Raw genomic sequence first — 47,508 nt, 5'->3', positions numbered from 1 at the left:
GAGAGGTGCCCGGAGTGGTTGATCGGGGGCCGGTGCTTCGGCGCCGGTCGGGTGGTTTCGCCCGCCTTCGCAGGTTCGAATCCTGCCCTCTCCGCGCAGTGGTGTGTTCGGGAGAGGTGCCCGGAGTGGTTGATCGGGGGCCGGTGCTTCGGCGCCGGTCGGGTGGTTTCGCCCGCCTTCGCAGGTTCGAATCCTGCCCTCTCCGCAGTTCGGCCGGGCCGCGGTTCCGTCCGGCCGCGGTTCCGTCCGGCCGTCGTGCTCCCGGCGCCGGCCGGGCTCGGTGGGCCGTGCCGCGGGCCCCGGCGACAATGACCGGGTGACCTCCGCAGAGCAGCAGCAGCCCGAGACCCCTCGTAAGCGGACCGGCCGCCGCCCCGGCGGCGCCGACACCCGGCGTACCGTGCTGGAAGCGGCCCGCGCCGAGTTCGCCGCGCGTGGGTACGAGAAGGCGAGCATGCGCGCCATCGCCCGGTCCGCCGGGGTGGACGCGGCGCTGCTGCACCACTACTTCGGCACCAAGGACCGGTTGTTCCTGGCCGCGCTGGAGGTGCCGATCGACCCCCGGGTGGTGGTCGGGCAGGTGCTGGCCGGCGATCGGGCCACCATCGGCGAGCGGGTGGCGGCGTTCGTGCTGCAGCTGTGGGAACAGCCGGAGACCCGCGACCGCATGCTCGCTCTGCTGCGTACCGCCGCCACCAACGAGCAGGTCGCCCAGCTGATGCGCGGCTTCATGACCACCGAACTGGTCGCCCCGGCCGCGGTGGAACTGGACATTCCGCAGGCGGAGTTGAGGTTCGAGCTGATGATGTCGCAGATCGTCGGGCTGGCCATGGCCCGGTACGTGATCGGGGTGGAGCCGCTGGCCTCCGCCGACCCGGCCGGCCTGGCCCCGCTGCTGGCCCGCACGGTGCAGGGGTACCTCGCCGAGGGCTGAGGGTGCGCGTCCCCTTGACGGGCCGCCCGCTGCCACGCAAAACTCATCGCATGATGAATTCCAGGGCGGGCGACGAGCCCGCGATCCGGGTCACCGGGCTCACCGTCCGACGCGGCGGCCGTACCGTGCTGCACGGCCTCGACGTCGACGTTCCGCACGGCTCGATCACCGGCCTGCTCGGCCCGAGCGGCTGCGGGAAGAGCACCCTGCTGCGCTCCGTCGTCGGCGTGCAGCGCACCAGCGGCGGCGAGGTACGGGTGCTCGGCGCCCCGGCGGGGAGCGCGGGCCTGCGCCACCGGGTCGGGTACGTCACCCAGGCGCCCTCGGTCTACGGAGACCTCACCGTCGCCGAGAACCTCCGCTACTTCGCCGCCGTCCTCGGCGCCCCCGCGGGCGACCCGGCCAGGGTGATCGCCCAGGTCGGCCTCGCCGGCCACGAGCAGGACCTCACCGCCCGGCTCTCCGGCGGCCAGCGGGCCCGGGTCTCGCTCGCCGCGGCCCTGCTCGGCGCACCCGAGCTGCTGATCCTCGACGAACCCACGGTCGGCCTCGACCCGGTGCTGCGCCAGGACCTCTGGCAGCTGTTCCGGTCCCTCGCGGACCAGGGCGCCACGCTGCTGGTCTCCAGCCACGTCATGGACGAGGCCACCCGGTGCGACCGCCTGCTGCTGATGCGCGACGGCCGCCTGCTCGCCCACGACACCCCGGCCGAACTGCTCCGGGCCACCGGCACCGCCGACATCGACGCCGCCTTCCTGCACCTCGTCCAGGCCGAACCCGTGGGGAGCCCCCGATGAACCTCCGGCGCACCCTCGCCACCGCCGGCCGGGTCCTCGGCCAGCTGCGCCACGACCCCCGCACCATCGCGATGCTGCTGGTCGTCCCCTGCGTGCTGCTGACCCTGCTGAAGTACATGTTCGACGGGCAGCCCGGCGCCTTCGACCGGATCGGACCGGCCCTGCTCGGGATCTTCCCGCTGCTGGTGATGTTCCTGGTCACCTCGGTCGCCATGCTCCGCGAACGCACCTCCGGCACCCTGGAACGCCTGCTCACCATGCCGCTGGGCAGGCTCGACCTGCTGCTCGGCTACGGGCTGGCGTTCGGCGCCGTCGCGCTGGTCCAGGCCGCGCTGGCGTCCGCGCTCGCCATCGGCCCGCTCGGGGTGCACGTCGCCGGACCCACCTGGCTGATCTTCGCGGTCGCGGTCGGCGACGGCCTGCTCGGGATGGCGCTCGGGCTGCTGGTCTCGGCCTTCGCCGCCACCGAGTTCCAGGCGGTGCAGTTCCTGCCCGCCGTCCTGCTGCCGCAACTGCTGCTCTGCGGACTGTTCGTCCCGCGCGACTCGATGGCCACCGCGCTGCGCTGGGCCTCCGACGTCCTGCCGCTGTCCTACGCCGTCGACGCGATGAACCGCCTCACCGGCACCCCCGGGGTCGGCGGCGCCGTGCTGGCCGACCTGGCCGTGCTCGTCGGCGCGACCCTGCTGGCCCTCGGCCTCGGCGCGGCCACACTGCGGCGCCGGACGGAGTGAGGCCCGCCGCAGCCGTACGCGCGGCGCGGCCGGAGCCGGGGTCCCGGACGTCGGGCAGCCGGGGTCCCGGTGCAGGAACGTTGCAGATCCGGGCCGCTGTGACCCTAGGGAACGGTGGCACCCATGCGGCAGAATCGTCACCATGACCGAATCCGCCGGCAAGCCCCACCCGGGCTCCGCCGCCCCCGAGCCGCAGTTCGCCGACCGGAGCTACCGCTCCGTGCCCGGCATCATCTCCGGCGTCATGCTGCTCGCCGTGGCCGGCTGGCTGATCGTCGACGCGGTGATCAGCGGCACCGGGAAGACGCCGTGGATCGCGCTGGCCGCCGCCCCGGTGTTCGCCCTCCCGGTCTTCGCGTACACCCTGCGGCCGGTGGTCTACGCGAACGAGCGCCGGCTGCTCGTCCGCAACCCGCTGCGCACGGTCGAGGCGCCGTGGGCCGCCGTCGAGGGACTGCGGGCCGGGTACTCGGTCGAGCTCTTCGCGGGCGGCAAGAAGTACCAGGTCTGGGCGGTCCCGGTGTCGCTGCGCCAGCGCAAGCGGGCCAACCGGCAGGCGGCCCGCGCCGCCGCCGCGGGCGACCCGGTCATCTCCGGCGGCCGGCCGCGCCCCGAGAGCGGACGGCCGTCCAACCCGTCGGCCGGCCGCGCGGCCAGGGCGGGCGACGCGGATCCGACCCGCGCCTGGTCCGACCAGGTGGTCGACTCCCTGCAGGAGCTGGCCGAGCGCAACGCGGCCCGCCCGGACGCGGCCGGCTCGGTCTCCGTCCGCTGGTGCTGGTGGATCATCGCGCCGACCCTGGCGGGCCTGGCGGCCATGATCGTGCTGATCGTCGCCGGCTGACCCCCTCACCCTCACCGCTGTCGGGCCCCCTCCGGGCCGCCGCGGCCCTCCCGGGCCGGGCACCCGGAGGGGGCCGACTGCTCTCCGGGGCATCGGTGCGGCGGCTCACCGGCTCGTCGGTGGATCGGCGCGGCGAGACCCACCGGCTCACCGGCTCACCGCTCTCTCAGGGCCGCCGCCTCGACGGAGTACCCCTGCCCGCTGGACCGCGGGTGGCAGGTGGGCGCCCGGGTGAGCGGGCGGGCGAGTCGGCAGGGTGCGCGGACCGGCAGCGTTGGCCGACCGGCGACCGGCGGGCGAATGCGGCTGGCGGGTGGCGGGTGGCGGCGGGCGGTGAGCGGCGAGGCGGTGGGTGCCGGAGCGAAGACCGGGCGGACATGCCGGACGGGCGCCCCCGGCAGGTGCCGGGAGACGCCCGTCCGGGGTCGTCTCGGTTGCCTCAGCCGACTCGTCGACCGGACCGCGCGTCGGTGGCCGCGACGCTCAGATGCCCGCGGCGGCCGCGAGGTCGCGCTTGACCGCGTCGAGCAGCGCGGCGGCGCGTTCGCGGGTTCCGGCGAGCGCGGCGGCGTCGGCGACCGGGAGGACGACCTCCAGGTAGCACTTCAGCTTGGGCTCGGTGCCGGAGGGCCGGACCACGATCCGGGCCGAACGGACCTCGTCGCCCGTCAGGTAGTAGCGCAGGCCGTCGGTGGGGGGCAGGTCGGCGGACCCGGCGGTCAGGTCGTCGGCCCGGGTGACCAGCAGGCCGGCCAGCACGGTCGGCGGCTTGTCGCGCAGGCGCTGCATGGCGTCGGCGATCAGCGACAGGTCCTCGACCCGGGCCGACAGCTGGTCGGTGGCGTGCAGGCCGTGTTCCAGCGCCAGGTCGTCCAGCAGGTCGGTCAGGGTACGGCCGCTGCGCTTGAGGGTGGCGGCGAGTTCGGCGACCAGCAGGGCGGCGGTGATGCCGTCCTTGTCGGCGACGCCCTCGGGGTCGACGCAGTAGCCGAGCGCCTCCTCGTAGCCGTAGCGCAGGCCCTCGGCGCGGGAGATCCACTTGAAGCCGGTCAGGGTCTCGGCGTAGCCGAGCCCGGCGGCCTCGGCGATCCGGCCGAGCAGGGTGGAGGAGACGATCGTGGTGGCGAAGGTGCCGGCCGCGCGTTTGGCGACCAGGGCGGAGCCGAGCAGGACGCCGACGTCGTCGCCGCGCAGCATCCGCCAGCCGCCGTTGCCGGTCTCGGGGACGGCCACCGCGCAGCGGTCGGCGTCGGGGTCATTGGCGATCACGATGTCGGGGCGGGCCGCGGCGGCGGTGCGGAACGCGAGGTCCATCGCGCCCGGCTCCTCCGGGTTGGGGAAGGCCACGGTCGGGAAGTCCGGGTCCGGCTCGGCCTGTTCGGCGACCACGGTCGGGGCCGGGAAGCCGGCCCGCTCGAACGCGGCCAGCAGGACGTCCCGGCCGACGCCGTGCATCGGGGTGTACACCACGTCCAGGTCGCGCGGGCTGCTCGGGTCGACGGTGGAGACGGCGCGGGCCAGGTACGCGTCGATGACGTCCTCGCCGAGCACCTCCCAGCCGGACTCGGCGCGCGGGACCTCGTCGAGCGAGCCGATCGCGTCGATCTCGGCGGCGATGCCGTGGTCGGCGGGCGGGACGATCTGCGAGCCGTCGCCCAGGTAGACCTTGTAGCCGTTGTCCTGCGGCGGGTTGTGGCTGGCGGTGACGGTGACACCGGCGGCGGCGCCCAGGTGCTTGATGGCGAAGGCGAGGACGGGCGTGGGCAGCGCGCGGGGCAGCAGGGCGGCGCGCAGGCCGGCGCCCACCACCACGGCGGCGGTGTCGACGGCGAAGTCGTACGACTTGTGGCGCGCGTCGTAGCCGATCACCACCAGGTCGCCGAGGTTCTCCTTGCGCACGTACGCGGCCAGGCCGGCGGCGGCCCGGATCACGACGGCGCGGTTCATCCGCATCGGGCCGGCGCCGAGTTCGCCGCGCAGGCCGGCCGTGCCGAACTGCAGGCGGTCCGCGAAGCGCTCGCTCAGCTGCGACCAGGCGAGGCGCTCGCCGGACTCGGCGTCGGGGCCCTCGGCGGCGGCGAGCAGCGCGGACAGCTCGGCGCGGGTCTGCGGGTCCGGGTCCTCGGCGAGCCAGGCCCGGGCTCGGGCGAGGAGATCGGTGGTGTGGGCCTGAGGCATTGGGCTGCCAGCTCCTCTGGGGTTGATGTGAATGGGGGGCCGTCGGAGCGATGTCGGATGACAGATATCAAAATCTGTCATCCGACATCTGCCCGACGGCCCCTGCCTACTGATTCTGCGTCAGCGGACGCTCAGATCCGCTCAAGGACCTTCCCCAGCAGCGCGCCCATCCGCTCGGCCGAGGCCTTGCCGGCCTCCAGCACCTCTTCGTGGTTGAGCGGCTCGCCCGTCATGCCGGCGGCCAGGTTGGTCACCAGCGAGATGCCCAGCACCTCGGCGCCGGCCTCGCGGGCGGCGATGGCCTCCAGGGTGGTCGACATGCCGACCAGCTCGCCGCCGATCACCCGGGCCATGTTCACCTCGGCCGGGGTCTCGTAGTGCGGGCCGCGGAACTGCACGTACACGGCCTCGTCCAGGCTCGGGTCCACCTCGCGGCACAGCTCGCGCAGCCGCTTGGAGTAGAGGTCCGTGAGGTCCACGAAGTTGGCGCCGACGATCGGCGAGTCCGCGGTGAGGTTGATGTGGTCGCTGATCAGCACCGGCTGGCCGGGGACCCAGCCCTGGCGCAGGCCGCCGCAGCCGTTGGTCAGCACGATGGTCTTGCAGCCGGCGGCGGCGGCGGTGCGCACACCGTGCACCACGGTGGCCACGCCGTGGCCCTCGTAGTAGTGGTTGCGGCCGAGGAAGATCAGGGCCCGCTTGTCGCCGGAGCCGTCCGAGCCCGGGATCCGGACCGAGCGGATCTTGCCGGCGTGGCCGGCCACCGCGGGGGCGGGGAAACCGGGGAGCTCGGTGACCGCGAACTCGGCCACGGTCTCGCCCAGTGCGTCGGCGGCCGGCACCCAGCCGGAGCCCATCACCAGGGCGACGTCGTGGCGCTCGGCACCGGTCAGCTCGCGCAGGCGCACGGCGGCGTCCTGGGCGGCGGCGTAGGGGTCGGCGGAGACGACCGACTGAGGAGATACGTTCACACAACCGAGGATAGACGCGATTCGCCTACGCGCGTAGACCAACGCGCCAAGGCATGCCGGATCGTTACCCGGATGACCTAAAACAACAGGTGGGGACCGGAATCCCGGCCACCGGCCTGGAGCAACCTCCGAGCGGACCCGCCCGGACGCCCCCGCCGTGCGCCGCCGCCGCGTCCGAGCGGTGTCAGCAGGGCCGGCGCCGCAGGTCCGACACGTAGTCGTCCGGTGCGCCGGCGCTCTCCGCCGCGTCCGCGATCAGGCCGAGGTAGCGGGCCGCGGGCAGCCCGCCCTCGTAGTCGTTCAGCACGTAGGTCCACACCGGCACCTCGCCGTCCAGGGTCTGCGCCCGGAGCCGGATCTTGCGGTAGATGCCCAGCTGGACGCCCTCCCAGCGGTCCAGTCCGTCGCTGTCCATCGGCGCGACGTCGTAGAGGGAGACGAAGACCTGGTCCTTCTCGTCCTCCACCACGGTGGCCAGCGAGCCCTCCCAGCCGAGGTGTTCGCCGCCGAAGGTCAGCCGCCATCCGGTCAGCCAGCCGGTGCCGCGCAGCGGGGAGTGCGGCGCGCGCCGGCTCATCTGCCGGGCGTCGAGGTTCGTGGCGTACGCGGCGTAGAGCGACATGGTCGTCAGCCTACGGGAGATCACCCGGCGGCCGAGGCCGGGAGGTGTTCACCGTCACATCCGCGGCGGTGCGCGTGGAATCAACGCCCCCGGCGTGGCGGCGGATGCGGCATGCGGGACAATGGAGCACGTGACTCGGATCGTGATCATCGGTGGCGGACCCGGCGGATACGAGGCGGCCCTGGTGGCAGCCCAGCTCGGCGCGGAGGTGACCGTCGTCGACCGCGACGGTCTGGGCGGATCGGCGGTGCTGACGGACTGCGTCCCGTCCAAGACCCTGATCGCCACGGCCGAGGTGATGACCACCTTCGACAGCTCCTACGAGGAGCTGGGCATCATCGTGGCGGACGACACCCCGCCGCTCGAGCGCGCGGCCCGGGTGGTCGGCGTGGACCTCGGCAAGGTGAACCGACGGGTGAAGCGGCTCGCCATCGCGCAGTCGCACGACATCACCCAGGCGGTCACCCGGGCCGGTGTGACGGTGCTGCGCGGCCGCGGCCGGCTCGGCGCCGGCGGGCAGGCGGTGGACGGCTCCCGCGAGGTGCTGGTGGACCGCGAGGACGGCGGCACCGAGGCGCTGCGCGCCGACGCGGTGCTGATCGCCACCGGGGTGCGCCCGCGCGAGCTGCCGGACGCCCGGCCGGACGGCGAGCGGATCCTCGCCTGGACCCAGGTCTACGACCTGGAGGAGCTGCCGCAGGAGCTGATCGTGGTCGGCTCCGGCGTCACCGGCGCCGAGTTCGCCGGCGCGTACCAGGCGCTCGGCTCCAAGGTCACCCTGGTCTCCTCCCGCGACCGGGTGCTGCCCGGCGAGGACCCGGACGCCGCCGAGGTGCTGGAGGAGGTCTTCCGCCGCCGCGGCATGAACGTGATGAGCCGCTCCCGCGCGGAGACCGCCAAGCGCGTCGGCGACCAGGTCGAGGTCACCCTGGCCGACGGCCGGGTGATCAAGGGCACGCACTGTCTGATGGCGGTCGGCTCGATCCCCAACACCGCCGACATGGGTCTGGAGGAGGCGGGCGTCAAGCTCAACGACTGGGGCCAGATCAAGGTCGACCGGGTCTCCCGGACCTCCGCCCCGGGCGTGTACGCGGCCGGTGACTGCACCGGTGTCTTCATGCTCGCCTCGGTCGCCGCGATGCAGGGCCGGATCGCGATGTACCACGCGCTCGGCGACGCGGTGCAGCCGCTCAACCTGAAGACGGTCTCCTCCAACGTCTTCACCGACCCGGAGATCGCCACGGTCGGCTACACCGCCGCCGACGTCTCCTGCGGCAAGATGGACGCCGTCGAGGTCAAGCTGCCGCTGCGGGGCAACCCGCGGGCCAAGATGCAGGGCATCCGGGACGGTTTCGTCAAGCTGTTCTGCCGCCCGGGCACCGGCATCGTGGTCGGCGGCGTGGTGGTCTCGCCGCGCGCCAGCGAGCTCATCCACTCGATCTCGCTCGCGGTGGACAACAACTTGACGGTCGAACAGGTGGCCAGCGCGTTCACGGTCTACCCCTCGCTCTCCGGCTCCACCGCCGAGGCCGCCCGGCAGTTGCACATCCGCAGGCGCGAGGACTCCGACTCCTGACCCGTGCAGTCCAGTTGAGGCGGTCGCCGACGGCGGCCGCCTCCGCCGTTCCCGGCCGATCCCACCCGGACGGTGGAGCGCGTCACCGGCGGGCAGCGGCGCGCATTGTACGGTCGCGCGCTGGGCCGAGGTGAGCAATTCCCGCTACCAGCTGCAAACGCCTGAAAGCAGACGGTCATTCAGTTACCGTCGGTTCTGTGTTTGCAGCAGAACGTCGCCAGTTGATCCTCGAGATGGTGCGCGCCAACGGAGCGGTCTCGCTCCGGGAATTGGCCCGTGTCGTCCAGACCTCCGAAGTCACCGTCCGTCGGGACGTCCGGGCGCTGGAGGCCGAAGGGCTGCTCGACCGCCGGCACGGCGGCGCGGTGCTCCCCGGCGGCTTCAGCCGGGAGCCCGGCTATCCGCAGAAGACCCATCTCGCCGCCGCCGAGAAGAGCGCCATCGCCGACCTGGCCGCAGGCCTGGTCGAGGAGGGCGACGCGGTGGTGGTCGGCGCGGGCACCACCACGCAGGAGCTGGCCCGTCGGCTGGCCCGGGTCCCGGGCCTGACGGTGGTCACCAACTCGCTGCTGGTCGCCCAGGCGCTGGCCCACGCCAACCGGGTGGAGGTGGTGATGACCGGCGGCACCCTGCGGGGCTCCAACTACGCCCTGGTGGGCAGTGGGGCCGAGCAGTCCCTGCACGGTCTGCGGGTCTCCAAGGCCTTCATCTCCGGCAGCGGCCTGACCGCCGAGCGCGGCCTGTCCACCACCAACATGCTCTCCGCCAGCGTCGACCGCGCCCTGGTCCAGGCGGCCACCGAGGTGATCGTGCTCGCGGACCACACCAAGCTCGGTGCCGACACCATGTTCCAGACCGTGCCGACCGAGGCGATCACCCACCTGGTGACGGACGAGCAGTCCACCGCCGACGACACCACCGCCTGCGAGCTGAGCGCGCTGGCCGACTGCGGGGTGCGGATCTCGGTGGCCCCGACCGGGCTGCCCCCGGAGCCGGTGGGGCACGGCGGCGGGGAGCGCCACCAGTCGGCGCTGTCCGGCCCAGGGGCTCCGCGCCGGGTCGCCCCGCCGCCGGGTGGCGCGCCGTTGCCGGGCCAGCGCCGCCCCGGCGCGCACAGCGGCCCGCCGGGCCAGCTGTCGGGCCGGCTCGCCGAACTGGGCGGGCCCCGGGTCCGCTAGGACCGAGGACCCGCCCAGCGGGTACGGCGGGCGGTCAGGCGCCGCTCGTCGCCTCCGCCGCCAGCTCCCTGGCGGCCCGGCGGCGCTGCACCAGCGGCGCGGCGGCCAGCACCAGCGCGGCCGCGGCCAGCGACAGGTACATCTGCTGGCGGCCGTCGGGGTCGGTGAACATGTAGACCATCACGAAGCCGATCAGGCCGATGGTGGCCCAGGTCAGGTACGGGTACAGCCACATCCGGACGGTCAGCCGCTCGGGCGACTCACGCTCGATGATCTTCCGCATCCGCAGCTGCGAGAAGCAGATCACCATCCAGACGAACAGGGCGATGGCGCCCGAGGAGTTCAGCAGGAACTGGAACACGGTCTTCGGCGAGGTGTAGTTGAAGAACACCGCGACGAAGCCGAAGACCACCGAGGACAGGATCGCGACGGTCGGCACGCCGCGGCTGCTGACCTTGGCGAAGGCGGCGGGCGCGTCGCCCCGGCGGCCGAGCGAGAAGGCCATCCGGGAGGCCGTGTACAGGCCCGAGTTGAGGCAGGACAGCACGGCGGTCAGCACGATGACGTCCATCACCCGGCCCGCACCGGGGATGCCGACGTGCTCCAGCACGGCCACGTACGGGCTCTTCCTGACGTCCGCGGAGTCCCAGGGCAGCAGGGTGACCACGATCAGGATCGAGCCCAGGTAGAAGATGCCGATCCGCCAGATCACGCTGTTGGTGGCCTTGCTGACGGCCTTCTCCGGGTCGGCGGACTCGCCGGCGGCGAGGGTGACGATCTCGCTGCCCATGAAGGCGAAGACCACGGTGAGCATGCCGGTGAAGACGGCGCCGACGCCGTGCGGCAGGAAGCCGCCGTGGCCGGTCAGGTTGCTGGTGCCGACCGCGTGGGTGCCGGGCAGCAGCCCGAACACGGCCAGCACGCCGATCACGATGAAGGCCGCGATGGCCACCACCTTGATCCCGGCGAACCAGAACTCGAACTCGCCGTAGGAGGCGACCGAGCCCAGGTTGGTCGCGGTCAGCACGGCCATCACCAGCAGGGCGAAGGCCCACTGCGGGACGGCGGGCATCCAGCCGTTGAGGATCTTGGCGCCGGCGGTGGCCTCCACGGCCAGCACGACCACCCAGAAGAACCAGTAGAGCCACCCGATCGAGAAGCCGGCCCAGCGTCCCAGCGCCCGGTCCGCGTACGCGGAGAAGGAGCCGCTCTGCGGGTCGGCCGCGGCCATCTCGCCGAGCATCCGCATCACCATCACGACCAGCACGCCGGCCAGGGTGTACGAGAGCAGGATGCCCGGCCCGGTGGAGGCGATGCCGGCGCCGGAGCCGACGAAGAGTCCGGCGCCGATCACACCGCCGATGGCGATCATCGACAGGTGGCGGTTCTTGAGCCCGGCGTGCAGCTCGCCGCCGGGGTTGCCGGCGGTGGCCTCGGGGCCGGTCCTGGTGCGCTGGGTGGTGTCCGCGCTCATGAGGAGGTACTGCCTTTCCCGCGCGAACCCGGACCCTCGGCCACTGCTGCCGGAGGGATGTGGGGACGGAATCACGCGATTCGGGCAAACTAGCGGCTACGTCCGGGTATCGGAATCCCCATCACCGAATACCGACGAGTACCGCGCACTCGTCACACCGATGAGCCGCTGTCGTGACCTTGTCACCCACTGTCAGAAGACCTCCCCGTGGCGGCGCCCGGAAACGGACCGGTCCGGACCCCCGTGGCGGGGATCCGGACCGGTCCGTGGCACCGACGCGGGGTCAGTCCTTGATCTCGCAGAGCGCCGCGCCGCTGCTGACGCTGGCGCCGACCTCGGCCTTGAGGCCGACGATGGTCCCGGCCTTGTGCGCGTTGAGCGGCTGCTCCATCTTCATCGCCTCCAGGACGACGATCAGCTCGCCCTCGGCGACGGTCTGGCCCTCCGTCACCGCCACCTTCACGATGGTGCCCTGCATCGGCGAGGCCAGGGTGTCACCGCTGACCGCCGAGCCGGCCTTCTTGGCACCCGCGCGGCGCTTGGTCTTGGCCGCGGCGCCACCGGCGGCCGGGGCGCTGGAGACGCCCAGCGAGGAGGGCAGCGAGACCTCGATCCGCTTGCCGCCGACCTCGACCACCACGGTCTCCCGCTGGTCCGCCTCCTCGGCGTCCCCGCCCGCGCCGGTGAAGGCGGGGATGGTGTTGTCGAACTCGGTCTCGATCCAGCGGGTGTAGACCGTGAACGGCTCGTCGCTGCCGTGCACCTCGGGCGCGAACGCCGGGTCGGTGACGACCGCCTGGTGGAACGGGATGGCCGTGGCCATGCCCTCCACCTTGAACTCCGCCAGCGCGCGGGCCGCGCGCTGCAGCGCCTGCTTGCGGGTGGCGCCGGTGACGATCAGCTTGGCCAGCAGCGAGTCCCAGGCCGGGCCGATCACCGAGCCGCTCTCCACGCCCGCGTCCAGCCGCACGCCCGGGCCGGACGGCGGCGCGAACAGCGTCACCGTGCCGGGGGCCGGCAGGAAGTTGCGGCCCGGGTCCTCACCGTTGATCCGGAACTCGATCGAGTGACCGCGGACCTCCGGGTCGTCGTAGCCGAGCTCCTCGCCGTCCGCGATCCGGAACATCTCGCGGACCAGGTCGATCCCGGTGACCTCCTCGGAGACCGGGTGCTCGACCTGCAGGCGGGTGTTGACCTCCAGGAAGGAGATCAGCCCGTCCTGGGAGACCAGGAACTCGCAGGTGCCGGCGCCGACGTAGCCGGCCTCGCGCAGGATCGCCTTGGACGCCCGGTACAGCTCGGCGTTCTGCTCGGCGGTCAGGAACGGCGCGGGGGCCTCCTCGACCAGCTTCTGGTGGCGCCGCTGCAGCGAGCAGTCACGGGTCGAGACGATCACCACGTTGCCGTGCTGGTCGGCCAGACACTGGGTCTCGACGTGCCGCGGGTTGTCCAGGTACTGCTCGACGAAGCACTCGCCGCGGCCGAAGGCGGCGACCGCCTCGCGGACCGCGGAGTCGAACAGCTCCGGGATCTCCTCCAGCGTGCGGGCGACCTTGAGGCCGCGGCCGCCGCCGCCGAAGGCCGCCTTGATGGCGACCGGCAGACCGTGCTCCCGGGCGAAGGCGACGACCTCGTCGGCGCCGCCGACCGGGTCCGCGGTGCCGGCGACCAGGGGCGCGCCGGCCCGCTGGGCCACGTGCCGGGCGGTGACCTTGTCACCGAGGTCGCGGATGGCCTGCGGCGGCGGGCCGATCCAGGTCAGGCCGGCGTCCAGGACGGCCTGGGCGAACTCCGCGTTCTCGGACAGGAAGCCGTAACCGGGGTGGACGGCGTCCGCGCCGGAGTCGGCGGCGGCCTTCAGGACCTTGGCGATGTCCAGGTAGCTGGTGGCCGGGGTGTCGCCGCCGAGCGCGTAGGCCTCGTCGGCCGCGCGGACGTGCAGCGCGTCCCGGTCCGGCTCGGCGTACACGGCGACGCTGGCGATACCGGAGTCCCGGCAGGCCCGGGCGACCCGGACGGCGATTTCTCCGCGGTTGGCGATGAGCACCTTGCGCACTGTGGCTCCCTTCTTGAACCTCGTTGAGTCTAGGGATTGCTGGGTGGTACCGGCGAGTAGCCCCAGGTGGTGAGCTAGCCCACGCGGAGCGTGACCCGCTGATGTGATCATCCGGTCACGCAGTGGGACACCTCGCTGGTGGCGAGGTTACGCGGGCCCGTAGAGCCGGGCCCGCGGGCGGCTCGAGCCGCGCGGTCGGGCGTGTGGTCTTGGCCACATGAAGGTCCCTCAGGCGGCCACCGGCGCCGTGCGGGCGGTCGCGGCCGCGGTGACGTCGGCGACCGGCTCGACCACGTCGGGTCCGTACGCCCGGGCGTTGACCACCCGCAGGACCAGCGCGAAGGTGCCGTCCTTGCCGTGCCGCCGGGCCAGGGCGCGGTGGTTGGCCACCAGGTGGCGCACCGCCGCGTGGTTGGAGGTCGCGGTCTGGCCGGCTATCAGGAACACCGGGCGGCTCTCCGGCCGCGGGTGCAGCCGGGCCAGCAGGACGTAGGTCTCCCCGCCGGGCGCGGCGTCCGGGTGCACGTAGGCGAACTCGCGGTCGCCCACCTTGATGGTGGTGTCCCCGTACGGGCCGTCCGGGTTCTGCACCGCGAAGTCGACGCCGGGCAGCCAGGAGGCCAGGTGGGCCGCGGTGCGGGCGTTGCTGGCCGGTCCGCCGAGGCAGAACTCGGCCTTGCCGCCGAGCCCTTGGCGGACCTGGTCGTGCGCCACCACCTCGGCCTGCGCCCCGCACTCCTTGACCAGCGCGGACAGCTCCATCAGCGCGTACACGTCGTTGCGCGACACGCTCTTGGAGCTGTGCGAGGCGGCGTGGTGGTTGACCACCAGCAGGCACTCGGTGCCGGCGGGCATCCCGAAGAACTCCCGGACCCGGCCGAGCAGCCGCCGGCGGCGCACGCTCTGCGCGAGCCAGCCGAGGCCGGCACTGAGGGCGCTGGCGACGAGGCCGAGCACCACGTTCAGCACGCTGTCGGTCATCATCGCGCCTCCTTCCGGTCCGACGGCTGCGCCAGCCTAGCGGCGGAGCCGGGCCGGGGTCGGTGGGTCACTGCGACAGATGTGCGGGGCGGGTTCTGTCCGTATCCGCAACGGGAAAACGGACCGATGTGCTCCGGATCGGTCGTGCCGCAACCGTAATGGTCCAGACCATTGACGCTCGTGAGCCCCGCTCCCTACCGTGCAGCGCACGGCCCGACCGGGCCGGACGGCCGAGAACACGGGGGAGTCATGAAGCGGTTCAGCATGTCCGCGGCCGGGGCGGCGGCCCTGGCCCTGCTGCTCGCCGGGTGCGGCGGCGCGGGGGCGGGTGCGGACGCGGCCGCCCCGCCCTCGCCGACCGCCCGGGTCGTCACCTACGGCTGCCTGACGAAGGACCAGGGCGCCAAGGGGGCGGTCAGCATCCCGAGCGACCTCAGCACGGTGGACGCCTACTTCCGCGACTCGGACGCGGGCGGCGCCAAGGTCGCGGTCGTCCTCTCGCACCAGAACGGCGGCAGCCTCTGCGACTGGATCCCCTACCTGGACGCGTTCACCGGGGCGGGGTACGCGGTGCTGCCCTTCACCGCCAACGGGGACGTCGCCACCGGCATCCGGTCGGCCACCGGCTACCTCAGGGACAAGGGGGTGGCCCGGGTGGTCCTGATCGGCGCGTCCAAGGGCGGCACCGGTTCGCTGGTGGCCGGGGCGCTGCCGGACAGCCCGCTGCCGGTGGCCGCGGTGGTCTCGCTGAGCGGCCCCGAGTCCTTCGGCGCCGACAACGCCGCGACCGCGGTGAAGCGGCTGGCGGCGCCGGTGTTCTTCGCCGCCGAGGAGCACGACGGCCCGTTCCCCGGCAACGCGAGGAGCCTGCACGCGGCGGCGGTCTCGGCCGACAAGAAGCTGAAGATCTACCCGGGCGCCGACCACGGGGCCGCCCTGCTCGCCGACGGCGCGCTGCCCGACGTCCAGGCCTTCCTCGCCGAGTACGCGCCGCCGACGGGCTGATCCGGCCGGGCGCGCCGGTGCTCGCGGCGCGCCCCTCACGGACTCAGGCCCAGAGGTCGGTGATCCGCACGTCCAGCTCGGCGAGCAGCCGGCGCAGCAGCGGCAGCGAGAGCCCGATCACGTTGCCGGGGTCGCCGTCGATGCCCTCGACGAACGGCGCCGAGCGCCCGTCCAGGGTGAACGCCCCGGCCACGTGCAGCGGTTCGCCGCTGGCGATGTAGGCGGCCAGCTCGGTGTCGTCGGGGGTGCCGAAGCGGACCGTGGTGGACGCGGTCGCCGAGACCTGGCGGCCGTTGGCGGTGTCGATCACGCAGTGGCCGGTGCGCAGCACCCCGGAGCGGCCGCGCATGGACTGCCAGCGCCGCAGTGCCTCGTCCTCGTCGGCGGGCTTGCCGAGCGCCTCGCCGTCGAGTTCCAGGACCGAGTCGCAGCCGATCACCAGTTCGCCGTCGGTGAGGCCCGCGGCGACCGCCTCCGCCTTGGCCACGGCGAGCACCAGGGCGAGTTCGGCGGGGGTGGGGGCGCTGAGCGAGTCCTCGTCGAAGCCGCTGACCTGCACCCGGGGGTCGAGCCCCGCTTGACGCAGGAGCCCGAGGCGGGCGGGGGAGGCGGAGGCGAGTACCAGGGTGCGGCGGTCGGTCATGCGCCAAGCCTAGGGGCTCGGAGCCCGGTCAGGGCGCCGCTCTGAGCATCAGCAGCAGGGCCGCCAGGACGGTGACGGCGCCGAGCAGCAGGCCCGCGCGGTGCAGCTTGCGCTGTACCCGGCGGGCTTCGGGCGAGGGCTCGTCGCGAGGGTCTGACCAGAGCACCTCGCCAGCTTGCGGCGCCGCCGCCGGGCCCGCCTGAGTACGCGTACTCACTTTCGTCCGCCGACGGGGCCCGGGTGCCCGACCGTTCGTCAGTTGTGCCCGCGCTGTGACGATCTGTTACGGGCGCGTGAAATCGGGCGGTGCGGGATTGCGGTCACTACTTAGCTTAGGCAACCCTAAGTGAGTTCCCCGGCCCGATCCCCCCTCACGAGGAGTCGTCCCCCATGCCCTTCGCCCCCCGCGAGGCCGTCGAGACCGTACGGCCGCACGCCCTCGGCCTGTTCAGAATCGTCACCGGCCTGCTCTTCGCCTGCCACGGCGCCGCCTCGCTGTTCGGCGTGCTCGGCGGGGCGGGCGGGGACGGCTCCACCGTCGCCGGCTGGGTCTGGCCCGGCTTCTACGCGGCCGTGATCCAGCTGGTCGGCGGCGTCCTGGTGCTGCTCGGTGTCGGCACCCGGGTGGCCGCCCTGGTCTGCTCGGGCTCGATGGCCTACGCCTACTTCAGCGTCCACCAGGAGCACGGCCTGTGGCCGATCCAGAACCACGGCGAGGCCGCCGCGCTCTACGCCTGGGTCTTCCTGCTGCTGGTGTTCACCGGCCCGGGCAGCCTGGCGCTGGGCACCGTGCTGGGCCGGATCGGCCGTCCGGCCGCCGAGGAGCCGGCCACCGCCACCGCCTGACCCCGCGGGCGCAGACGGAAGGGTCCCCGGCCGCAGCGGCCGGGGACCCGATTGGTCGTGCACGGGACGTCAGTGCGCCCAGCCGGACGTCCGCCAGGCGGCGGCGCCGGGCCGCAGCACCGGCCGCAGCTTGCGGGCGTGGTCGTTCCACGGGGTGGCCGGGCCGCCCGCCCGGCGGGCCGCCTCGGCGGCGGCCTGCGCGGCGGCGGCCCGGGCTGAGACCACCGCCAGGACGGTGGCCAGCTCCTCGGGGGTCGGCTGCCCGTGCAGCACTTGGATCGGGGGCATGGATCCATCCTCTCCCTTCGGGGCCTACAGCGGAATGTTGCCGTGCTTCTTGGGCGGCAGGGTCTCGCGCTTGCCGCGCAGCGCCCGCAGGCCGCGGACGATGTGCCGGCGGGTCTCGCTGGGCGCGATCACCGCGTCCACGTAGCCGCGCTCGGCGGCCAGGTACGGGTTGAGCAGGGTGTCCTCGTACGAGGCCAGCAGCTCGGCCCGCTTGGCCTCGGCGTCCTCGGCGGCGGCGATCTCGCGCCGGTGCAGGATGTTGACCGCGCCCTGGGCGCCCATCACCGCGATCTGCGCGGTCGGCCAGGCCAGGTTGAGGTCGGCGCCCAGGTGCTTGGAGCCCATCACGTCGTAGGCGCCGCCGAAGGCCTTGCGGGTGATCACGGTGATCAGCGGCACGGTGGCCTCGGCGTAGGCGTAGATCAGCTTGGCGCCGCGCCGGATGATGCCGTCCCACTCCTGGCCGGTGCCGGGCAGGAAGCCGGGCACGTCGACGAAGGTCAGCACCGGGATGTTGAAGGCGTCACAGGTGCGCACGAAGCGGGCGGCCTTCTCGCTGGCCGCGATGTCCAGGCAGCCGGCCAGGTTCATCGGCTGGTTGCCGACGATGCCGACCGGGTGGCCCTCGACCCGGCCGAAGCCGGTCAGGATGTTGCCCGCGTACAGCCCCTGGACCTCCAGGAACTCGCCGTCGTCGAGGATGTGCTCGATCACGGTGTGCATGTCGTACGGCTGGTTGGCCGAGTCCGGCACCAGGGTGTCGAGCGCCAGGTCCTCGTCGGTGAGCGAGAGGTCGGCCTGCTCGGGGACGACCGGCGGGTCGGAGAGGTTGTTGGAGGGCAGGTACGACAGCAGGTTCTTGACGTACTCGATCGCCTCCTTCTCGTCCGCGGCCAGGTAGTGGGCGTTGCCGGACTTGGTGTTGTGGGTGCGGGCGCCGCCCAGCTCCTCCATGCCGACGTCCTCGCCGGTGACCGTCTTGATCACGTCGGGGCCGGTGATGAACATGTGCGAGGTCTGGTCGGCCATCACCACGAAGTCGGTGACGGCGGGGGAGTAGACCGCGCCGCCCGCGCAGGGGCCCATGATCAGCGAGATCTGCGGGATCACCCCGGAGGCGTGTACGTTGCGGCGGAAGATCTCGCCGTACAGGCCGAGCGAGACCACGCCCTCCTGGATCCGGGCGCCGCCGGAGTCGTTGATGCCGATCATCGGGCAGCCGGTCTTCAGCGCGAAGTCCATCACCTTGACGATCTTCTCGCCGAACACCTCGCCGAGCGAACCGCCGAAGACCGTGAAGTCCTGGGCGAACACGGCCACCTGGCGGCCGTCGACGGTGCCGTAACCGGTCACCACGCCGTCGCCGTACGGGCGGGTCTTCTCCTGCCCGAAATTGGTCGAGCGGTGCCGGGCGAACTCGTCGAACTCCACGAAGGAGTCCTCGTCGAGCAGCTCGGTCACCCGCTCACGGGCCGTCAGCTTGCCCTTGGCGTGCTGCTTCTCGACGGCGGCGGCGGAACCTGAGTGCACCGCCTCGTCGAGCCGGCGCCGCAGGTCGGCCAGCTTTCCGGCGGTGGTGTGCGGGTCGTACGGGGCCTCGGTCATCCGGTGGCTCTCCCTGGTCCATGGGCCGCGGCCTGACGCAGGGGTGGGATTCCGGGCAGGGCGGCGCTGCGAACTACCGCCTAGTAGCGTAGCCAGCGCCGGGCCGTTCCGGTTATGGCAGGCGACACAGTGTGTCCGGGCGCGTTCTGCGCGATGATGGGGCGGCTTACGGCCGGTGCCGGGAGGCCCGGGGCCGTCACGGTGAAGCCGCTCGCGTCGCGGCCGGCCGGCTGACGCTCCGTCGGTACGCTGGCTCGGTGACCGAGCCCACCGAGCCCACCCCTCCCCGCCGCAGCGGTCTGCGTGGCTTCGGCCACGACGGCCCCTCCCCCTGGACCGACCTCGACCGGCCGCCGCTGGACGCCACCGTGCTGCGCCGGGACCTGGTCCTGCCGGGCGCGCTGTGGACCGCCCTGGACGTCGTCGCCGACACCGGGTCGACCAACACCGACCTGGCCGCCCGGGCCAAGGAGGGTGCACCCGAGGGGGCCGTCCTGCTCGCCGAGGAGCAGACCGCCGGCCGCGGCCGCCTGGACCGCCGGTGGAGCGCCCCGGCCCGCTCCGGCCTCTTCCTGTCGCTGCTGCTGCGCCCCGCCGGCGTCCCCGTCGAGCGCTACGGCTGGCTGCCGATCCTGACCGGGGTGGCCGCCGCCTCGGTGCTGGAGCGGGTCGCCGAGGTCGAGACCGGCCTGAAGTGGCCCAACGACCTGCTGGTGACCGTGGACGGCGCCGAGCGCAAGGTCGGCGGCATCCTCACCGAGCTCGCCGACGGCGCCGTGGTGGTCGGCCTCGGGATCAACGTCTCGCTGCGCGCCGACGAACTGCCGGTGCCCGCCGCGACCTCGCTGGCGCTGGCCGGCGCCGCCGTCACCGACCGGCAGACCCTGCTGCGCGCCCTGCTGCGCGAGTTCGCCGACCTGTACGGGGAGTGGACCCGGGCGGCCGGTGACCCGCACGCCAGCGGCCTGCTGCCCGCCTACACCGCCCGCTGCACCAGCCTGGGCCGCCCGGTCCGGGTCCAGCTGCCGGGCGGGCGCGAACTGCACGGCGAGGCGGTCGCGGTGGACGCCGACGGCCGCCTGGTGGTCCGCACCGCCGGCGGCGAACGCCACCCGGTGGCGGCCGGCGACGTGGTGCACGTCCGCCCGGAACCGTCCTGACCGGCGCTCCCGCCGTCCGGCGCGGGCCCGGTCCGGGCCCGCGCCGGGGCACCCCCGCACAGCTCAGGAGACATGTCCTGCATTTCCGTGCGAACATTCCACCTGGCAGCGGTGTGAGGCGCGCCACTACCCGCGCGGGGGTCGTGCGCCACGGGACAGGCAGGACATGAGGCAAGTGCGGCGACCGCACGGGGACGGATCGGTGGCAGACGAGAGCGGCGGCGACGGGCGGGACGACGACGACCAGACGGTCGCACTCGACCTGGAGCGGCTGATCCTGGACGCGCCCCGCCGGTACACCCCGTACCAGGCGGCCCGCGCCGCCGACGTGCCGATGGAGCTGGCCACCCGCTTCTGGCGGGCGATGGGCTTCCCCGACATCGGGCAGTCCCGGGCGCTCACCGACAACGACGTGATCGCGCTGCGCCGGCTGGCCGGCCTGGTCGAGTCCGGGCTGCTGAGCGAGCCGATGGCGATCCAGGTGGCCCGCTCCACCGGCCAGACCACGGCCCGGCTGGCCGGCTGGCAGATGGACACCTTCCTGGAGAACCTCACCCAGGCCGTCGAACCCGGGATGACCCGCGCCGACGTCGCCTACCCGCTGGTCGAACTGCTGCTCCCGGAGCTGGAGCAGTTCCTGGTGTACGTCTGGCGCCGGCAGCTGGCCGCCGTCACCGGCCGGGTGGTGCAGGCCGCCGAGGACACCGAGATCACCAGCGGCCGGCTGGCCGTGGGCTTCGCCGACCTGGTCGGCTTCACCCGGCTGTCGCGCCGGCTGGAGGAGGAGGAGCTCGGCGAGCTGGTCGAGACCTTCGAGAACACCTGCTCGGACCTGATCGCCGGTCAGGGCGGACGCGTCATCAAGACCCTCGGAGACGAGATCCTGTACGTCTCCGAGGACCCGGCCACCGCCGCCGAGATCGCGCTCGGCCTGGTCGAGACGCTGGCCAAGGAGGACACCATGCCCGCGCTGCGGGTCGGGATGGCCTTCGGCACCGTCACCTCCCGGATGGGCGACGTCTTCGGCACCACCGTCAACCTGGCCAGCCGGCTCACCTCGATCGCCCCCCGCGACGCGGTGCTGGTCGACGGCGAGCTGGCGGCCGCGCTGGAACTGACCGGTGCGGCGTCCGCCCCGCCGTCCTCCGACGACGGCCCCGCGCAGGCGCCGGCCGGTGAGCACCGCTTCCACCTGCAGCCGATGTGGCGGCGCCCGGTCCGCGGGCTCGGCCTGGTCGAGCCGTGGGTGCTGTCCCGGCCCGGCCGGCTCGGCTGACCCGCGCCGCACCCCGCCGGTACGCCGCCTTGCCCGCCGTACTCGCCGTACCCGCGTCGACCTTGACAAATCGGGCATAGCGCCCCTCGGCCGCCATAGTCTTGGTCCAGGATCCCGGCCCGGGTGTGGCCGGACGGGTCCGCGGCGAGGGATGAGGCGATCCGTGAGTGGTGAGGCGACGATGACCGATGGCTGCGGCGCCGCGGCCCCCACCGACCTCCGGTTGCAGGCGGTGGTGGCACTGGCGCAGGACATGGCTGGCGCGCTGACCCCGCTGGAGGCCGTCCGGGCCGCCGCCGTCCGGGCCACCGACGCACTGTCCGCCACGATGGCCGCCGTCTCGGTCTGGGACCGCGAGTCGGGCCGGCTGCGGGTGCTGGTCAACCACGGCGAGCTGGCCGCCGGCGAGGAGGAACTGCCCGCGGACGAGTCGTACCCGGTCGCCGACTTCCCGGAGATCGTCAGCTACCTGGAGGAGCACTGGACCACCGGGCGGTTGCCGCGCGCCTGGGTGCAGACCTCCGAGGACGAGGCCCCGGACACCGCGTACGCGAGCGCCGGGGTCGGCGCGTTCTGCCAGCAGCGCGCCGCCGGACTGCGCCGCCGGGGCCGGGCCTGCTGCCTGGTCGCGCCGATCGTGCTGCACGGCCGGGCCTGGGGGGAGCTGTACCTGGCCCGGACGGTCGGACTGCCGGTGTTCACCGAGGCCGACACCGACTACGCCACCCTGCTGGCGGCCCAGATCTCGGCCGGGCTGGCGCAGACCGAGCGGGTCGCGGACCTGCGCCGGCTCGCCTTCACCGACGCCCTCACCGGCCTCGCCAACCGCCGCGCGGTGGACGCCCGGCTGGAGAGCGCGCTGAAGGCGCACAACCGGGACAACACCGTGGTCAGCCTGGTGGTCTGCGACGTCAACGGCCTCAAGCGGGTCAACGACGAGCTCGGCCACGAGATGGGCGACCGGCTGCTGGAACGGTTCGCCCAGCAGCTGTCGATGTCCGCCGCCCGGCTGCCGGGCAGCCTGGCGGCCCGGCTCGGCGGCGACGAGTTCTGCCTGCTCGCCGAGGGGCAGAAGGCCGACGACGTGGTGGCCGTCGCCGAGGACCTGTGCACCAGGGCGCTGGAGCTGACCGAGGGTGAGGGGGTGGCCTGCGGGGTCGCCTCCACCGGCGACTCGATCGGCCCGGTGACCACCCCCGACCGGCTGTTCCGGCTCGCCGACGCCGCCCAGTACCGCGCCAAGGCCGCCCGCGCCGCCCACCCGGTGGTGGCCGGCCGCAGCCACGGTCCCGGTCTCGCCCCCGACCCCACCGTGCTGCTGGCCGACGCCGCCGACCCCCACCACCGCGCGGACGGCCGGCGCACCGGCCCGTCCGCCCGGTTCGGCAACCACGACCGCCGCCGCTTCCGCGGCGCCGCGCACAGCGCCGACCCCGGCCAGCTGCTCGCCGCCGTGCTCGCCGCTCTCGACCAGGGCGGCAACCGCCGTACCAGTCACCCCGCCGACACCCTGGCCCGGCTGACCACCGTCGCCGAGACCGCCGCCCGGCTGCTGAACGCGGTCGGCTGGTGGATCTCGTACGTGCCGCCCGGCTCCCAGCTGATGCGCACCGCGCAGCACGCCGTCTACCGGATGACCAGCGGCCCGAGCGGCAACAAGGCGCAGACCCAGCGGGCCCAGATCGAGGCCCCGGACGCCGTCTTCGACCTCGGGCACTACCCGACCACCCGGCAGGCGGTGCGCGGCGGCTCGTTCGCGCTGCGGGTCGGCGCGGCGGGCAACGACCCGGCCGAGGAGGCGGTGCTGGTGGTCAGCGGCTACCGGGGGATGGTCGCGGCCGGCGGCGCCAACCCGGCGGGGGGCTGGCTGGTCGAGCTGTTCGCGGACGACTCCACCCTGCCGCTCGGCCAGATCGCCTCGGCGCTGCGCGCCCTGGTCGCGGTCGCCCTCTCCGGCCCCGCCTCCCCGCCCCCGGCCTGACCGGCCCGGCGTCCGGCCGTCCTGCCGTCCCGCCTCGGGCCGCCGCCAGATAGTAGCCATGTACTTAATAGCCATGTACTGTATCTCTCATGAGTGAGACACCCGAGGGTCCGACCCCCGGCTTCCTGGTCTGGCGGCTGTCGACGAAGTGGCGGGTGGCGGTCGACCGGACCGTCGCCCCGCTGGGGCTGACGCACGCGCAGTACTCGCTGCTGTCCTCGCTGTACGGCATGGAGCGCTCCGGCGAGCGCCCCAGCCAGCGCCGGCTGGCCGACCACACCGGGCTCGAACCGCTGTACGTCTCCAAGCTGGCCCGCGCCCTGGAGCCCTCGGGGCTGATCGAGCGCGCCGCGGATCCGGACGACAGCCGCGCCGTGCGGCTGTCGCTGACCGGGCCCGGCCGGGAGGCGGCCGCTCGGGCGATCACCGAGGTCCACCGGCTGCTGGACCGGCTGCTGGCACCGCTCGGCGGCCGCGACAGCGCCCGCACCGCGGCGCTGGTCGGCGAGCTGACCACGCTGCTCGACGCGCCACTCGACGCACCGCCCGACACGCCGCCCGACACGCCGATCGAGGAGTAACCATGTCCGTGCCCACCCTGAACGGCCAGGTCATCGGCCGTGCGCACTACGCCACCCGCGCCCTGCTGGAGCGCCTGCTGGCCCCCAGCGGCACCACCTTCCAGCAGTCGCTGGCCCTGAACGCCGTGGCCGACGAAGGCGGCACCGCCGACCGCGAGCAGGTGCTGGCGCGGCTGACCGCCGGCCTGAAGACCGACCGGGCGGCGGCGCTGTCCGTCCTCGCCGAGCTCACCGACGCCGGTCTGCTGGCGTCTTCCCCCGACGCGGCCGACGGCGTCGCACTCACCCCGGCGGGCCGCGGGCGCCAGGCCGGCATCCGCGCCGACGTCGCCGATCTCACCGCCCGGCTGTACGGCGGCCTGCCGCCCGAGGACCTGGCCGCCGCGGCCCGGGTCCTGACCGCCCTGACCGCCCGCGCCGACGCCGAACTGGCGGGGTGACAGCACGCTGTTACAGCGTCACGGCCAGCGTCACAGCTGGGGTACGGCCGGGCCCTGACCCCTGTCGCGGCCCGGGCCGGGCGTGCCACAGTGGGCCGTCGCAGGCCACCGGGGCGGGCGGGAAATGAGGTTCGGGCTGATGAGGACACGTCTGGCAGGGGCGCTGCTCGCCCTGGCCCTCGCCGTCGGCGGCAGCGCGCTGACCGCCGGCGCGGCGCAGGCCGCGCCCCGTACCGCGGCGGTCTCGGCCGCCCAGCAGGCACCGGCGGCGGCCGGCGCGCAGTCGCCGTCGTCGTCGCAGGACCGGGCGTCCGGCCAGGCCGGAGCGCGGGCGCAGGCGCAGACCGAGCTGGCCGGCTCGAAGACCAAGAGCAAGAGCAAGAAGAAGAAGAGCAAGGGCGGCCTGATCGGCCTGCTGGTCGCGGTGGCCTTCGTGATCCTGGTGGTCTGCGTGGTGGTCTGGCTGATCCGCCGCCGGATCCGCCGCTCCTGAACCGGCCCCGCGCGGTCGCGCCCCCGCGGTCCGGACCTGGGTGATCCGGCCTAGCCGATCCGGTCCGCGCGGGTGTAGACGTTGCCGCCCTGTCCGCGCAGGAAGCCGACCAGGGTCAGGCCGAGTTCCTCGGCCAGGTCCACCGCCAGCGAGGACGGTGCCGAGACGGCGGCCAGCAGCGGGATCCCCGCCAGCGCCGCCTTCTGGGTCAGTTCGAACGAGGCCCGGCCGCTGACCAGCAGCAGATGCCCGGTCAGCGGCAGCCTCCCCTCGCGCAGCGCCCAGCCGATCACCTTGTCGACCGCGTTGTGCCGGCCGACGTCCTCCCGCGCGCACAGCAGCCCGCCCTCGGCGTCGAACAGCCCGGCGGCGTGCAGGCCGCCGGTCGACTCGAAGGTCCGCTGGGCCGCGCGCAGCCGGTCCGGCAGCTCGTACAGCAGCTGCGCGGGCACCGTCAGCGGGTCCTTCTCCACCGGCCAGTGGCTGTGGGTGCGGACCGCCTCCACGGTGTCCCGGCCGCACAGGCCGCAGGCGCTGGTGGTGAGCAGGTTGCGGTGCGCGGACAGTGGCAGCCGGCCCGCGCCGCGCAGCGTCGCGTCGACCACGTTGTAGGTGTTGGCGCCGTCCGCGTCCGTCCCGGCGCAGTAGCGCAGTGCCGCCAGCTGCTCGCCGCCGTGCACCAGGCCCTCGCCGACCAGGAAGCCCGCGACCAGGTCGAAGTCGTGGCCGGGGGTGCGCATGGTCACCGTGAGCGGCTCGCCGCCCAGCCGGATCTCCAGCGGCTCCTCCGCCGCCAGCGCGTCCGGCCGCGCGGATCTCTCCGAGCCGCGCAGCCGTACCACCCGCCGCCGTACCGTCGCCCGCGCCATCGATCCTGCCTCCGCTCGCTGCCTCGCCCCAGCTTGCGGCACGCCGGGCCCGCACGGAAATCCTCCGCGGGCCGCCGCCCGGCGGTGGGTCCGGGAGCGCGGCGGTGACGCGGGTCACACCGGTCGGCGATCCGGCTGCGCGTCAGCGGTTGTCATATCCTCATTCACCTGATGTCATTGTGCATATGGATATGCACAGTGCTGTGGCCGTCGATGCCCCCGTGATCCAGGTCGGCAAGGCCGACGTCAGCGCCGAGGACGTGCTCGCCGTCGCGCGCGGCAACGCCCGGGTCGAGATCGGCCCGGACGCGCAGGCCGAGATGGCCGCCGCCCGCGCCACGATCGAGGCCCTCGCCGCCGAACCGCGCCCGGTCTACGGCGTCTCGACCGGTTTCGGCGCGCTCGCCGTCCGCCACATCAGCCCCGAGCTGCGCGCCCAGCTGCAGCGCTCGCTGGTCCGCTCGCACGCCGCCGGCATGGGCCCGGCCGTCGAGCGCGAGGTGGTCCGCGCGCTGATGTTCCTGCGGATGAAGACCCTCGCCTCCGGCCGTACCGGGGTGCGCCCGCTGGTCGCGGAGACGATGGCCGCCATCCTGAACGCCGGCATCACCCCCGTGGTCCGCGAGTTCGGCTCGCTGGGCTGCTCCGGCGACCTCGCGCCGCTCTCGCACTGCGCGCTGGTGCTGATGGGCGAGGGCGTCGCGTACGGCCCCGACGGCGTCGAGCGCCCGGCCGGCGAGCTGCTCGCCGAGGCCGGCATCGAGCCGGTCGAGCTGCTGGAGAAGGAGGGCCTGGCCCTCATCAACGGCACCGACGGCATGCTCGGCATGCTGGTGATGGCGATCGCCGACCTCTCCCGGCTGTTCACCACCGCCGACATCACCGCCGCGATGAGCCTGGAGGCGCTGCTCGGCACCGACAAGGTGCTCGCCCCCGAGCTGCACTCCTCCATCCGCCCGCACCCGGGCCAGGCGCTCAGCGCCGCCAACATGCTCGCCGTGCTCAGCGGCTCCGGCCTGACCGGCCACCACCAGGACGACGCCCCGCGGGTCCAGGACGCCTACTCGATCCGCTGCGCCCCGCAGGTGGCCGGCGCCGGCCGGGACACCCTCGCGCACGCCGCGCTGGTCGCCTCCCGCGAGCTGGCGGCCTCGGTCGACAACCCGGTGGTGCTGCCCGACGGCCGGGTCGAGTCCAACGGCAACTTCCACGGCGCCCCGGTCGCGTACGTGCTGGACTTCCTCGCCATCGCCACCGCCGACCTGGCCTCGATCTCCGAGCGCCGCACCGACCGGCTGCTCGACAAGGCCCGCTCGCACGGCCTGCCCGCGTTCCTCGCCGACGACCCGGGCGTGGACTCCGGTCTGATGATCGCCCAGTACACCCAGGCCGCCCTGGTCAGCGAGAACAAGCGGCTCGCCGTCCCGGCCTCGGTGGACTCGATCCCGTCCTCCGCCATGCAGGAGGACCACGTCTCGATGGGCTGGTCGGCCGCGCGCAAGCTGCGCCTGGCGGTGGAGAACCTCGCCCGGGTGCTCGCCGTCGAGCTGCTCGCCTCGGCCCGCGCCCTGGAGATCCGCGCGGACGGCGGCAGCGGCCCGATCGCGCCCGCCACCGCCGCGGCCATCGCCGCGGCCCGCGAGGCCGGCGTGCAGGGTCCCGGCCGGGACCGCTTCCTGTCGCCGGACCTGGAGGCCGCGCACGCCCTGGTCGCCTCCGGCGGCCTGGTCGAGGCGGTCGAGCGGGTCACCGGTCCGCTGGCCTGACCTGCCGCCGGTGCCCGGGGCGGGCGGCCGTCAGGCCCACTCGCTCCGGGTGCCGCGGGACAGCTCGCGCTCCCGGCGGCGGTCCCCGAGGGCGGCGGAGAGGTTGACCCCGACGATCCCGGCCCAGCAGACGATCAGACCGGTGACCCCGGCGTTCTCGGTGGCGATGGCGGTCAGCGGGATGCCCAGCACCAGCGAGGCGCCGCCCAGCGTGAACCGGCCGCCGCGCCCGCGGTCCCGGCCCCGGGCCGGGGCCCGGGCGTCGAGCTGCTCGGCGGCCCGCTGCTCGACCCGGGCGTCGAGGCGGGCGTCGAGCCGGGCGAGGAAGGAGTCGACGATCTCCGACTCGTACTCCTTGCCCAGTTCCTTGCGGGTCTGCACGGCGGCGTCGAGGTCGCGGCGCAGGTCGTCCTGGCGAGAGTCCATGAGGGCCATGGTGACGGCCCGGACGGGCGGTCAGCCACCGCGGTACCGGGAATTCGGGGATCTTCAGGGAGAAATCAGGGTCACCCCCGAGAATCGGCCCGTCCCGGATCCCGAAACACCATTGCCCACCTGGCGGGACTGCGCCACAGTCGTCCCAGCCGCCGCAGCCAGCGGCGTCAGCCGAACCCGAGCTCGGAGGTACCGCAGATGACCGCCCCGGAGGAGAACGGCGCCGTGGGCCCGTCCGCCCGCCTGCTGCAGCTCTTCGAGGGCCACCGGCTGACGCCGACGCAGCGCCGGATCGCCCACTCGCTGGTCCGGCACGCCACCGAGGCGCCGTTCCTGTCCAGCGTCGAGGTCGCCGAGCTGGCCGGAGTCAGCCAGCCCTCCGTCACCCGGTTCGCGGTCGCCCTCGGCTACGACGGCTACCCGGCGCTGCGCAAGCAGCTGCGCGAACTCGGCGGCGGCGAGCCGGCCGCCCCCGAGACCCCCGCCGACGCGGTGCGCAACGAACACCAGCAGGCCGTCCTGGCCGAGATCGAGCACCTGCGGCACCTGGCCGCACTGCTCGCCGACCCCGAGCCGATCGTCCGGGCCGCCCGGCTGCTCGCCGCCTCCCGGCCGCTGCCGGTGCTCGGCCTGCGGGCGGCCTCCGCCCAGGCCCGCGGCTTCGCGTACTTCGCCGCCAAGGTCCACCCCGACGTCCGGCTGCTGGACGAGGGCGGCTCGATGCTCGCCGACCGGATCGAACAGGCCGCCTTCGCCGGGGCCTCGGCGCTGCTCTGCTTCGCGCTGCCGCGCTACCCGCGGGAACTGATGGACGCCCTGGGGGTGGCCCGGGCCTGCGGGCTGACCGTGCTGACCGTCGCCGACAGCGCCTTCGCCCCGGTCGCCAAGCTCTCCGACCTGATGCTCCCGGCCGCGGTCGGCACCGGCCTGGTCTTCGACACCGCCTGTGCGCCGATGATGCTCGGCCGGGTGCTGCTGCAGACCATGTGCGACGAGATGCCCGGCGCGGAGGCCCGGCTGGAGGCGATCGAGCAGTCCGCCGCGGCCCGCGGCCTGTTCTTGGAGTAGCCGGGGCCTGGAGTGGCCGGGCCCCGAGCGGCCGGGGGCAGCCCCGAGGGCACAGCTTGGCCTCGGCTGGTTGCCCACCGGCCGTCAGCGGGCAGACCCTCCACAGGCCCTGGCGCCAGGGCCGGACGGGGGAGTCAGCCATGGGCCCGATCCACCAGATGAGACTGACCGGCCGACTCGCCTCGGGGGCCGACGAATGGTCCTGCCCGACCTGCGGCCGGCGGATCTCGCTGCGGCAGCCGCCCGAACCCGACCTGGTCGTCCTGGAGCCGGGCGACGAGAGCGCCGTCCACGTCGGGGTGATCGATCCGGACGCGGCGGCCGGAGCGGCGGAGAAGTACGGCATCGGCCCGATCCGCGAGATCCCGCGCGCCCCACGCCCGGCCGACCCGGCGGCGCCCCCGGCCCGCCCCGACCCGGTGGGTGCCGAGGACCGCCGCTGGCTTGCCGAGATCGGCATCGACTGGGACGGCGACGCCGCGGCCTGACCCCGGGACGCGCCCTCAGCCGCGTCCCGCGTACCGCGGAGGCCCGTCCGCCCCCAGCACGGGCAGCGGCACGGGCAGCGGCACCGCCATGCCGTAGCGCCCGTCGAGCACGCCCCTGTGCGCTGCTCGATGCCTGCGTCCGCCTCCCGGAGTCTGCCGGGCCGGGCGGATTGGTGGGCCGGGGCTCTGGCCGATGGCCGATTGATTGGATATATTCAGAGAACCAAATCATGAATGAATCCATCCGCAGGGAGGCCGGCAGCATGGTGCAGCAGCAGACGGGCAGTGGTCCGCGTGAGGTCCGCGCGGCGCGCGGGACGAACCTGACCACGCAGGGGTGGCAGCAGGAGGCCGCCCTGCGGATGCTCATGAACAACCTCGACCCCGAGGTCGCGGAGCACCCGTCCAAGCTGGTGGTCTACGGAGGCACCGGCAAGGCGGCCCGCGACTGGCGCTCGTACGACGCCATGGTCCGCACCCTGCAGACCCTCAAGCAGGACGAGACCATGCTGGTCCAGTCCGGCCGTCCGGTCGGTGTGATGCAGACCCACGAGTGGGCGCCGCGTGTCCTGATCGCCAACTCCAACCTGGTCGGCGACTGGGCCAACTGGGAGGAGTTCCGCCGGCTGGAGAGCCTCGGGCTCACCATGTACGGCCAGATGACCGCCGGTTCGTGGATCTACATCGGCACCCAGGGCATCCTCCAGGGCACCTACGAGACCTTCGGCGCCGTCGCGGCCAAGAAGTTCGACAACACCCTCGAGGGCACCATCACCCTGACCGCCGGTCTCGGCGGCATGGGCGGCGCCCAGCCGCTCGCCGTCACCATGAACGGCGGCGTGGCGATCTGCATCGACTGCGACCCGTCCCGGATCTCCCGCCGGATCGAGCACCGCTACCTGGACGTCGAGGCCAAGAACCTGGACCACGCGCTGCAGCTCGCCGTGGAGGCCCGTGACAAGAAGCAGCCGCTCTCGATCGGCCTGCTGGGCAACGCCGCCGAGCTGTTCCCGCAGCTGCTCGCGATGGACGCGCCGATCGACATCGTCACCGACCAGACCAGCGCCCACGACCCGCTGAGCTACCTGCCGATCGGCGTCGCCTTCGAGGACATGGCGGACTACGCGGCCGCCAAGCCGGCCGAGTTCACCCAGCGCTCGCGCGAGTCGATGGCCAAGCACGTCGAGGCGATGGTCGGCTTCCAGGACCGCGGCGCCGAGGTCTTCGACTACGGCAACTCGATCCGCGGCGAGGCCCAGCTCGCGGGCTACACCCGGGCGTTCGAGTTCCCCGGCTTCGTCCCGGCGTACATCCGGCCGCTGTTCTGCGAGGGCAAGGGCCCGTTCCGCTGGGCCGCGCTGTCCGGCGACGCGCAGGACATCTACAAGACCGACAAGGCCGTGCTCGACCTCTTCCCGGAGAACGAGTCGCTGCACCGCTGGATCAAGATGGCCCAGGAGAAGGTGCACTTCCAGGGCCTGCCGGCGCGGATCTGCTGGCTCGGCTACGGCGAGCGCGACAAGGCGGGCGAGCGCTTCAACGACATGGTCGCCTCCGGTGAGCTGTCCGCCCCGATCGTGATCGGCCGCGACCACCTGGACTGCGGCTCGGTCGCCTCCCCGTACCGCGAGACCGAGGCCATGCTGGACGGCTCGGACGCGATCGCCGACTGGCCGCTGCTGAACGCCATGGTCAACGTCGCCTCCGGCGCGTCCTGGGTCTCCATCCACCACGGCGGCGGCGTCGGCATCGGCCGCTCGATCCACGCCGGCCAGGTCACCGTCGCCGACGGCACCGCGCTGGCGGGCGAGAAGATCCGCCGGGTGCTCACCAACGACCCGGGCATGGGCGTCATCCGGCACGTCGACGCCGGCTACGACCTGGCGAGCGAGGTCGCGGCCGAGCGCGGGGTCCGCGTCCCCATGAACGAGCTGTGACCGACACCTTCGGCCGGATGTGGGCGGAGCTGCTCCCCGTGGGCCGCTCCGCCTCCTCCGGCGGCTACCGCCGCTTCGCCTGGAACTCCGCCGACGCCGAGTGCCGGTCCTGGTTCGAGGAGCAGGCCCGCGCCCGCGGCCTGGCGTACGAGCTGGACCGCAACGGCAACCAGTGGGCCTGGCTCGGCGACCCGCAGGCCGGCGGTGCGGTCGTCACCGGCTCGCACCTGGACTCCGTCCCGGACGGCGGCGCCTACGACGGCCCGCTCGGGGTGGTCTCCGCCTTCGCCGCGCTCGACGAACTGCGCGAGCGCGGCGCCGAGTTCGACCGTCCGCTGGCGATCGTCAACTTCGGCGACGAGGAGGGCGCCCGGTTCGGCGTGGCCTGCATCGGCTCCCGCCTCACCGCCGGCGTGCTCTCCAAGGAGCAGGCGTACGCGCTGCGCGACGCCGACGGCGTCCGGCTGCCCGACGCCATGGAGCGGGCCGGCTACGACCCGGCCGCGATCGGTGCCGACCAGGAGCGGCTGGCCAGGGTCGGCGCCTACGTCGAACTCCACGTCGAGCAGGGCCGCTACCTGACCGAGGAGCACCCGGTCGGGGTGGCCAGCGCGATCTGGCCGCACGGCCGCTGGCGGTTCGACTTCCACGGCGAGGCCAACCACGCCGGCACCACCCGGATCGAGGACCGCCGCGACCCGATGCTGACCTTCGCCGAGACGGTCCTGGCCGCCCGCACCCGCGCCCAGCTGGCCGGTGCGCTGGCCACCTTCGGCAAGGTCGCGGTCGAGCCGAACGGCACCAACGCCATCGCCTCGCTGATCCGCGGCTGGCTGGACTCCCGGGCCGCGGACGAGCCGACCCTGACCGCCCTGGTCGAGGAGATCCGGCAGGCCGCGTACGAGAGCGGCGAGCGGACCGGCATCAAGGTCGAGCTGACCCGCGAGTCCTACACCCCGGTGGTGGACTTCGACGGTCCGCTGCGCGACCGGCTGGCCGGGCGCCTCGGCGGGGTGCCGGTGCTGCCGACCGGCGCGGGACACGACGCCGGAATCCTCGCATCGGCGATCCCGACCGCCATGCTGTTCGTGCGGAACCCGAGCGGGGTCTCGCACTCGCCGGCCGAGCACGCCGAGGAGCGCGACTGCCTCGCCGGGGTGGCCGCCCTCGCCGACGTACTGGAGGACCTCGCATGTCTGCAGCGGTGACGTACTGGGCCGAGTACGCCTGGCTGCCGCACGCCAACGGACCGGTGGTCGAGCAGCAGGTGCTGATCGCGGTCGGCCCGGGCGGCCGGATCGCCAAGGTCACCCCGGACAGCGGGCCCTGCCCGCCCGGGGCGGTCCGGCTCGGCGGACTGGTGCTGCCCGGCCAGGCCAACGCCCACTCGCACGCCTTCCACCGCGCGCTGCGCGGCACCGTGCAGGTCGGCTCCGGCACCTTCTGGACCTGGCGGGACACCATGTACCGGTTCGCCGGTGCGCTCGACCCGGACAGCTACCTTGAGCTGGCCACCGCCGTGTACGCGGAGATGGCGCTCGCCGGGATCACCGCGGTGGGCGAGTTCCACTACCTCCACCACGGCCCCGGCGGCGGCCGCTACGACGACCCCAACGCGATGGGCGAGGCGCTGATCGAGGCCGCCCTGCGGGCCGGCATCCGGATCACCCTGCTGGACACCTGCTACGTCTCGGCCGGGTTCGGCGCCGAGCCGACCAAGCCGCAGCTGCGGTTCAGCGACGGTGACGCGGACGCCTGGGCGGAGCGCGCCTCGGAGCTCAAGGGCAGCGAGCACGCCCGGATCGGCGCTGCCGTCCACTCGGTGCGCGCCGTCCCGGCCGAGCAGCTGAGCACCGTCGCCCACTGGGCGGCGATGCGCAAGGCCCCGCTGCACGTCCACCTCTCCGAACAGACCGCCGAGAACGACGCCTGCCTGACCGCGCACGGCGTCACCCCGACCCGGCTGCTCGCCGACCACGGGGTGCTCGGCCCGCGGACCTCGGCCGTGCACGCGACCCACCTCAGCGACGAGGACATCCGGCTGCTCGCCGACTCCTCCACCACCATCTGCATGTGCCCCACCACCGAACGGGACCTGGCCGACGGCATCGGCCCGGCCCGCCGGCTGGCGAGCGCGGGCTGTCCGATCAGCCTCGGCAGCGACAGCCACGCGGTGATCGACCCGTTCGAGGAGGCCCGCGCGCTGGAGCTGGACGAGCGGCTGCGCACCCGCACCCGCGGCCACTGGACCGCCAACGCGCTGCTGCGCGCCGGTGCCGAGGACGGCCACGCCTCGCTCGGCTGGCCGGAGGCCGGCCGGATCGAGGCCGGCTCGCTCGCCGACCTCACCGCCGTCGCGCTGGACTCCGTCCGGACCGCCGGCCCGGCGCCCGCGCTGGGCGCCGAGACCGCGGTCTTCGCGGCCTCGGCCGCCGACGTCCGGCACGTCGTGGTCGGCGGCCGGCACATCGTCAAGGACGGCGTGCACCAGCTGGTCACCGACGTCCCGGCCGCCCTGCGCGCGTCGATCGCCGCGCTGCAGTCCTAGGCCTCGCCGGATCCGCGGGTCCTGTCGGACCCGGCCGCGGCCGGCCATAGAATCCGGGGTGCGGGCCCCACCAGGGCTGATCTGGTGGGGCCCGCGCCCCTACCCCTCGAAGGGAAGGGCCCCTTGAGCCTCCTCATCACCGACATCGGCACGCTGGTGACCAACGACCCCGCGCTCGGCAGCGGCCCGCTTGGTGTGGTCCCGGACGCGGCCGTGGTCGTGGAGGGCAGCCGGATCGCCTGGGTCGGCCCGGCCGCCGCCGCGCCCGCCGCGGACGAACGGTTCGACGCCAAGCACCGCGCGATGCTGCCCGGCTTCGTCGACTCGCACGCCCACCTGGTCTTCGCGGGCGACCGGACCGCCGAGTTCAACGCCCGGATGTCCGGCCAGGCCTACACCGCCGGCGGCATCCGCACCACGGTCGCCGCCACCCGGGCCGCCACCGACGCCGAGCTGGACGCCAACCTGGTCCGCTTCCTGCGCGAGGCCCTGCACCAGGGCACCACCACCGTCGAGTGCAAGTCCGGCTACGGGCTGACCGTCGCGGACGAGGCGCGGGCGCTGCGGATCGCCGCCTCGCACACCCCCGAGACCACCTACCTGGGCGCGCACGTGGTCGCCCCCGAGTTCGCCGACGACCCGGCCGGCTACGTCGACCTGGTCACCGGCGAGATGCTGGACGCCTGCGCCCCGCACGCCCGCTGGGTGGACGTCTTCTGCGAGCGCGGCGCCTTCGACGGCGACCAGGCCCGCGCGATCCTCACCGCGGGCGCCGAGCGCGGCCTGATCCCGCGGGTGCACGCCAACCAGCTCTCGTACGGCCCCGGCGTGCAGCTGGCGGTCGAGCTGGGCGCCGCCTCCGCCGACCACTGCACCCACCTGACCGACGAGGACGTGGCCGCGCTGGCCGGCTCCGCGACGGTCGCCACCCTGCTGCCGGGCGCCGAGTTCTCCACCCGCGCCGAGTACCCGAATGCCCGCCGGCTGCTGGACGCGGGCGCCACCGTCGCGCTGTCCACCGACTGCAACCCGGGCTCCAGCTTCACCAGCTCGATGGCGTTCTGCATCGCGGTCGCCGTCCGCGAGATGGGCATGACCCCGGACGAGGCGGTGCACGCCGCCACCGCCGGCGGCGCCCGCGCGCTGCGCCGCACCGACGTCGGCGTCATCACCCCGGGCGCCCGGGCCGACCTGCTGCTGCTGGAGGCACCCTCGCACGTCCACCTGGCCTACCGGCCGGGCGTGCCGCTCACCGCCGCGGTCTGGCGGGCGGGCGCGCGCGAGTTCTGACCGGCGCAGGACACCGCCGAAGGACTCCGCCGTACGACACCGCGTACGACGAAGGGCCGGTACCCGCCGAGGCGGGTACCGGCCCTTCGTCGTGAAGGAGGTGGCGTCAGTGGACGTCGCCCATGAGCTTGACGACCTTCTTGCGGTACATCGCCAGTCCGATGCCGGCGATGATCGCCAGCACGCCCTGGACCGCGAAGTACCAGGTGGAGCCGGTGGCGTCGCCCAGGACCAGCTGGAAGATCGCGGCCACGCAGTCGCCCGCGGTGACGGCGAGGAACCAGACACCCATCATCTGGCTGGCGTACTTGGCCGGGGCCAGCTTGGTGGTGACGGACAGGCCGACCGGGGAGAGCGTGAGCTCACCGACGGTCTGGACCAGGTAGACCATGGCCAGCCAGAGCGGCGTGACCTTGGTGCCGCCGGACGCCGCCGCCATCGCCAGCATCATCACCAGGAAGGACGCGCCGATCATCAGCAGGCCGATCGCGAACTTCATGGTGGTGCTGGGGTTCTTCCCACGGCGGGCGAGGGCCACCCACAGCCAGGCGAAGACCGGGGCCAGCGCCATGATGTAGAGCGGGTTGAGCGACTGGAACCAGCTGGACGGGAAGTCGAAGCCGAGCAGCGTGGAGGCGGTGTTGTCGTCCGCGAAGACGCTCAGCGTCGAGCCGGACTGGTCGTAGATCATCCAGAACACGGCGGCGGCGATGAAGAACCAGATGTAGCCGCTCATCTTGGACTGCTCGTCCGAGCTGAGGTCCTTGTCCCGCTTCACCTTGCCGAAGACGAAGACCGGGAGCGCGATGCCCGCGATCGACAGCGGCCAGATCACCCAGTCGATGGTGAAGCTGCCGGTCAGTGCCACGACGGCGTAGAACACCACGGCCAGCGCCAGCCACAGGCCGGCCTTGCGGAACACGTCGCGCTTCTCGGCGGCCGAGATCGGCGAGGACACCACGTCGCTGCGGGCGCTCAGGTGGCGGGTGCCGAGCAGGAACTGGCCGAGGCCCAGGGCCATGCCGACACCGGCGAGGGCGAAGCCGAGGTGCCAGTTGACGCTCTGGCCCACGGTGCCGATGACCAGCGGCGCGGCGAAGGCGCCGAGGTTGATGCCCATGTAGAAGATCGTGAAGCCACCGTCACGGCGCGGGTCGTTCGGCCCGTCGTAGAGGTGGCCGACCATCGTCGAGATGTTGGCCTTGAGCAGACCGGAACCGATGGCGATCAGGCCGAGGCCCGCGAAGAAGGACACGGTGGCCGGCACGGCCAGCATGAAGTGTCCGGCCATGATGATCGTGCCGCCGACGGCGACGGTCTTGCGGGCGCCGAGGAAGCGGTCGGCGATCCAGCCACCGGGCAGGGCCAGCAGGTAGACCATGGCGGTGTACACGCTGTAGACCGCGGCGGCGACGGCCACCTTCATGCCGAGGCCGCCGTCGGTGGTGGCGGCCGTCATGTAGAGGACGAGCAGGGCGCGCATGCCGTAGTAGCTGAAGCGCTCCCACATCTCGCTCATGAAGAGAGTGGCGAGGCCCCGGGGGTGCCCGAGGAAGGTCTTGCCGCTGGGAGGGGCCGACTGAGTGCCGGCATCCAGGGTGGTAGACGCCATGTGTAGGGGTTCCTTGCCTGACTTCGTCCGCCAAGGGGGGTGGAGGCGGACGGGGACCAAACCACTGTACGTGGCGGTTTTCCATGACATGGCCGGACAAACATCGCAAATCAGGTAACACGCAGGCAAAGTCCTGGCGACCTCGTGGCGCCCAATCGATGGCGCGAGCGGAAATTGTCCTTTGAAGTGAAGGTAGCACGTCCGATTCTTTGGCAAAGGCCCCCATCCGACCCCTCGGACGGCCGGATGGCGGCACCCGCCCGATGATCACGCTCTGTGAACTAGTTCACAGTGGGCGCCGGGGCCGCCATGGTTGCCCCCTCGCCAGGTCATGCGGAGGTCAAGGGCCAGGACGCACCCTGATCAGGGGGCCCGCGGCGGTCTAACATCAGCCCATGACCTGTGTGCTGCTGGCCGAGGACGACCCGGCAATCTCCGAACCGCTGGCCCGCGCGCTGCGCCGGGAAGGCTATGAGGTGCTGGTCCGCGAGGACGGACCGGCCGCGCTGGGGGCGGGGCTCACCGAGGAGGTCGACCTGATCGTCCTCGACCTGGGTCTGCCCGAGATGGACGGCCTGGAGGTCTGCCGGCGGCTGCGCGCCGACGGCAAGAGCTTCCCGGTGCTGGTGCTCACCGCCCGCGCCGACGAGGTGGACACCGTGGTCGGCCTCGACGCGGGCGCCGACGACTACGTCACCAAGCCCTTCCGGCTGGCAGAGCTGCTCGCCCGGGTCCGGGCGCTGCTGCGCCGCGGCAACGTCGACCAGCTCACCACCGGCGCGCACGGCGTCAAGATCGACATCGAGTCGCACCGCGCCTGGCTCGGCGAGGAGGAGCTCACCCTCTCCGCCAAGGAGTTCGAGCTGCTGCGGGTCCTGGTCCGGGACGCCGGCCGGGTGGTCACCCGCGAGGAGATCATGCGGCAGGTCTGGGACACCACCTGGTGGACCTCGACCAAGACCCTCGACATGCACATCTCCTGGCTGCGCAAGAAGCTCGGCGACGACGCGGCCAACCCGCGCTACATCGCGACCGTCCGCGGCGTGGGCTTCCGCTTCGAGAAGAACTGACGGACGAACCCGCCGAAGAACCGACGACGAAGGACCGCCCGGCGTGAAGCGCAGGATGATCAATTCACTGCTGGGCGTGGTCCTGGTGGTGGTCGCGGTGTTCTGCGTACCGCTGGCACTGATCGAGAAGCAGAGCATCGTCGGCGCCGCCAACGACCGGGTCGACGCGGCCGCCGTCCGGGTCCTCGGCCTGGTCGAGAGCCGGCTGGCGGCCGGCGAGCCGGTCACCGGCGAGAAGTTCGCCGCCCAGGTCACCGACGGCTCCTTCGTCACCGTCGACATCCCCGGCCAGCCCCTCATCGCGGCCGGCCGCCCGGTCCAGGGCGCCGCCCTGACCGCCACCGAACAGGGCCTCAGCGGCGAGACCGTCACCGTGATGCAGTCCCGCGAGGACGTCGACCACGAGATCGGCAACATGCTGCTGCTGCTCGGCGTGGTCGCCCTGCTCGCCGTCCAGGCCGCCGTCGCACTCGCGGTCTGGCAGGCCAAACGGCTCGCCCGGCCGCTCACCGACCTCGCCGAGACCGCCGAACGACTCGGCTCCGGCGACCCGCGCCCCCGCGACCGCCGGTACGGCGTGCCCGAACTCGACCGGATCGCCGAGGTCCTGGACGCCAGCGCCGAGCGGATCGCCCGGATGCTCACCGCCGAACGCAGGCTCGCCGCCGACGCCTCCCACCAGCTGCGCACCCCGCTCACGGCGCTGTCCATGCGGCTGGAGGAGATCACCGCGCTCGCCGAGGAACCCCGGACCGTCCGCGAGGAGGCCGCCATCGGCCTCCAGCAGGTCGAGCGGCTGACCGACGTGGTGCAGCGGCTGCTCACCAACCAGCGCGACCGCAGCAGCCCGACGGCGGTCGGCTTCCCGCTGGACGAGGTGATCAAGCAGCAGGTGGAGGAGTGGGGGCCGCCGCTGCGCGACAGCGGCCGGCGGCTGGTCATCGAGGGCCTGCACGGCGCCGAGGTGACCGGCACCCCCGGAACGGTCGCCCAGGTGCTCGCCACCCTCATCGAGAACTCGCTGATGCACGGCGCCGGCACCATCACCCTGCGGGTGCGACGCTCCGGCAGCTCGATCGTCACCGAGGTCCAGGACGAGGGCGCGGGCGTCCCGCCGGAGCTCGGCAACCGGGTCTTCGAACGCGCGGTCAGCGGCCGCAACTCCACCGGCATCGGCCTCGCCGTGGCCCGCGACCTCGCCGAGGCGGACGGCGGCCGACTGGAACTGCTGTCCCTGCGGCCACCGGTGTTCGCCCTGTTCGTAGGGCGGAGCCGGACGACCGACTAGCGCAGTGTCGGGCGGAGCCGGACGACCGACCAGCTCAGTGTCGGGCGGAGCCGGAGCCGCACGACCGGCGGCCGGGCTGGTCAGGGGGCCAGGCGGTCCGGGGGCGGGAACCGGGTGATCGGCTCGTCCTGCCAGGTGTAGACCTCCAGGCCGGAGAGGTAGCCCGCGGAGGCGAAGACCAGGACGCCGCCGACGGGCTGCCCGTCGGCGGCGAGCACCGTGGCCTCGGCGGCCGGGTGTGCGGCGGCGGGCGCGGCGGGCACCGCCGCCCGGTCCAGGTCGACGTCGATGCTGGCGCAGGGGCACGGACAGCGGCCGGTCACCCGCAGGTGGGGGATCTGGGCACGGAGGGCGCGGTGCGCGGGCCCGTCGCCCGCGAGGAGCGCATCGAGGAGCGCGACCGCCTCCGGCGCGAGTCCGGTCACCGTCCGGTCCGTCCGTCGGTGCGGTTCAGGAACGCTGGGCGACCGCTGCCGCGGGCGGCTGCTCGGCGGCGAGGAGGAGTTCGGCCTCGGCGACCACGGCGGGCTCGGCCGGTTCGGCCAGCTCCGGGAGGGCCTTGAACACCCAGGTGCGGTAGGAGAAGAAGCGGAACACCGTGCCCGCGGCCAGGCCGACGAACTTCGCGGCGAGCTGCATGGGGTGTGAGGTGAGGCCGAGGACGTAGACCGAGAAGCCGAGCACACCGGTCTCGATCAGCATCCCGGCGCCGCTGAAGAGCAGGAAGAGGGTGATCTCGCGCTTGCGCGAGGCCGCGTCGCGGTCGCGGTACAGCCAGTACCGGTAGCCGAGGTAGTTGGTCGCGATGGCGACCAGGGTGGCGGCGATGTTGGACCGCAGGGAGGCCAGGCCGAGGCCGTTGATGCAGATCCAGAAGACCAGGAAGTTGACGACGACGCCGCTCAGTCCGACGATGCCGAACTTGACGACCTCGCCCGAGACCCCGCGCAGGCGGTTCGCGAGCGACGGCTTGGGCGCGGTGGTGGTCGTCATACCCGACTGTCTCCTGTGCTCGCCTGCCTTGGGGGCCGTGCGCGCGGCGCTGCGGCACGATGCGGAAACCCCTATCGACGCATGATCGGATAGTGCTTTTCCCGGGGTCCGGCCATCCAGGCTACTCGCTCCCCGACGGCCCGTCCCCACCCCGGGGGTCGCTCTTTACCCGGCAGGACGCCGTTACACCCGCGGTGACCGGCCCGGATATCCTGGGCGGCGTGACTCTTGCGGGCAAGGCAAATTTTCCAGTGGTCGGCATGATCGGCGGCGGGCAGCTGGCCCGCATGGCGCACCAGGCGGGGGTCCCGCTCGGGATCCGCTTCAAGCTCCTCGCCGACACCCCCCAGGACTCGGCGGCCCAGGTGGTCTCGGACGTCGTCCTCGGTGACTACCGGGACCTGGAGACGCTGCGCCGGTTCGCGGCCGGCTGCGACGTGGTCACCTTCGACCACGAGCACGTCCCGACCGAGCACCTGCGGGCCCTGCAGGCCGACGGGGTCGCCGTCCGGCCCGGCCCCGACGCGCTGGTGAACGCCCAGGACAAGGGCGTGATGCGGGCCAAGCTGGACTCGATCGGGGTGCCCTGCCCCCGCCACCGGCTGGTCGCCGACCCGGCCGACGTGACCGCCTTCGCGCACGAGGGCGCCGGCTACCCGGTGGTCCTGAAGACCGTCCGCGGCGGCTACGACGGCAAGGGCGTGTGGGTCGTCGACGACGAGCAGGAGGCCGCCGCGCCGTTCCTGGCCGGGGTGCCGGTGCTGGCCGAGGAGAAGGTCGACTTCGTCCGCGAGCTGGCCGCCAACGTGGTCCGCTCGCCCAGCGGCCAGGCGGTGGCCTACCCGGTGGTGGAGAGCCTCCAGGAGAACGGCGTCTGCGCCGAGGTGACCGCGCCCGCGCCGGACCTGGACCCGGAACTCGCGGGCGAGGCCCAGGCGCTGGCCCTGCGGATCGCCGGCGAGCTGGACATCACCGGCCACCTGGCGGTCGAGCTGTTCCAGACCCGGGACGGCCGGATCCTGGTCAACGAGCTGGCGATGCGCCCGCACAACTCCGGCCACTGGACCCAGGACGGTGCCGTCACCTCGCAGTTCGAGAACCACCTGCGGGCCGTCCTCGACCTCCCGCTGGGCGACCCCCGCCCGCGCGCGAAGTGGACCGTGATGGTCAACGTCCTCGGCGGGGACTACCCCGACATGTACCACGCCTTCCTGCACTGCATGGCCCGCGATCCCGGCCTGCGGATCCACATGTACGGGAAGGACGTGAAGCCCGGCCGCAAGGTCGGCCACGTCAACGTCTTCGGGGACGACCTCGACGACGTCCGCGAGCGCGCCCGCCACGCGGCCGCCTACCTGCGAGGGACCATCACAGAATGACTGACCCGATCATCGGCATCGTCATGGGCTCGGACTCCGACTGGCCCGTGATGGAGGCCGCCGCCCAGGCCCTGGACGAGTTCGAGATCCCGTACGAGGTCGACGTGGTCTCCGCGCACCGGATGCCGCGCGAGATGGTGGCGTACGGCGAGCGGGCGCACACCCGCGGCCTGAAGGCGATCATCGCCGGTGCGGGCGGCGCGGCCCACCTGCCGGGCATGCTGGCCTCGGTGACCCCGCTGCCGGTGATCGGCGTGCCGGTGCCGCTGCGCTACCTGGACGGCATGGACAGCCTGCTGTCGATCGTCCAGATGCCGGCCGGTGTGCCGGTGGCCACCGTCTCGGTGGCCGGGGCGCGCAACGCCGGCCTGCTGGCGGTCCGGATGCTCGCCGCGTTCGACCCCGAACTGGCCGAGAAGATGGTCGAGTTCCAGGCCGAGCTGAACACCCAGGCGACCGACAAGGGCAGGAAGCTGCGGGCCAAGGTGGCCGGTTCGGCCTCCTTCGGCTTCGGCAAGTAGCCCGGGTATCCCGGCCGGTGGTGCGGGCACGGTAGAACAAGGGCATGACGCCTGAACTGCTCGACCGTGCCCGCGCCCTGCTCCGCGAGACCCCGGTGGTCGACGGCCACAACGACCTGCCCTGGGCGATGCGGGCCCAGGCCGGTTACGACCTGGACGTCCTCGACCTGGGCGCGGACCAGAGCGGCCGGCTGCACACCGACCTGGCCCGGCTGCGCGCCGGCGGGGTCGGCGCGCAGTTCTGGTCGGTCTACGTCCGCTCGGACTGGGCGGGCGACCGCGCGGTCAGCGCCACCCTGGAACAGATCGACTTCGTCCGCACCCTGGTGCAGCGCAACCCCGCCGAGCTGCGGCTCGCCCTGACGGCGGACGACATGGAGGCGGCCCGGGCCGAGGGCCGGATCGCCTCGCTGATGGGCGCCGAGGGCGGCCACTCGATCGACTGCTCGCTCGGCGCCCTGCGGATGCTGCACGAGCTGGGCGTGCGCTACCTGACGCTGACCCACAACGACAACGTGCCGTGGGCGGACTCCGCCACCGACGAGCCGGTCGCCGGCGGGCTGACCGCGTTCGGCGAGGAGGTCGTCCGGGAGATGAACCGGATCGGCATGCTGGTCGACCTCTCGCACGTCTCCGCCGACACCATGCGGGCCGCCCTGCGGGTCTCCGCGGCGCCGGTGATCTTCTCGCACTCCTCCGCCCGCGCCGTCTGCGACCACCCGCGCAACGTCCCGGACGACGTGCTCGCCCAGCTGCCCGGCAACGGTGGCGTGGCGATGGCCACCTTCGTGCCCAAGTTCATCCTGCCCGCCGCCATCGAGTGGACCGCCGCCGCCGACGCCAACATGCGCGCCCACGGCCTGCACCCGCTGGAGACCACCCCGGAAGCGATGGCGGTGCAGGGCGCGTACGAGCGGGCCCACCCGCGGCCGTCGGCCACCGTGGCCACCGTCGCCGACCACCTGGACCACATGCGCGAGGTGGCCGGGATCGACCACATCGGCATCGGCGGCGACTTCGACGGCACCGCCTTCCTCCCCGAGGGGCTGCAGGACGTCGCGGGCTACCCCAACCTGATCGCCGAGCTGCTCGGCCGCGGCTGGTCCGAGGCCGACCTCGGGAAGCTCACCTGGCACAACGCGGTGCGGGTGCTGCGGGACGCCGAGGACGTCGCCACCGACCTGCAGCTCACCTTCCGCGGCCCCTCCTGGGCCACCATCGAGCAGCTCGACGGCCGTGGTTGACCTTCCCCCTGGGGGAGACGGGACGGTGGAGGGCGTGGAGGAGGAGGACCTGCTTCTGGGTATCGGTGCCTTTGCGCGCCGCTCCCGGCTGTCGCAGAAGGCGCTCCGGCTGTACGACGGCCAGGGCGTGCTGCGGCCGGACCGGGTGGACCCGGCCACCGGCTACCGCTACTACCGCGAGAGCCGGCTGGCCGACGCCCGGCGGATCAGGCTGCTGCGCGGCCTGGACATGCCGCTCGCGGCGGTGGCCGAGGTACTGGCCGCACCCGGTCCGCAGGCTGCCGCGCTGGTCGCCGAGTACTGGGAGCAGGTCGAACGCCGGACCGCCGCCCAGCGCGAGCTGGCCGCCTACCTCCGCATCCAACTCACCGGTGGCGAAGGGATCCTGGACATGTTCGACATTCAGCAGCGCGAGGTGCCCGAGCAGCTGGTGCTGACCGAGCAGCGGCACATCCGGCCGGAGGAGCTGCCGGAGTGGATCCCGGCGGCCTGCGACCGGCTGTTCGCCGTCGCGCAGGCCCACGGCGGCGTCTTCGGGGCGCCGTTCGTGGTCTACCACGGCGAGGTCAACGACGACAGCGACGGGCCGGTGGAGCTGTGCGTCCCGGTCGACCCGGCCCGCGCGGGCGGGTTCGGCGCGCCGAGCCGGACCGAGCCGGCCCACCGGGAGGCGTACACCACCGTCACCAAGGCCCAGGTGGTCTACCCGCAGATCCTCTCCGCCTACGACGCCGTCTTCCAGTGGGCCAAGGAACACGACGAGACGGTCAGCGCCGGCCCCCGCGAGGTCTACTTCGTGAAGTGGGACGAGGTCGCCCCGGGCGACCCGGCCTGCGACATCGCGGTGCCGATCGGCTAGGGCGCGTTTGCAGAGTCGCGTCGGACCCGGCGGGACTCTGCGAACGCGCCCTTGGGCCTAGCCGAGCCGGGGCAGCTCGATCGCCGGGCAGCGGTCCATCACCATGTCCAGCCCGGCGGCCGTGGCGCGCGCGTAGGCGGCCTCGTCGACCACGTCCAGCTGGAACCAGACCGCCTTGGCACCCACGGCCACGGCCTGGTCGGCGACCTCGCCGGCCAGGCCGCTGTTGACGAACACGTCCACCACGTCGACCGGGAACGGGATCTCGGCGAGGGTGGCGTACCCCTGCTCGCCGAGCACCGTCTCGGCCTTCGGGTGCACCGGCACCACCCGCTTGCCCGCCCGCTGCAGCACCTGCGCGACGCCGTACGCCGCCCGGCGGGTGTTGGTGGACAGGCCGACCACCGCCCAGGTGTCGCCCGAGTCCTGAAGGATCCTGCGCACCGTGTCCCGGTCTCCGTAGCTCATGCCACGGCCAACGACGTCCCGGGCCGCCGCATTCCGCCGCCTTCGGCGGGGTCGCGGTGGCCCGGCGGCCGCTACTCCGCGCCGGGGCGGCCCATCGCCCGGTAGGTCCAGCCGGCCGAACGCCAGCGCTCGACGTCCAGGATGTTGCGGCCGTCCAGTATCCGGCGCTCGGCGACCACCCCGCCCAGCTGCGCCGGGTCCAGCTCGCGGAACTCCTGCCACTCGGTCAGGTGCAGCACCACGTGCGCGCCCTCGACGGCCTCCAGCGGAGTGGCGGCGTACGACAGGCTGGGGAACATCTTGCGGGCGTTGTCCATCGCCTTCGGGTCGTAGACCGTGACCTGCGCGCCCTGGAGCTGGATCTGGCCGGCCACGTTGAGCGCGGGGGAGTCCCGGATGTCGTCCGAGTTGGGCTTGAACGCGGCGCCCAGCACCGCGACCCGGCGGCCCAGGAAGCCGCCGCCGCACTGCTCGCGGGCCAGCTCCACCATCCGGGAGCGGCGCCGCATGTTGATCGAGTCGACCTCGCGCAGGAAGGTCAGCGCCTGGTCGGCGCCCAGCTCCCCGGCCCGCGCCATGAAGGCCCGGATGTCCTTGGGCAGGCAGCCGCCGCCGAAGCCCAGACCGGCGTTGAGGAACTTGCCGCCGATCCGCTCGTCGTAGGAGAGCGCCTTGGCCAGCTGCGTCACGTCCGCGCCGGCGCTCTCGCAGACCTCGGCCATCGCGTTGATGAACGAGATCTTGGTGGCCAGGAAGGAGTTGGCGGCGGCCTTGACCAGCTCGGCGGTCGGGAAGTCGGTCACCACGAAGGGCACGCCCTCGGCGATCGGCGTCGCGTACACCTCGCGCAGCAGCTGCTCGGCCCGCTCGCTGCGGACGCCCACCACCAGCCGGTCCGGGTGCAGGGTGTCGCCCACCGCGTAGCCCTCGCGCAGGAACTCCGGGTTCCAGGCCAGCTCGGCGGCCTCGCCGGCCGGGGCCAGCGCGGCCAGCCGCTCGGCCAGCCGGTTGGCGCTGCCGACCGGCACGGTCGACTTGCCGACCACCAGGGTCGGCCGGGTCAGGTGCGGGGCGAGGGCGTCCAGCGCCGCGTCGACGTAGCTCATGTCGGCGGCGAACTCGCCCTTCTTCTGCGGGGTGTTGACGCAGATGAAGTGGACGTCGCCGAACTCGGCGACCTCCTGCGGGGAGTCGGTGAAGCGCAGCCGGCCGGTCGAGCCCTCGTGGCCGGGGACGTGCTTGACCAGCAGCTCGGCCAGCCCGGGTTCGTACATCGGTACCCGGCCCGCGGAGAGGGCGGCGATCTTCTCCGGGTCGATGTCCAGGCCGAGCACCTCGAAGCCGAGCTCCGCCATGCAGGCGGCGTGCGTCGCACCCAGGTATCCGGTACCGATCACGGTGAGGCGGAGGGCCACTGCTTCCCCTTTGGTGTTCCGGGACTATGGCCGGCCGGGTCGGTACCCGAGGCCGCAGGCACCGATGGTATCCGCCGGACGGGCGGCCGTGGGGCGCTCCCCCCTAGGCGGATTTCAAAGCTCTGGGTAACTCCACGGCCACCTGCGGGTATCGGTGGCGACCGGAACTCCTGTTTCAATCCCGCGGCCGCGGCCGGACCGACAGAATGCGCGCATGGACGCGCGGGAGCACGAGGACGGGGCGGGCGGGCAGCCCGGACCGCTGAGCTTTTTCGACCGGCAGGACGACACCGGGGAGCCGCCCGAGCAGGAGGCCCCCGACCGCAGCTCCCGGCGCCGGCGCCGGACCAGGCGGGTGCTGGTCTGGACCCTGACCGCCCTGCTGGTCCTGATCGGCGCGGGCGTCGGCGGCGTCTGGTGGACCGCCGAGCACTACGCGTCCTCGGTCGAGCGGATACCCGGCGCGTTCCCGAGCGTCCCGGAGTCCGCGCAGCCCAAGCCGGTGCCGGGCACGGGGACGACGTTCCTGCTGGTCGGCCTGGACGCCCGCTCTGACGTGCCCACCACCGGCGGCCAGGCCAAGGCCCCGGCCTGGAAGGAGGGGGCGAGCCGCAGCGACACCATGATGCTGCTGCACCTGTCCGAGGACCGCCGGAGCGTCTCGCTGGTCTCGATCGCCCGGGACACCTGGGTGCCCGTGCCCGGCCACGGCATGGCGAAGATCAACGCGGCGTACTCCTGGGGCGGCCCGGCGCTGATGGTCGACACCGTGCAGAAGCTCACCGGCATCCGGATCGACCACGTCGCGGTGATCGACTGGAACGGCTTCAAGAAGCTCACCGACGCCGTCGGCGGCGTCGACATCACCATCCCGCAGACCATCGAGGCCAAGGGCGACGCCCGCGAGTGGCTCAAGGGCACCCACCACATGAGCGGCGAGGAGGCCCTGCTGTACGTCCGCGAGCGGCACGGCCTGCCCAACGGCGACCTGGACCGCACCAAGCGGCAGCAGAACTTCCTGCGCGCCCTGATGATCCAGACCATGAACGCCGGCACCCTCGGCAGCCCCGCCCGGCTGACCGGCCTGCTGCAGGCCGTCGGCGACGTGGTCAGCGTCGACGACCGGCTCAGCAACACCGACCTCTACGACCTCGGCTGGAGCCTGCGCGCGGTGCGCCCGGACGACGTCCGCTTCATGAACGCGCCCTTCGGCGGCTTCGACAGCATCGACGGCCAGGACGTGGTAAAGCTCGACACGGCCGCCGCCACCGCGCTCTGGGAGGCCATCCGCAACGACCGGATGGCCGACTACTTCGCCCAGCACCGGACCACCAGCGACACCCTGGGGGAGAGCGTCCGCTGAGGCCCGGCCCGTCGCCGGGCCGCTCACCCGCTGTCGTGCAGGTCACCTGCGCGCGGGGTGCGGGCGAGCCTAGGATGCATCTACTGAACGGTAATTAACGCTTTCGCGCGAAGGGTGTGGCACATGGCGGGCAGCTCGGACTTCGACCTCTTCCGGCTCAGTGAGGAGCACGAGATGCTCCGGGAGACGGTGCGTGCGCTGTCGGAGGCGAAGATCGCTCCGTTCGCGGCGG

44 protein-coding genes, 2 tRNA genes and 1 pseudogene are annotated in these 47,508 nt (G+C 73.4%); 30 read left to right on the top strand and 17 right to left on the bottom strand.

Translation table 11 applies throughout. The features are described 5' to 3' along the window. The 6 genes from AB0D08_RS04285 (at position 1) to AB0D08_RS04260 (ending at position 3,309) form a co-directional block, all read left to right on the top strand. Positions 1–94, top strand: a tRNA-OTHER gene (locus tag AB0D08_RS04285). A gap of 16 nt (positions 95–110) precedes the next feature. Continuing rightward, a tRNA-OTHER gene (locus AB0D08_RS04280) sits at positions 111–205 on the top strand. Between the two features lie 111 nt (positions 206–316). Continuing rightward, positions 317–934 (top strand): TetR family transcriptional regulator, encoded by a 618-nt coding sequence (locus AB0D08_RS04275; protein WP_233289169.1) that lies wholly within the window; start codon positions 317–319, stop codon positions 932–934. A gap of 50 nt (positions 935–984) precedes the next feature. Further along, complete coding sequence (locus AB0D08_RS04270; RefSeq protein ID WP_359886164.1) at positions 985–1,731, top strand: ABC transporter ATP-binding protein; 747 nt, start codon at positions 985–987, stop codon at positions 1,729–1,731. Further along, positions 1,728–2,465, top strand: a complete 738-nt coding sequence (locus AB0D08_RS04265; protein WP_359886163.1) for an ABC transporter permease — start codon at positions 1,728–1,730, stop codon at positions 2,463–2,465. Before AB0D08_RS04270 ends, AB0D08_RS04265 begins: the two co-directional genes overlap by 4 nt. A gap of 142 nt (positions 2,466–2,607) precedes the next feature. Further along, entirely contained in the window at positions 2,608–3,309 is a 702-nt protein-coding gene (locus AB0D08_RS04260) for a PH domain-containing protein (protein WP_359886162.1), read from the top strand. A gap of 483 nt (positions 3,310–3,792) precedes the next feature. Here the strand turns inward: AB0D08_RS04260 and AB0D08_RS04255 are convergent, their stop codons facing one another. From AB0D08_RS04255 to AB0D08_RS04245, 3 genes are all read right to left on the bottom strand, one after another. Then, a complete protein-coding gene (locus AB0D08_RS04255; RefSeq protein WP_033822360.1) occupies positions 3,793–5,487 on the bottom strand; it encodes a phospho-sugar mutase in 1,695 nt (564 codons plus the stop codon). 131 nt (positions 5,488–5,618) lie between these two features. Next, the gene (locus tag AB0D08_RS04250) at positions 5,619–6,458 is read right to left on the bottom strand and encodes a purine-nucleoside phosphorylase (RefSeq protein ID WP_359886161.1); all 840 of its coding nucleotides are present in this window, start codon (positions 6,456–6,458) and stop codon (positions 5,619–5,621) included. A 184-nt stretch (positions 6,459–6,642) separates the two neighbouring features. Next, on the bottom strand, positions 6,643–7,080 hold the full coding sequence (locus tag AB0D08_RS04245; RefSeq protein WP_033822358.1) for a gamma-glutamylcyclotransferase: 438 nt from the start codon (positions 7,078–7,080) through the stop codon (positions 6,643–6,645). Positions 7,081–7,201: 121 nt separating this feature from the next. Here AB0D08_RS04245 and AB0D08_RS04240 point away from each other — a divergent pair, with 121 nt between their 5' ends. Both AB0D08_RS04240 and AB0D08_RS04235 read left to right on the top strand, forming a co-directional pair. Then, entirely contained in the window at positions 7,202–8,656 is a 1,455-nt protein-coding gene (locus tag AB0D08_RS04240) for an NAD(P)H-quinone dehydrogenase (protein WP_033822357.1), read from the top strand. Between the two features lie 197 nt (positions 8,657–8,853). Next, positions 8,854–9,834 carry a DeoR/GlpR family DNA-binding transcription regulator gene (locus AB0D08_RS04235; protein WP_359886160.1) on the top strand — a complete coding sequence of 327 codons (981 nt, stop codon included), beginning with the start codon at positions 8,854–8,856 and terminating at the stop codon, positions 9,832–9,834. Between the two features lie 34 nt (positions 9,835–9,868). On the opposite strand, the gene AB0D08_RS04230 is transcribed toward AB0D08_RS04235, so the two are convergent. The 3 genes from AB0D08_RS04230 to AB0D08_RS04220 form a co-directional block, all read right to left on the bottom strand. Next, positions 9,869–11,308, bottom strand: a complete 1,440-nt coding sequence (locus AB0D08_RS04230; RefSeq protein ID WP_359886159.1) for an amino acid permease — start codon at positions 11,306–11,308, stop codon at positions 9,869–9,871. Between the two features lie 283 nt (positions 11,309–11,591). After that, entirely contained in the window at positions 11,592–13,364 is a 1,773-nt protein-coding gene (locus tag AB0D08_RS04225) for a biotin carboxylase N-terminal domain-containing protein (RefSeq protein WP_033821056.1), read from the bottom strand. Between the two features lie 228 nt (positions 13,365–13,592). Then, complete coding sequence (locus tag AB0D08_RS04220; RefSeq protein WP_359886158.1) at positions 13,593–14,348, bottom strand: hypothetical protein; 756 nt, start codon at positions 14,346–14,348, stop codon at positions 13,593–13,595. A gap of 246 nt (positions 14,349–14,594) precedes the next feature. On the opposite strand from AB0D08_RS04220, the gene AB0D08_RS04215 reads away from it, so the two are divergent. Next, on the top strand, positions 14,595–15,350 hold the full coding sequence (locus AB0D08_RS04215) for a hypothetical protein (RefSeq protein WP_359886157.1): 756 nt from the start codon (positions 14,595–14,597) through the stop codon (positions 15,348–15,350). Positions 15,351–15,393: 43 nt separating this feature from the next. Here AB0D08_RS04215 and AB0D08_RS04210 read toward each other — a convergent pair whose 3' ends face one another. Both AB0D08_RS04210 and AB0D08_RS04205 read right to left on the bottom strand, forming a co-directional pair. Continuing rightward, positions 15,394–15,993 (bottom strand): nucleoside triphosphate pyrophosphatase, encoded by a 600-nt coding sequence (locus tag AB0D08_RS04210; RefSeq protein WP_033821058.1) that lies wholly within the window; start codon positions 15,991–15,993, stop codon positions 15,394–15,396. 28 nt (positions 15,994–16,021) lie between these two features. After that, entirely contained in the window at positions 16,022–16,159 is a 138-nt protein-coding gene (locus AB0D08_RS04205; protein ID WP_199520343.1) for a hypothetical protein, read from the bottom strand. A 224-nt stretch (positions 16,160–16,383) separates the two neighbouring features. Between AB0D08_RS04205 and AB0D08_RS04200 the strand changes: the two genes are divergently transcribed. Continuing rightward, a complete protein-coding gene (locus tag AB0D08_RS04200) occupies positions 16,384–16,839 on the top strand; it encodes a DoxX family protein (RefSeq protein WP_359886156.1) in 456 nt (151 codons plus the stop codon). 69 nt (positions 16,840–16,908) lie between these two features. On the opposite strand, the gene AB0D08_RS04195 is transcribed toward AB0D08_RS04200, so the two are convergent. Together AB0D08_RS04195 and AB0D08_RS04190 are read right to left on the bottom strand one after the other, a co-directional pair. Next, on the bottom strand, positions 16,909–17,127 hold the full coding sequence (locus tag AB0D08_RS04195; RefSeq protein ID WP_359886155.1) for an acyl-CoA carboxylase subunit epsilon: 219 nt from the start codon (positions 17,125–17,127) through the stop codon (positions 16,909–16,911). A gap of 24 nt (positions 17,128–17,151) precedes the next feature. After that, complete coding sequence (locus tag AB0D08_RS04190; protein WP_033818454.1) at positions 17,152–18,732, bottom strand: acyl-CoA carboxylase subunit beta; 1,581 nt, start codon at positions 18,730–18,732, stop codon at positions 17,152–17,154. Between the two features lie 299 nt (positions 18,733–19,031). Here AB0D08_RS04190 and AB0D08_RS04185 point away from each other — a divergent pair, with 299 nt between their 5' ends. The 6 genes and pseudogenes from AB0D08_RS04185 (at position 19,032) to AB0D08_RS04160 (ending at position 24,663) form a co-directional block, all read left to right on the top strand. Then, a complete protein-coding gene (locus tag AB0D08_RS04185; protein ID WP_033818476.1) occupies positions 19,032–19,892 on the top strand; it encodes a biotin--[acetyl-CoA-carboxylase] ligase in 861 nt (286 codons plus the stop codon). Between the two features lie 202 nt (positions 19,893–20,094). After that, positions 20,095–21,168, top strand: a complete 1,074-nt coding sequence (locus AB0D08_RS04180) for an adenylate/guanylate cyclase domain-containing protein (RefSeq protein ID WP_033818477.1) — start codon at positions 20,095–20,097, stop codon at positions 21,166–21,168. A gap of 181 nt (positions 21,169–21,349) precedes the next feature. Then, positions 21,350–22,447 (top strand): annotated as a pseudogene (locus AB0D08_RS04175) (sensor domain-containing diguanylate cyclase); the annotation flags it as partial. A gap of 791 nt (positions 22,448–23,238) precedes the next feature. After that, positions 23,239–23,730, top strand: coding sequence for a MarR family transcriptional regulator (locus tag AB0D08_RS04170; RefSeq protein WP_359886154.1), 492 nt, complete (start codon positions 23,239–23,241; stop codon positions 23,728–23,730). Positions 23,731–23,732: 2 nt separating this feature from the next. Next, positions 23,733–24,170 (top strand): MarR family winged helix-turn-helix transcriptional regulator, encoded by a 438-nt coding sequence (locus AB0D08_RS04165; protein WP_359886153.1) that lies wholly within the window; start codon positions 23,733–23,735, stop codon positions 24,168–24,170. A 139-nt stretch (positions 24,171–24,309) separates the two neighbouring features. Further along, positions 24,310–24,663, top strand: a complete 354-nt coding sequence (locus AB0D08_RS04160) for a hypothetical protein (protein ID WP_359886152.1) — start codon at positions 24,310–24,312, stop codon at positions 24,661–24,663. Positions 24,664–24,713: 50 nt separating this feature from the next. Here AB0D08_RS04160 and fdhD read toward each other — a convergent pair whose 3' ends face one another. Next, the gene (gene fdhD / locus AB0D08_RS04155) at positions 24,714–25,532 is read right to left on the bottom strand and encodes a formate dehydrogenase accessory sulfurtransferase FdhD (RefSeq protein ID WP_033818459.1); all 819 of its coding nucleotides are present in this window, start codon (positions 25,530–25,532) and stop codon (positions 24,714–24,716) included. 185 nt (positions 25,533–25,717) lie between these two features. Between fdhD and hutH the strand changes: the two genes are divergently transcribed. After that, positions 25,718–27,298, top strand: a complete 1,581-nt coding sequence (gene hutH, locus AB0D08_RS04150) for a histidine ammonia-lyase (protein WP_051811854.1) — start codon at positions 25,718–25,720, stop codon at positions 27,296–27,298. Positions 27,299–27,328: 30 nt separating this feature from the next. Here hutH and AB0D08_RS04145 read toward each other — a convergent pair whose 3' ends face one another. After that, positions 27,329–27,724: a hypothetical protein gene (locus AB0D08_RS04145; RefSeq protein WP_033818479.1), complete on the bottom strand. Its 396-nt coding sequence runs from the start codon at positions 27,722–27,724 to the stop codon at positions 27,329–27,331. 207 nt (positions 27,725–27,931) lie between these two features. Here AB0D08_RS04145 and AB0D08_RS04140 point away from each other — a divergent pair, with 207 nt between their 5' ends. The 6 genes from AB0D08_RS04140 to hutI all read left to right on the top strand — a co-directional run bounded on the left by AB0D08_RS04140 (position 27,932) and on the right by hutI (position 35,064). Next, positions 27,932–28,801, top strand: a complete 870-nt coding sequence (locus AB0D08_RS04140; RefSeq protein ID WP_359886151.1) for a MurR/RpiR family transcriptional regulator — start codon at positions 27,932–27,934, stop codon at positions 28,799–28,801. Between the two features lie 140 nt (positions 28,802–28,941). Beyond that, entirely contained in the window at positions 28,942–29,289 is a 348-nt protein-coding gene (locus AB0D08_RS04135; RefSeq protein WP_033818461.1) for a hypothetical protein, read from the top strand. 230 nt (positions 29,290–29,519) lie between these two features. Beyond that, the gene (gene hutU, locus AB0D08_RS04130; RefSeq protein ID WP_233288932.1) at positions 29,520–31,226 is read left to right on the top strand and encodes a urocanate hydratase; all 1,707 of its coding nucleotides are present in this window, start codon (positions 29,520–29,522) and stop codon (positions 31,224–31,226) included. A gap of 17 nt (positions 31,227–31,243) precedes the next feature. After that, on the top strand, positions 31,244–32,434 hold the full coding sequence (locus tag AB0D08_RS04125) for an allantoate amidohydrolase (RefSeq protein ID WP_033818480.1): 1,191 nt from the start codon (positions 31,244–31,246) through the stop codon (positions 32,432–32,434). Then, on the top strand, positions 32,419–33,774 hold the full coding sequence (locus AB0D08_RS04120; protein ID WP_033818463.1) for a formimidoylglutamate deiminase: 1,356 nt from the start codon (positions 32,419–32,421) through the stop codon (positions 33,772–33,774). The genes AB0D08_RS04125 and AB0D08_RS04120 overlap by 16 nt, the downstream gene beginning before the upstream one ends. A 123-nt stretch (positions 33,775–33,897) precedes the next feature. Next, positions 33,898–35,064 carry an imidazolonepropionase gene (hutI, locus tag AB0D08_RS04115; RefSeq protein ID WP_033818464.1) on the top strand — a complete coding sequence of 389 codons (1,167 nt, stop codon included), beginning with the start codon at positions 33,898–33,900 and terminating at the stop codon, positions 35,062–35,064. 106 nt (positions 35,065–35,170) lie between these two features. Here hutI and AB0D08_RS04110 read toward each other — a convergent pair whose 3' ends face one another. Beyond that, the gene (locus AB0D08_RS04110) at positions 35,171–36,676 is read right to left on the bottom strand and encodes an oligopeptide:H+ symporter (RefSeq protein WP_033818465.1); all 1,506 of its coding nucleotides are present in this window, start codon (positions 36,674–36,676) and stop codon (positions 35,171–35,173) included. Between the two features lie 395 nt (positions 36,677–37,071). On the opposite strand from AB0D08_RS04110, the gene AB0D08_RS04105 reads away from it, so the two are divergent. Together AB0D08_RS04105 and AB0D08_RS04100 are read left to right on the top strand one after the other, a co-directional pair. Further along, positions 37,072–37,746, top strand: a complete 675-nt coding sequence (locus AB0D08_RS04105) for a response regulator transcription factor (protein ID WP_033818466.1) — start codon at positions 37,072–37,074, stop codon at positions 37,744–37,746. A gap of 43 nt (positions 37,747–37,789) precedes the next feature. After that, positions 37,790–39,034 carry an ATP-binding protein gene (locus tag AB0D08_RS04100; RefSeq protein ID WP_033818467.1) on the top strand — a complete coding sequence of 415 codons (1,245 nt, stop codon included), beginning with the start codon at positions 37,790–37,792 and terminating at the stop codon, positions 39,032–39,034. 80 nt (positions 39,035–39,114) lie between these two features. On the opposite strand, the gene AB0D08_RS04095 is transcribed toward AB0D08_RS04100, so the two are convergent. Continuing rightward, positions 39,115–39,459: a hypothetical protein gene (locus tag AB0D08_RS04095; RefSeq protein WP_033818468.1), complete on the bottom strand. Its 345-nt coding sequence runs from the start codon at positions 39,457–39,459 to the stop codon at positions 39,115–39,117. Positions 39,460–39,484: 25 nt separating this feature from the next. Continuing rightward, positions 39,485–40,027: a GtrA family protein gene (locus AB0D08_RS04090; RefSeq protein WP_033818469.1), complete on the bottom strand. Its 543-nt coding sequence runs from the start codon at positions 40,025–40,027 to the stop codon at positions 39,485–39,487. Between the two features lie 260 nt (positions 40,028–40,287). On the opposite strand from AB0D08_RS04090, the gene AB0D08_RS04085 reads away from it, so the two are divergent. The 4 genes from AB0D08_RS04085 to AB0D08_RS04070 are packed head-to-tail and all read left to right on the top strand — an operon-like array spanning position 40,288 to position 44,030. Further along, positions 40,288–41,406, top strand: coding sequence for a 5-(carboxyamino)imidazole ribonucleotide synthase (locus AB0D08_RS04085; RefSeq protein WP_033818481.1), 1,119 nt, complete (start codon positions 40,288–40,290; stop codon positions 41,404–41,406). After that, positions 41,403–41,927 carry a 5-(carboxyamino)imidazole ribonucleotide mutase gene (gene purE, locus AB0D08_RS04080; RefSeq protein WP_033818470.1) on the top strand — a complete coding sequence of 175 codons (525 nt, stop codon included), beginning with the start codon at positions 41,403–41,405 and terminating at the stop codon, positions 41,925–41,927. The genes AB0D08_RS04085 and purE overlap by 4 nt, the downstream gene beginning before the upstream one ends. Positions 41,928–41,971: 44 nt before the next feature. Next, a complete protein-coding gene (locus tag AB0D08_RS04075; protein ID WP_359886150.1) occupies positions 41,972–43,171 on the top strand; it encodes a dipeptidase in 1,200 nt (399 codons plus the stop codon). Positions 43,172–43,205: 34 nt separating this feature from the next. Continuing rightward, positions 43,206–44,030 (top strand): MerR family transcriptional regulator, encoded by an 825-nt coding sequence (locus AB0D08_RS04070; protein ID WP_359886149.1) that lies wholly within the window; start codon positions 43,206–43,208, stop codon positions 44,028–44,030. 57 nt (positions 44,031–44,087) lie between these two features. On the opposite strand, the gene AB0D08_RS04065 is transcribed toward AB0D08_RS04070, so the two are convergent. Continuing rightward, positions 44,088–44,498 (bottom strand): CoA-binding protein, encoded by a 411-nt coding sequence (locus tag AB0D08_RS04065; protein ID WP_033818473.1) that lies wholly within the window; start codon positions 44,496–44,498, stop codon positions 44,088–44,090. A gap of 71 nt (positions 44,499–44,569) precedes the next feature. Then, entirely contained in the window at positions 44,570–45,913 is a 1,344-nt protein-coding gene (locus AB0D08_RS04060) for a UDP-glucose/GDP-mannose dehydrogenase family protein (protein ID WP_033818474.1), read from the bottom strand. A 214-nt stretch (positions 45,914–46,127) separates the two neighbouring features. Between AB0D08_RS04060 and AB0D08_RS04055 the strand changes: the two genes are divergently transcribed. Then, positions 46,128–47,276 (top strand): LCP family protein, encoded by a 1,149-nt coding sequence (locus AB0D08_RS04055; RefSeq protein WP_082526254.1) that lies wholly within the window; start codon positions 46,128–46,130, stop codon positions 47,274–47,276. Positions 47,277–47,508 lie beyond the last annotated feature (232 nt).

The sequence above is a fragment of the Kitasatospora sp. NPDC048540 genome (assembly GCF_040651175.1).
Taxonomy (GTDB): Bacteria; Actinomycetota; Actinomycetes; order Streptomycetales; family Streptomycetaceae; genus Kitasatospora.
Note: the sequence above shows the minus strand (reverse complement) of the source record. Positions and strands in the feature narration are given on the sequence as shown.

Coding starts and splice junctions, on each gene's coding strand:
- AB0D08_RS04270 (WP_359886164.1), top strand. CDS start 985: ATGATGAATTCCAGGGCGGGCGACGAGCCCGCGATCCGGGTCACCGGG.
- AB0D08_RS04265 (WP_359886163.1), top strand. CDS start 1,728: ATGAACCTCCGGCGCACCCTCGCCACCGCCGGCCGGGTCCTCGGCCAG.
- AB0D08_RS04260 (WP_359886162.1), top strand. CDS start 2,608: ATGACCGAATCCGCCGGCAAGCCCCACCCGGGCTCCGCCGCCCCCGAG.
- AB0D08_RS04255 (WP_033822360.1), bottom strand. CDS start 5,487: ATGCCTCAGGCCCACACCACCGATCTCCTCGCCCGAGCCCGGGCCTGG.
- AB0D08_RS04245 (WP_033822358.1), bottom strand. CDS start 7,080: ATGTCGCTCTACGCCGCGTACGCCACGAACCTCGACGCCCGGCAGATG.
- AB0D08_RS04240 (WP_033822357.1), top strand. CDS start 7,202: ATGGAGCACGTGACTCGGATCGTGATCATCGGTGGCGGACCCGGCGGA.
- AB0D08_RS04230 (WP_359886159.1), bottom strand. CDS start 11,308: ATGAGCGCGGACACCACCCAGCGCACCAGGACCGGCCCCGAGGCCACC.
- AB0D08_RS04220 (WP_359886158.1), bottom strand. CDS start 14,348: ATGATGACCGACAGCGTGCTGAACGTGGTGCTCGGCCTCGTCGCCAGC.
- AB0D08_RS04215 (WP_359886157.1), top strand. CDS start 14,595: ATGAAGCGGTTCAGCATGTCCGCGGCCGGGGCGGCGGCCCTGGCCCTG.
- AB0D08_RS04210 (WP_033821058.1), bottom strand. CDS start 15,993: ATGACCGACCGCCGCACCCTGGTACTCGCCTCCGCCTCCCCCGCCCGC.
- AB0D08_RS04200 (WP_359886156.1), top strand. CDS start 16,384: ATGCCCTTCGCCCCCCGCGAGGCCGTCGAGACCGTACGGCCGCACGCC.
- AB0D08_RS04195 (WP_359886155.1), bottom strand. CDS start 17,127: ATGCCCCCGATCCAAGTGCTGCACGGGCAGCCGACCCCCGAGGAGCTG.
- AB0D08_RS04190 (WP_033818454.1), bottom strand. CDS start 18,732: ATGACCGAGGCCCCGTACGACCCGCACACCACCGCCGGAAAGCTGGCC.
- AB0D08_RS04170 (WP_359886154.1), top strand. CDS start 23,239: ATGAGTGAGACACCCGAGGGTCCGACCCCCGGCTTCCTGGTCTGGCGG.
- AB0D08_RS04165 (WP_359886153.1), top strand. CDS start 23,733: ATGTCCGTGCCCACCCTGAACGGCCAGGTCATCGGCCGTGCGCACTAC.
- AB0D08_RS04160 (WP_359886152.1), top strand. CDS start 24,310: ATGAGGACACGTCTGGCAGGGGCGCTGCTCGCCCTGGCCCTCGCCGTC.
- fdhD (WP_033818459.1), bottom strand. CDS start 25,532: ATGGCGCGGGCGACGGTACGGCGGCGGGTGGTACGGCTGCGCGGCTCG.
- hutH (WP_051811854.1), top strand. CDS start 25,718: ATGGATATGCACAGTGCTGTGGCCGTCGATGCCCCCGTGATCCAGGTC.
- AB0D08_RS04145 (WP_033818479.1), bottom strand. CDS start 27,724: ATGGACTCTCGCCAGGACGACCTGCGCCGCGACCTCGACGCCGCCGTG.
- AB0D08_RS04140 (WP_359886151.1), top strand. CDS start 27,932: ATGACCGCCCCGGAGGAGAACGGCGCCGTGGGCCCGTCCGCCCGCCTG.
- AB0D08_RS04135 (WP_033818461.1), top strand. CDS start 28,942: ATGGGCCCGATCCACCAGATGAGACTGACCGGCCGACTCGCCTCGGGG.
- hutU (WP_233288932.1), top strand. CDS start 29,520: ATGAATGAATCCATCCGCAGGGAGGCCGGCAGCATGGTGCAGCAGCAG.
- AB0D08_RS04125 (WP_033818480.1), top strand. CDS start 31,244: ATGTGGGCGGAGCTGCTCCCCGTGGGCCGCTCCGCCTCCTCCGGCGGC.
- AB0D08_RS04120 (WP_033818463.1), top strand. CDS start 32,419: ATGTCTGCAGCGGTGACGTACTGGGCCGAGTACGCCTGGCTGCCGCAC.
- AB0D08_RS04110 (WP_033818465.1), bottom strand. CDS start 36,676: ATGGCGTCTACCACCCTGGATGCCGGCACTCAGTCGGCCCCTCCCAGC.
- AB0D08_RS04105 (WP_033818466.1), top strand. CDS start 37,072: ATGACCTGTGTGCTGCTGGCCGAGGACGACCCGGCAATCTCCGAACCG.
- AB0D08_RS04090 (WP_033818469.1), bottom strand. CDS start 40,027: ATGACGACCACCACCGCGCCCAAGCCGTCGCTCGCGAACCGCCTGCGC.
- AB0D08_RS04085 (WP_033818481.1), top strand. CDS start 40,288: ATGATCGGCGGCGGGCAGCTGGCCCGCATGGCGCACCAGGCGGGGGTC.
- purE (WP_033818470.1), top strand. CDS start 41,403: ATGACTGACCCGATCATCGGCATCGTCATGGGCTCGGACTCCGACTGG.
- AB0D08_RS04075 (WP_359886150.1), top strand. CDS start 41,972: ATGACGCCTGAACTGCTCGACCGTGCCCGCGCCCTGCTCCGCGAGACC.
- AB0D08_RS04065 (WP_033818473.1), bottom strand. CDS start 44,498: ATGAGCTACGGAGACCGGGACACGGTGCGCAGGATCCTTCAGGACTCG.
- AB0D08_RS04055 (WP_082526254.1), top strand. CDS start 46,128: ATGGACGCGCGGGAGCACGAGGACGGGGCGGGCGGGCAGCCCGGACCG.